This is a genomic window from Streptomyces sp. NPDC086787 (assembly GCF_044745865.1).
In the GTDB taxonomy this organism is placed as follows: Bacteria; Actinomycetota; Actinomycetes; order Streptomycetales; family Streptomycetaceae; genus Streptomyces.
This window is the reverse complement of record NZ_JBIVBC010000010.1, coordinates 115,344-171,569: the sequence shown is the minus strand read 5'-3', so window position 1 is coordinate 171,569 and position 56,226 is coordinate 115,344. Positions and strand designations below refer to the sequence as shown.

The 56,226-nt window shown below is 71.7% G+C and carries 49 protein-coding genes (2 of these 49 running past the window's edge); 20 read left to right on the top strand and 29 right to left on the bottom strand.

Annotated features, from left to right (window positions below; all coding sequences use genetic code 11):
- The 3 genes from ACIPK3_RS23530 to ACIPK3_RS23520 form a co-directional block, all read right to left on the bottom strand.
- Positions 1 to 1,586, bottom strand: the 5' portion of a protein-coding gene (locus ACIPK3_RS23530; RefSeq protein WP_402572547.1) for a glycoside hydrolase family 65 protein. 811 nt of this gene lie to the left of the window's left edge; 1,586 of the gene's 2,397 nt are visible here — the first part of the coding sequence; the start codon lies at positions 1,584 to 1,586; its stop codon lies beyond the left edge, outside the window.
- Entirely contained in the window at positions 1,583 to 2,326 is a 744-nt protein-coding gene (locus tag ACIPK3_RS23525) for an HAD family hydrolase (RefSeq protein ID WP_402572546.1), read from the bottom strand. Before ACIPK3_RS23525 ends, ACIPK3_RS23530 begins: the two co-directional genes overlap by 4 nt.
- 188 nt (positions 2,327 to 2,514) lie before the next feature.
- Positions 2,515 to 3,099, bottom strand: coding sequence for a hypothetical protein (locus tag ACIPK3_RS23520; protein WP_402572544.1), 585 nt, complete (start codon positions 3,097 to 3,099; stop codon positions 2,515 to 2,517).
- Positions 3,100 to 3,334: 235 nt separating this feature from the next.
- Here ACIPK3_RS23520 and ACIPK3_RS23515 point away from each other — a divergent pair, with 235 nt between their 5' ends.
- Positions 3,335 to 3,793, top strand: coding sequence for an SRPBCC family protein (locus tag ACIPK3_RS23515; protein WP_402572542.1), 459 nt, complete (start codon positions 3,335 to 3,337; stop codon positions 3,791 to 3,793).
- A gap of 58 nt (positions 3,794 to 3,851) precedes the next feature.
- Positions 3,852 to 4,640, top strand: coding sequence for a hypothetical protein (locus ACIPK3_RS23510; RefSeq protein ID WP_402572541.1), 789 nt, complete (start codon positions 3,852 to 3,854; stop codon positions 4,638 to 4,640).
- 16 nt (positions 4,641 to 4,656) lie between these two features.
- Here the strand turns inward: ACIPK3_RS23510 and ACIPK3_RS23505 are convergent, their stop codons facing one another.
- The 5 genes from ACIPK3_RS23505 to ACIPK3_RS23485 all read right to left on the bottom strand — a co-directional run bounded on the left by ACIPK3_RS23505 (position 4,657) and on the right by ACIPK3_RS23485 (position 10,523).
- Positions 4,657 to 4,851: a hypothetical protein gene (locus ACIPK3_RS23505; protein WP_402572540.1), complete on the bottom strand. Its 195-nt coding sequence runs from the start codon at positions 4,849 to 4,851 to the stop codon at positions 4,657 to 4,659.
- Positions 4,852 to 4,932: 81 nt separating this feature from the next.
- Positions 4,933 to 6,741, bottom strand: a complete 1,809-nt coding sequence (locus tag ACIPK3_RS23500) for a serine/threonine-protein kinase (protein ID WP_402572538.1) — start codon at positions 6,739 to 6,741, stop codon at positions 4,933 to 4,935.
- Positions 6,742 to 6,903: 162 nt separating this feature from the next.
- A complete protein-coding gene (locus ACIPK3_RS23495) occupies positions 6,904 to 7,536 on the bottom strand; it encodes a histidine phosphatase family protein (protein ID WP_402572536.1) in 633 nt (210 codons plus the stop codon).
- Positions 7,537 to 7,746: 210 nt separating this feature from the next.
- Positions 7,747 to 8,940 carry a PP2C family protein-serine/threonine phosphatase gene (locus tag ACIPK3_RS23490; RefSeq protein WP_402572535.1) on the bottom strand — a complete coding sequence of 398 codons (1,194 nt, stop codon included), beginning with the start codon at positions 8,938 to 8,940 and terminating at the stop codon, positions 7,747 to 7,749.
- On the bottom strand, positions 8,937 to 10,523 hold the full coding sequence (locus ACIPK3_RS23485; protein ID WP_402572534.1) for an ATP-binding protein: 1,587 nt from the start codon (positions 10,521 to 10,523) through the stop codon (positions 8,937 to 8,939). The genes ACIPK3_RS23490 and ACIPK3_RS23485 overlap by 4 nt, the downstream gene beginning before the upstream one ends.
- Positions 10,524 to 10,699: 176 nt before the next feature.
- On the opposite strand from ACIPK3_RS23485, the gene ACIPK3_RS23480 reads away from it, so the two are divergent.
- The 4 genes from ACIPK3_RS23480 to ACIPK3_RS23465 all read left to right on the top strand — a co-directional run bounded on the left by ACIPK3_RS23480 (position 10,700) and on the right by ACIPK3_RS23465 (position 12,571).
- Complete coding sequence (locus ACIPK3_RS23480) at positions 10,700 to 11,128, top strand: response regulator (protein WP_402572533.1); 429 nt, start codon at positions 10,700 to 10,702, stop codon at positions 11,126 to 11,128.
- A gap of 55 nt (positions 11,129 to 11,183) precedes the next feature.
- Positions 11,184 to 11,540 (top strand): PRC-barrel domain-containing protein, encoded by a 357-nt coding sequence (locus ACIPK3_RS23475; RefSeq protein WP_402572531.1) that lies wholly within the window; start codon positions 11,184 to 11,186, stop codon positions 11,538 to 11,540.
- 25 nt (positions 11,541 to 11,565) lie between these two features.
- Positions 11,566 to 11,739 carry a hypothetical protein gene (locus ACIPK3_RS23470; RefSeq protein WP_402572529.1) on the top strand — a complete coding sequence of 58 codons (174 nt, stop codon included), beginning with the start codon at positions 11,566 to 11,568 and terminating at the stop codon, positions 11,737 to 11,739.
- Between the two features lie 103 nt (positions 11,740 to 11,842).
- The gene (locus ACIPK3_RS23465) at positions 11,843 to 12,571 is read left to right on the top strand and encodes an SDR family oxidoreductase (RefSeq protein ID WP_402572527.1); all 729 of its coding nucleotides are present in this window, start codon (positions 11,843 to 11,845) and stop codon (positions 12,569 to 12,571) included.
- Positions 12,572 to 12,598: 27 nt separating this feature from the next.
- Here ACIPK3_RS23465 and ACIPK3_RS23460 read toward each other — a convergent pair whose 3' ends face one another.
- Positions 12,599 to 14,023 (bottom strand): alkaline phosphatase family protein, encoded by a 1,425-nt coding sequence (locus tag ACIPK3_RS23460; RefSeq protein WP_402572526.1) that lies wholly within the window; start codon positions 14,021 to 14,023, stop codon positions 12,599 to 12,601.
- Positions 14,024 to 14,345: 322 nt separating this feature from the next.
- On the opposite strand from ACIPK3_RS23460, the gene sbnB reads away from it, so the two are divergent.
- A complete protein-coding gene (gene sbnB, locus ACIPK3_RS23455) occupies positions 14,346 to 15,380 on the top strand; it encodes a 2,3-diaminopropionate biosynthesis protein SbnB (protein WP_402572524.1) in 1,035 nt (344 codons plus the stop codon).
- 50 nt (positions 15,381 to 15,430) lie between these two features.
- Here the strand turns inward: sbnB and ACIPK3_RS23450 are convergent, their stop codons facing one another.
- Genes ACIPK3_RS23450 through ACIPK3_RS23435 form a run of 4 tightly spaced genes read right to left on the bottom strand, consistent with a single transcriptional unit; the run spans position 15,431 to position 18,868 of the window.
- Positions 15,431 to 16,672 carry a cytochrome P450 gene (locus ACIPK3_RS23450; RefSeq protein WP_402572522.1) on the bottom strand — a complete coding sequence of 414 codons (1,242 nt, stop codon included), beginning with the start codon at positions 16,670 to 16,672 and terminating at the stop codon, positions 15,431 to 15,433.
- On the bottom strand, positions 16,669 to 17,637 hold the full coding sequence (locus tag ACIPK3_RS23445) for an amidohydrolase family protein (protein WP_402572521.1): 969 nt from the start codon (positions 17,635 to 17,637) through the stop codon (positions 16,669 to 16,671). Before ACIPK3_RS23445 ends, ACIPK3_RS23450 begins: the two co-directional genes overlap by 4 nt.
- The gene (locus tag ACIPK3_RS23440; RefSeq protein ID WP_402572519.1) at positions 17,634 to 18,521 is read right to left on the bottom strand and encodes an NAD(P)-dependent oxidoreductase; all 888 of its coding nucleotides are present in this window, start codon (positions 18,519 to 18,521) and stop codon (positions 17,634 to 17,636) included. The genes ACIPK3_RS23445 and ACIPK3_RS23440 overlap by 4 nt, the downstream gene beginning before the upstream one ends.
- Positions 18,518 to 18,868, bottom strand: coding sequence for an antibiotic biosynthesis monooxygenase family protein (locus tag ACIPK3_RS23435; protein WP_402572517.1), 351 nt, complete (start codon positions 18,866 to 18,868; stop codon positions 18,518 to 18,520). The genes ACIPK3_RS23440 and ACIPK3_RS23435 overlap by 4 nt, the downstream gene beginning before the upstream one ends.
- 519 nt (positions 18,869 to 19,387) lie before the next feature.
- Between ACIPK3_RS23435 and ACIPK3_RS23430 the strand changes: the two genes are divergently transcribed.
- Positions 19,388 to 21,022, top strand: coding sequence for a protein kinase (locus ACIPK3_RS23430; RefSeq protein WP_402572515.1), 1,635 nt, complete (start codon positions 19,388 to 19,390; stop codon positions 21,020 to 21,022).
- The gene (locus tag ACIPK3_RS23425) at positions 21,019 to 21,675 is read left to right on the top strand and encodes a hypothetical protein (RefSeq protein ID WP_402572513.1); all 657 of its coding nucleotides are present in this window, start codon (positions 21,019 to 21,021) and stop codon (positions 21,673 to 21,675) included. The genes ACIPK3_RS23430 and ACIPK3_RS23425 overlap by 4 nt, the downstream gene beginning before the upstream one ends.
- Positions 21,676 to 21,830: 155 nt before the next feature.
- Here ACIPK3_RS23425 and ACIPK3_RS23420 read toward each other — a convergent pair whose 3' ends face one another.
- Positions 21,831 to 21,986, bottom strand: coding sequence for a DUF6131 family protein (locus tag ACIPK3_RS23420; protein ID WP_402572511.1), 156 nt, complete (start codon positions 21,984 to 21,986; stop codon positions 21,831 to 21,833).
- Positions 21,987 to 22,076: 90 nt separating this feature from the next.
- Positions 22,077 to 24,707, bottom strand: coding sequence for a lectin (locus tag ACIPK3_RS23415; RefSeq protein WP_402572509.1), 2,631 nt, complete (start codon positions 24,705 to 24,707; stop codon positions 22,077 to 22,079).
- A gap of 183 nt (positions 24,708 to 24,890) precedes the next feature.
- Here ACIPK3_RS23415 and ACIPK3_RS23410 point away from each other — a divergent pair, with 183 nt between their 5' ends.
- The gene (locus tag ACIPK3_RS23410; RefSeq protein WP_402572507.1) at positions 24,891 to 25,973 is read left to right on the top strand and encodes a trypsin-like serine peptidase; all 1,083 of its coding nucleotides are present in this window, start codon (positions 24,891 to 24,893) and stop codon (positions 25,971 to 25,973) included.
- A 146-nt stretch (positions 25,974 to 26,119) separates the two neighbouring features.
- Here the strand turns inward: ACIPK3_RS23410 and ACIPK3_RS23405 are convergent, their stop codons facing one another.
- The 4 genes from ACIPK3_RS23405 to ACIPK3_RS23390 all read right to left on the bottom strand — a co-directional run bounded on the left by ACIPK3_RS23405 (position 26,120) and on the right by ACIPK3_RS23390 (position 28,288).
- Positions 26,120 to 26,839 (bottom strand): hypothetical protein, encoded by a 720-nt coding sequence (locus ACIPK3_RS23405; protein WP_402572505.1) that lies wholly within the window; start codon positions 26,837 to 26,839, stop codon positions 26,120 to 26,122.
- Positions 26,840 to 26,911: 72 nt separating this feature from the next.
- Entirely contained in the window at positions 26,912 to 27,133 is a 222-nt protein-coding gene (locus ACIPK3_RS23400; protein ID WP_402572503.1) for a helix-turn-helix domain-containing protein, read from the bottom strand.
- A complete protein-coding gene (locus tag ACIPK3_RS23395) occupies positions 27,133 to 27,630 on the bottom strand; it encodes a DUF2975 domain-containing protein (protein ID WP_402572502.1) in 498 nt (165 codons plus the stop codon). The genes ACIPK3_RS23400 and ACIPK3_RS23395 overlap by 1 nt, the downstream gene beginning before the upstream one ends.
- A gap of 31 nt (positions 27,631 to 27,661) precedes the next feature.
- A complete protein-coding gene (locus tag ACIPK3_RS23390) occupies positions 27,662 to 28,288 on the bottom strand; it encodes a TetR/AcrR family transcriptional regulator (RefSeq protein ID WP_402572500.1) in 627 nt (208 codons plus the stop codon).
- A gap of 59 nt (positions 28,289 to 28,347) precedes the next feature.
- On the opposite strand from ACIPK3_RS23390, the gene ACIPK3_RS23385 reads away from it, so the two are divergent.
- Both ACIPK3_RS23385 and ACIPK3_RS23380 read left to right on the top strand, forming a co-directional pair.
- Positions 28,348 to 29,970: an FAD-binding oxidoreductase gene (locus ACIPK3_RS23385; protein WP_402572499.1), complete on the top strand. Its 1,623-nt coding sequence runs from the start codon at positions 28,348 to 28,350 to the stop codon at positions 29,968 to 29,970.
- 55 nt (positions 29,971 to 30,025) lie between these two features.
- The gene (locus ACIPK3_RS23380) at positions 30,026 to 31,033 is read left to right on the top strand and encodes an epimerase (protein ID WP_402572497.1); all 1,008 of its coding nucleotides are present in this window, start codon (positions 30,026 to 30,028) and stop codon (positions 31,031 to 31,033) included.
- On the opposite strand, the gene ACIPK3_RS23375 is transcribed toward ACIPK3_RS23380, so the two are convergent.
- The 3 genes from ACIPK3_RS23375 to ACIPK3_RS23365 form a co-directional block, all read right to left on the bottom strand.
- Complete coding sequence (locus ACIPK3_RS23375) at positions 30,996 to 33,362, bottom strand: ATP-binding cassette domain-containing protein (RefSeq protein ID WP_402572495.1); 2,367 nt, start codon at positions 33,360 to 33,362, stop codon at positions 30,996 to 30,998. The two genes, ACIPK3_RS23380 and ACIPK3_RS23375, sit on opposite strands and share 38 nt — an antisense overlap.
- 219 nt (positions 33,363 to 33,581) lie before the next feature.
- Positions 33,582 to 33,773, bottom strand: a complete 192-nt coding sequence (locus ACIPK3_RS23370) for a hypothetical protein (protein ID WP_402572494.1) — start codon at positions 33,771 to 33,773, stop codon at positions 33,582 to 33,584.
- A 162-nt stretch (positions 33,774 to 33,935) separates the two neighbouring features.
- Complete coding sequence (locus ACIPK3_RS23365) at positions 33,936 to 34,274, bottom strand: hypothetical protein (protein WP_402572492.1); 339 nt, start codon at positions 34,272 to 34,274, stop codon at positions 33,936 to 33,938.
- A 261-nt stretch (positions 34,275 to 34,535) separates the two neighbouring features.
- On the opposite strand from ACIPK3_RS23365, the gene ACIPK3_RS23360 reads away from it, so the two are divergent.
- Both ACIPK3_RS23360 and ACIPK3_RS23355 read left to right on the top strand, forming a co-directional pair.
- Positions 34,536 to 35,315 carry an SDR family NAD(P)-dependent oxidoreductase gene (locus tag ACIPK3_RS23360; protein WP_402572491.1) on the top strand — a complete coding sequence of 260 codons (780 nt, stop codon included), beginning with the start codon at positions 34,536 to 34,538 and terminating at the stop codon, positions 35,313 to 35,315.
- 191 nt (positions 35,316 to 35,506) lie between these two features.
- Complete coding sequence (locus ACIPK3_RS23355; RefSeq protein WP_402572489.1) at positions 35,507 to 36,727, top strand: ricin-type beta-trefoil lectin domain protein; 1,221 nt, start codon at positions 35,507 to 35,509, stop codon at positions 36,725 to 36,727.
- 34 nt (positions 36,728 to 36,761) lie between these two features.
- Here ACIPK3_RS23355 and ACIPK3_RS23350 read toward each other — a convergent pair whose 3' ends face one another.
- The 6 genes from ACIPK3_RS23350 to ACIPK3_RS23325 form a co-directional block, all read right to left on the bottom strand.
- Positions 36,762 to 39,212, bottom strand: a complete 2,451-nt coding sequence (locus tag ACIPK3_RS23350; protein ID WP_402572488.1) for a SpoIIE family protein phosphatase — start codon at positions 39,210 to 39,212, stop codon at positions 36,762 to 36,764.
- Between the two features lie 173 nt (positions 39,213 to 39,385).
- Positions 39,386 to 40,276, bottom strand: a complete 891-nt coding sequence (locus ACIPK3_RS23345; protein ID WP_402572486.1) for an STM4011 family radical SAM protein — start codon at positions 40,274 to 40,276, stop codon at positions 39,386 to 39,388.
- A gap of 10 nt (positions 40,277 to 40,286) precedes the next feature.
- A complete protein-coding gene (locus ACIPK3_RS23340) occupies positions 40,287 to 41,621 on the bottom strand; it encodes an STM4012 family radical SAM protein (RefSeq protein WP_402572484.1) in 1,335 nt (444 codons plus the stop codon).
- Entirely contained in the window at positions 41,618 to 42,433 is an 816-nt protein-coding gene (locus ACIPK3_RS23335) for an STM4013/SEN3800 family hydrolase (RefSeq protein WP_402572704.1), read from the bottom strand. Before ACIPK3_RS23335 ends, ACIPK3_RS23340 begins: the two co-directional genes overlap by 4 nt.
- A 7-nt stretch (positions 42,434 to 42,440) precedes the next feature.
- Positions 42,441 to 43,556, bottom strand: a complete 1,116-nt coding sequence (locus ACIPK3_RS23330) for an STM4014 family protein (protein ID WP_402572482.1) — start codon at positions 43,554 to 43,556, stop codon at positions 42,441 to 42,443.
- A 4-nt stretch (positions 43,557 to 43,560) separates the two neighbouring features.
- Complete coding sequence (locus tag ACIPK3_RS23325) at positions 43,561 to 44,520, bottom strand: STM4015 family protein (protein WP_402572480.1); 960 nt, start codon at positions 44,518 to 44,520, stop codon at positions 43,561 to 43,563.
- Positions 44,521 to 44,693: 173 nt separating this feature from the next.
- Here ACIPK3_RS23325 and ACIPK3_RS23320 point away from each other — a divergent pair, with 173 nt between their 5' ends.
- From ACIPK3_RS23320 to ACIPK3_RS23310, 3 genes are all read left to right on the top strand, one after another.
- A complete protein-coding gene (locus ACIPK3_RS23320) occupies positions 44,694 to 45,020 on the top strand; it encodes a hypothetical protein (protein ID WP_402572478.1) in 327 nt (108 codons plus the stop codon).
- Positions 45,021 to 45,052: 32 nt separating this feature from the next.
- Complete coding sequence (locus tag ACIPK3_RS23315; protein ID WP_402572477.1) at positions 45,053 to 46,078, top strand: DUF6745 domain-containing protein; 1,026 nt, start codon at positions 45,053 to 45,055, stop codon at positions 46,076 to 46,078.
- Positions 46,079 to 47,052: 974 nt separating this feature from the next.
- Positions 47,053 to 48,459, top strand: a complete 1,407-nt coding sequence (locus ACIPK3_RS23310) for a hypothetical protein (RefSeq protein WP_402572475.1) — start codon at positions 47,053 to 47,055, stop codon at positions 48,457 to 48,459.
- Between the two features lie 71 nt (positions 48,460 to 48,530).
- Here the strand turns inward: ACIPK3_RS23310 and ACIPK3_RS23305 are convergent, their stop codons facing one another.
- Positions 48,531 to 49,682, bottom strand: coding sequence for a glutathione-independent formaldehyde dehydrogenase (locus tag ACIPK3_RS23305; RefSeq protein ID WP_402572473.1), 1,152 nt, complete (start codon positions 49,680 to 49,682; stop codon positions 48,531 to 48,533).
- Between the two features lie 119 nt (positions 49,683 to 49,801).
- Here ACIPK3_RS23305 and ACIPK3_RS23300 point away from each other — a divergent pair, with 119 nt between their 5' ends.
- From ACIPK3_RS23300 to ACIPK3_RS23290, 3 genes are all read left to right on the top strand, one after another.
- Entirely contained in the window at positions 49,802 to 51,544 is a 1,743-nt protein-coding gene (locus tag ACIPK3_RS23300) for an RNA ligase family protein (RefSeq protein WP_402572471.1), read from the top strand.
- On the top strand, positions 51,544 to 54,393 hold the full coding sequence (locus ACIPK3_RS23295; protein WP_402572469.1) for a poly(A) polymerase: 2,850 nt from the start codon (positions 51,544 to 51,546) through the stop codon (positions 54,391 to 54,393). The genes ACIPK3_RS23300 and ACIPK3_RS23295 overlap by 1 nt, the downstream gene beginning before the upstream one ends.
- Before the next feature lie 105 nt (positions 54,394 to 54,498).
- Positions 54,499 to 56,226, top strand: the 5' portion of a protein-coding gene (locus ACIPK3_RS23290; protein WP_402572467.1) for a SpoIIE family protein phosphatase. Its footprint extends 675 nt past the window's final position; the window shows 1,728 of its 2,403 coding nt (coding positions 1-1,728); its start codon is at positions 54,499 to 54,501; its stop codon lies off the right edge, out of view.

The following is a 56,226-nucleotide window of genomic DNA, read 5'->3' as shown; positions in this document are numbered from 1 at the left end:
TCGTCGTCGACACCGAGTTCCTCGGCCCGGTCGGGATGGCGGGTGGCCACGTCGGCGGCGGCCAGCAGGTTCTGCCGGGCCATCAGGTTGGTGTACAGGTTGTCCCGGGCGATGGCGCTGTACTCGTCGGGTCCGGTCACTCCGTCGATGTGGAAGACGCCCTCCGCGTCGTGGTGACCGAGAGACCGCCACAACCGGGCGGTGTCCACGAGGAGTTCCAGCCCCTCGCCGCGCTCGAAGTCCCCGTCCGCGGTGACCATGACGTAGCGGACCGCGGCCATGGCGATGTCCGAGTTCACATGGAAGGCCGCGGTCCCGGCCGGCCAGTAGGCGGAGCACTCGGCGCCGGTGATGGTCCGCCAGGGGAACGTCGCCCCCTCCAGGCCCAGTTGGCAGGCGCGCTCCCGGGCGGCCGGCAGGGTGTGGTGCCGCCACTTGAGTACGGGAGCGACGGTCCCCGGAGCGGTGAAGCTGAGGACCGGCAGGACGTAGGACTCCGTGTCCCAGAAGCAGTGGCCGTCGTAGCCGGTGCCGGTCAGTCCCTTCGCGGGGATCGCCCGCCCCTCCCCCCGGGCCGCCGCCTGGAGCACATGGAACAGGGCGAAGCGCACCCCCTGCTGGATCTGTGCGTCGCCCTCCACCTCGACGTCCGCACCGGCCCAGAAGTCGTCCAGATAGGCCCGCTGTTCGGCGGCCAGTCCGTCCCAGCCGGTGCTGACCGCGGCCGCCACGGCCGCGTCGACCTGATCGTGGACCGCTGGCAGCGACCGCTCACCGGACCAGCCGTAGGCGACGAACTTGACCAGGCGCAGCCGCTGTCCGGGCGCCAGGTCCGCGGTCACGGTCAGCCGGCTGACGTCCGGTTCACTCTGTGCCGTCCACCGCGTCCCCTCCGGCCCCTCGATGAGGTGGTCGGCCGCCGCTCCCACGCGCAGCGCGCTGTGGTCGGTGCGGTGCACGAGCCGCAGCCGGGTCTCCTGCGCGAAGTCCTCCTCATGCGTCAGCGGAGACTCGATGGCCGCGGCCACCCGCGGGTCGCCCTGGGTACGCGGCATCTGCTGGTTGGCGACGAGTTCGGACTGCACGGCCACCGTGGCGGGCCCGTCCTCCGGCTCCACCTCATAGACCACCGCGGCCACCGCCCGCTGGGTGAAGGACACCAGCCGCCGCGAGGTGATGCGAACCGTCCGGCCGCCGGGAGTGGTCCAGCGGGCGGTGCGACTGAGCACACCGGAGCGGAAGTCCAGGACGCGCTCGTGCGACAGCAGCCGACCGTAGCGCAGGTCGCACGGGTGGTCGTCGACCAGCAGGCGCACGATCTTGCCGTCGGTGACGTTGATCATCGTCTCGCCGGACTCGGGATAGCCGTAGCCCGCTTCCGCGTACGGCAGGGGATGCCGCTCGTAGACGCCGTTGAGGTAGGAGCCGGGCAGTTCGTGGGGCTCGCCCTCGTCGAGGTTGCCGCGCCATCCGATGTGGCCGTTGGACAGGGCGAAGACGGACTCGCTCTGGGCGAGGACGTCGAGGTTCAGCTCGGTCTCGCGCAGGCACCACGGTTCGACCGTGAAACTCGGGTGAGTGATCACCGCGACTCCAGAAGTTCGGCGAGGTCGCGGACCACCACGTCGGCCCCGTGCGCCCGCAGCTGCTCGGCCTGGCCCACCCGGTCGACGCCCACGACCAGGCCGAACGCTCCGGCGCGCCCGGCCTCCACACCGGCCAGGGCGTCCTCGAACACGGCGGCCTCGCCGGGCGCCACATCCAGGGCCCGGGCCCCCTCCAAGTAGGTGTCCGGTGCGGGTTTTCCACGCAGGTGCCGCTCGTGCGCCACGACTCCGTCGATCCGCTCGTCGAACAGGTCCTCGATCCCGGCCGCGACGAGGACGTCCCGGCAGTTGGCGCTGGACGACACGACCGCGCACCGCAGCCCGGCCTCCCGTACGGCGTGGACGAACGTGACCGAACCCTCGTAGGGCTGCACGCCCTGCTCGCGGATGCGGCTCAGCACCAGGTTGTTCTTGCGATTGCCCAGCCCGTTCACGGTCTCGGCCTCCGGCGGGTCGTCCGTGGTGCCCTCGGGCAACTCGATCCCGCGCGCGCCGAGGAAGGTCCGCACCCCGTCCTCACGGGGGCGGCCGTCCACGTATTCGTCGTAGTCCTCGACCGCGTCGAAGGGCACGAACTCGGTTCCCTCGCGTGCCGCGCGCTCGCGGAGGTAACCGTCGAACATCTCCTTCCAGGCGGCCGCATGCACCTTCGCGGTCCGGGTGAGCACCCCGTCGAGGTCGAACAGGCAGACGCGTACGTGATCAGGAAGCCCCAGCATGCCGTCGAGGCTAGGAGCGTCCGGCGGGCGGCGGCGGCGGGACACCGTCCGGCGCGCCGCAAGGAACCCGCACGGCCGAGAGGCCCGGGCTCCATCCGGAGCAACTCGGGGCCGTGCGGGTTCACCGGAGGCGCCACGCGGCCCCCGAAGCCGGGTGACGGGGCTTCGGGGGCCGGTGGTGCGGAGCGTCAGCCGCGCAGGCGGTAGCTGTACGCGAAGCCGGACGGGTTGCACACGTTCAGCTGGTTGGAGGCCTGGTCGTAGGTCCAGCCGGAGGGAATGGCGCACGCCCACAGGCCGTTCACGGGGGTGCGCAGGTGGTAGCTGTACCCGAAGCCGGACGGGTTGCACACGTTCAGCTGGTTGGAGACGCGGTCATACGTGAGGTTGCCATTGGGAACGTAGCAGGCCCAGATATTGTCCTGGCCGGCACGCATCCGATAGCTGTTCGCGAATCCCGACGAGTTGCAGACATTGAGCTGATTGCTCGCCTGGTCGTAGGTGTAACCGGGCGTGACATAGCACACCCAAATATTGTCCTGGGGCAACCGTAAATGATAGTAGGAGCGGAATCCCGAGCCACACGTATTCAGCTGGCTCGCCACCCTGTCATAGGTGTATCCAGAAGGAATCGAGCAGGCCCACGTGTTGTCCAGGCTGGTCTGACCGGTCTCCGCGGCGGTGGCCGTGAAGCCTCCGGACAATCCAAGGAGCAGTGCGACGACGGCTGACGCGCGTATTCCCGCGCGCGCCAGAGAGCGGAGCAATCCCATGTGAACGAGTCTCCTTTTCGGATGGCGGCGCGAACCACTCGCGCCACTGTCGCCGCCGGGGACACTACTCGAATTGCTTCGGAGCAACAGAGACGTATTTCGGCCTTGGAATTGTGTGTCGGCGGCGCCGCCGGGGATGTGGCGCGATTCGCCTCGCGGGCTGTCCGCCGGTCCCCTAGAGTCGCGGTGCCGCTACAGCGCGGCGGGTTGCGGGTTCGACCGGTCGGGAGTGCTCATGTCAGGACAGTTCGAGGCGACGGCCGAGATCGACCGGCCCATGGACGAGGTGTTCGCCTTCCTCGCCGACGGGCGCAACGACCCCGAGTTCAGCCCCCGGGTGCTCAGGATCGAGCGGGTCCCCGACGCTCCGACCGCCGTTGGGACGGTCTTCCGGAGCACGGTCAAGGACGCCGGGATGAAGACCGCCAGGGAGTTCCGCATCACCGAGTTCCAGGCGCCGACGCGGATCCGCTGGACCGAGGTGTCCAAGAACAGCGTGACGGTCCGCGAGGGCGGCTACGACCTGGAGCCGACGGGCGACGGCCGGACGTTGGTCCGTATCTTCAACGTCCTGGACGGCCACGGGCTCGGCAGACTCCTCGTCGGTCTGGCGCTCGCCGCGGCCCGCAAGGACTCGGACGCGTTCGGCGCCCGGATCAAGCGGGCGGCCGAGGTGGCGATCCCGCCACGCTGACACCGCCCCGGGGGGCCCACGAGTGGCCACGGGCGCGCCGCGTGCCCACGCTGGACGAGTGAGCGGTACGGCATCCGCGCCGACGGTCTCCGGCCTGAACCGGCTCCTGGGGAGTCCGGTCGCCGGGATGGCTCCGTGGATCGTCTTCTCCCTGCTGGCCGGCCCGGGCCGGTTCGAGATCGCGGTCGCGTTGGCCCTGGCCTGCTCCCTCGCCCTGGTCCTCGGCGGCCGGCTCGTCGGCCGGGGCGGCTCGTGGAAGCTTCTCGAACTGTCCGACCTGGCGTTCTTCTCCGGGATGGCGGTACTGGGCGCGCTGGCCGACGACAGCACGCTGCGCTGGCTGGAGACCTACGCCGGGGAGGTGTCCAACATCGCCCTCGTCCTGATCGCCTTCGGCTCCATGGCGGCCGGGGCTCCGTTCACTCTTCCCTACGCCCGCGAACGGGTCGATCCGGCCCACTGGGGCACGCCCGCGTTCCTGCGCGCCAACCAGGTCGTCACCGGGGTGTGGGGAGCCGCGTTCCTGGTGGCGGCGATCTCGGGGGGCTACGGCATCCTCGTCCTGCACAACCCCAACAACCTCTGGACCGGCTGGATCATCCAGGCCCTGGCCATCGTCGCGGCCGCCCGCTTCACCGAGTGGTATCCCGAGGCCGTCCGGGCCCGCGCCCGGCGCGACAGCGGCCGGCCCGGAGCCGGGCCGCCCCCGCTGTCCGCCCTGTTGCTGCCGCTCGCCGGGCTGCTCATCCCGGCGGGAATCGCGGTCCTCGTCCTCGACAGCGTGTGGTGGCTGGGTGTGCTCCTGATCATGGCCGGCACGCTCCTGACCACCGCGCTGCGCACCTGACATACGGCCCGTACGGCTACAGGTCCGGTGACGGGAGCCGGACGACCAGCTCCGCCGCGAAGTGCCGGGCCTGGGCGCCCCAGTCGTGATCGGTCGTCCCGAAGTGCTGGAGCACCTCGAGCAGCTCATGCGCCTCGGACAGGGTCAGCAACGGCAGCCGCAGCTCCGTCGCCTCCGGCAGGTCGTACTCACCGACCACAACGTCATCCATACTCCAGGAAACCGCCGCCCCGGCACGGGGTTACGGGTGGCCTCGCCAACTCCGGGCAATGACCGGGCCAAGACATGGCATTCATGAACGGTCCGCGGAGAACGTCGTGCAGTTGGGGCCGTAGATCCGCCCGTCCAGATGGCCGGGCGTGGCCGTGTCGTAGGAGCCCTGGAGGTCGACGGTCAGCCAGCCGGACGGCTGGTTGATCCACTGTGTGGCACGCAGGGTCAGCACGCCGCCCTCGACCGTGCCGCTCATCGCGAACGAGCCGCGCGGCACCTGCGGGTTGGAGGGCGCCGGATAGAACGCGAACACGGCGTCGGCGCTGCCGTCGTAGTGCTGCTCGATGGTCAGGACCAGACCTGTGATGCCCTGGTTGCACACATAGCTGCCGTTCCACTGGCCCGACAGGTCGGTCACGTCCGCGGGGGGCGAGGACGGTGTCTCCTCGGGGCTCGGGCTGTCCTCGGGCGTGGGGCTGTACTCCGGGGTCGGGCTGTCCTCCGGCGCCGGGGAGTCGGCGGGCGAGGACGGACTGCTGAGCGGTGTCGGGGTGCCGTCGTACGACGACGAGCCCGACGACGAGTCCCTGGAGTCCGGGCCGCCCAGTCGCGCCTGCGCCTGCCACGCCACCAGCCCGATGGCCAGCACCGCGGCGAGCGCGGACCCGATCACGACCGCGCGCCGTCTGCCGGGGCGGTGACGGGGTGCTCCGGTGCTGGGCCATCCCGGCACCGGAGTGGGCAGTGAACCGTGGTGGAAGGTCCCGGCCACCGGGGTGGCGGCCCCGCCTGCACCGCCGCCGAGCGTCCCCGGCGCCATCGCGGTCGGTGTGTAGGCGGGCGGCGGGGTCGCCGGGACGGGTGGCCCGGTCATGGTGGGAGCCCTGTGGGGCGGCACGGGGGGCACGGCGGGTCCCGGAGCCGGCGGCGCACCCTCGGGTGGACGTCCGCCCGGCGCAGGCGTCTCCGCCGTTCCGGCGCCGTCCCGGGCCTCGCGCACGGTGGAGGCGACCAGCGGGGGGAGCCAGGACGCGTTCGTGAACAGCAGCGCCGTACGCGCCGCACCCGCCGCCTCCATCAGCTCGGACAGGAGCACCTCGACGGTGGGCCGGTCCCCGGGCCGCTTGGCCAGGCAGCGGGCGACCAGGCCACGGACCGACGCGGGCACCGCGTCCAGGTCGGGCTCGCCGTGGACGATGCGGTACATCAGTCCCTGGGCGGAGCCGGTACCGAAGGGCCCGGAGCCCGACGCGGTGAACGCGAGGACCGCGCCGAGCGCGAACACGTCACTGGCCGGTCCGACCCGCTCACCGGTGAGCTGCTCCGGCGACATGAACCCGGGCGTTCCGATGACCACTCCGGTGCGGGTGATCGCGCTCGCCTCGGTCGCCGTCGAGATGCCGAAGTCGATGACGCGCGGGCCGTCGGCGGCCAGCAGCACGTTGGACGGCTTGAGGTCGCGGTGGACGAGTCCCGCGGCGTGGATCGCCTCCAGCGCCTCGGCGAGCCCCGCCGCCAGCGTCGTCACCGGCCCGGTGTCCCAGGCACCGTGCCGGGCGACGGCGGTGTCCAGCGAGATGCCCGGAACATACGCGGTGGCCAGCCACGGCGGGTCGGCCTGTGGGTCCGCGTCCACCACGCCCGCCGTGAACACGCCGTTCACCCGGCGGGCGGCGGCGACCTCCCGCGCGAACCGCTGCCGGAACTCCCGGTCCTCGGCGAGTTCGGGCCGTACCACCTTCACTGCGACCGCACGGCCGCCCTTGGACCGGGCCAGATAGACCCGCCCCATTCCGCCGGCCCCCAGCCGGGCCACGACCCGGTAGGGCCCGACCTGCTCGGGATCTCCCGCCCCCAACGCGCGCAACGCCTCCATGTGACCCCCCAAGGTCTGCCACGTCTCCCCACGCAACGGAAACATCATGACGCCAGCAAGCGCTTGTGATGTTTCCGTCCTCAACAGACCTTGGAGGAAATAGCACGATTCAGGGGGCAGTCGAACAGAGTCACGGAAGTGTTCGGAAGTCCGTCTCGCTTCGCGGCGCGGCGGTCAGCTGACGGGGAGCATCTCCTGCGGGGGGACGGTCGCCGCCCGGGGAAGGAGCCAGCGCGGGTCCCGCTGGGCGGTGACGTCCTCACGCCGCACGTCCCACCAGCCGTTTCGCCAGGAGAAGGAGACCGCGGACAGGGGCGGCACGGTGAGGTGCCAGAACGACCTCGCGGAGGTGGCCAGGGCATGCACGAGCGCCGCCCGGACCACGGCCGCCTCGGTGATGGCCACCACGTCACCGGTGCCGCCCGCCAGGCTGGTCAGCCAGTCCCCGGTACGGCGACACAGTCCGCGCACGGACTCTCCTTCGTGGGGGGTGGCGTCCGGGTCCGTGAGCCAGGCGCTGAGCCCGTGCGGGTCGGTCGCGGCGATCCGGCCGATGGTCCGGCCGGCCCATCCGCCGATGACGAGGTCGCACAGCGCCGGTTCGGGCACCGCGGTCAGGCCGAGGGCGTCGGCGGTCTGCGCGCAGCGGACCGAGGGCGCCCGGACCACCAGTCCGTGGGCGGGGAGCGGGATGGCCGTGGCGCGTGCCGCGCGCAGCCCCCGCTCGGTCAGGGGGGCGTCGCCGAGGAACGGATCCAGGGTGGCGTCTCCGCCGGGCGCACACACGAACGTCAGGTGGATCGTCATGAGACGGACCTCCTTATTGGCCTTGTGGCCCGGCGCCTGCGGCGGGGCTGTCTGCCCCGGCAGCGGGTGCACGGCCGACGCCATGTCGTGCCCCGCGCGTTCCAGAATCGGTGGAAGCCGCCCGCCGCGGCATCCGGCGGATGTCCGGAACCCACCCGCCAGGTGGCCGAACCGTCCCCGCCGCCTGGCCGGGGCCGGCCCGTGGATCTCCTACGACATCGTGTGACCGTGAGTGACCGTGTTCCAGTCCAGGCGCAGGACGGCGAGGTCGTCGGTGTGGCGGTCGGCGTTGAGGGTGCGGGTCTCGGCGATGAGCCGGTCCAGATGGGCACCGGGCTCCGGGGCCCCGACGGCGTCGATGATGCGCAGCAGGCCGTCCACTCCGAGACGGTCGCCCTTGCTGCCCACATAGCCCTCGACGAGTCCGTCGGTGTAGGCGATGAGGGCGCCGCGGGCGGGCAGGGCGAGGGTGGTCCGCGGCCAGTGGCCCAGCCCTGGAGCGATGCCGAGCGCCATTCCGTGGGACGCGGTGACCTCCCGGGTTCCGTCGGGTGTCAGGAGGACGGGCTCGTGGTGGCCTGCCAGGTGCAGGGACAGGGTTCGTCCGGCGGGGTCCAGCGTGATCAGGGTGCAGGTGGCGAACAGGTCGCTGCCCGTACGTTCGGCGATGTGTATCCGTTCCAGCAGGTGGAGGAGTTCCTCGTCGCGATGGCCGCCGAGGGTCAGGGAACGCCAGGCGATGCGCAGGCAGACGCCCAGGGCGGCGGCGTCGGGCCCGTGGCCGCTGACGTCCCCGATGATGGCGTGGACCTGCCCGTCGTCGGTCTGTACGACATCGAGGAAGTCGCCGCCCAGCAGGGCCTGCGAGCGGCCCGGGTAGTAGCGGCTGGACACGCCGACGGCGGCCGAGGACAGCAGGGGCTCGGGCAGGAGTCCGCGCTCCAGGCGGGCGTTCTCCTCGGCCCGGAGCCGGCCGATCTGAAGGGCGGCGCTCGCCCGCTCGGCCTGCTTTCGCTGTACGGCGTAGCGGACGGCGCGTTGCAGCAGGTCGGGTTCGACCTTGCCCTTGACAAGGTAGTCCTGCGCGCCGACCGCGAGGGCGTCGACGCCCGCGCGGGGTTCGTCGAGGCCGGTCAGGACGATTATCGCGGCCTCGGTGCCCGTCTGGACGGCCCGCACCGTGTCCACTCCGGACGCGTCGGGCAGGTGCAGGTCGAGCAGGACGCAGTCGACGGCCTCCGCCTCGAGCGCCTTGCGGGCCTCGGCGGCCGTGCGGCAGCGGTCGAGGGTGTACGACAGGTCGGTGTCGTGGAGGAGTTCCTCGACCAGGAGTGCGTCTCCGTCGTCGTCCTCCACCAGCAAGACGTGGTACTGCTCTGCGCGCCCTGCGGTCTGGTCGATCACGGCTGTGTCTTTCTCTCCGGGGCCTCGGGGGCGGCCGCGGTGGCGGGAAGGGTGAACATGATGCGGGTGCCGAGCGTGTATTCCGGGTCGATCCTGATCGTGCCGTTGTGGAATTCCACCACTTTCTTGCACATCGCGAGGCCGATACCGGTTCCCGGGTAGGCGTCCTTGGTGTGCAACCGCTGGAAGAGGCTGAAGACCTTCTCCTGGAACTCCGGGGCGATGCCGATGCCGTTGTCGGTGACGGCGAACTCCCACGTGTCGCTGTCGGCGTCGCGTGCGACACCGATGTGGATGTGCGGCGACCGGTCGGGGCTGCGGAACTTGATGGAGTTCGACAGGAGGTTCTGCCAGAGCATGCTCAGCTGGGTGTTGTCCCCGACGATGGTGGGCAGCGGATCGTGGGTGATGTCGGCACCGCTCTCCTCGATGGCCACGCTCAGGGTGTCCAGGGTCCGCTCCACCACTCCTTCGAGGTCCACCGTCTGATGGTCGTTGTGGACGCGGCCGACCCGGGAGAAGGCCAGAAGGTCGTTGATGAGCGCCTGCATGCGGTTGGCGCCGTCGACGGCGAAGGCGATGTACTGGTCGGCCCGCTCGTCCAGTTGGCTTCCGTAGCGCCGTTGCAGGAGCTGGGTGAAGCTGGAGACCTTGCGCAGCGGCTCCTGGAGGTCGTGCGAGGCGACGTAGGCGAACTGTTCCAGTTCCGAGTTGGACCGCTTCAGTTCCATCGCCTGCTCGTCGAGCAGGCTGCGGGACTCCTCGCTGAACTGGAGTTCCTCGACCAGGCGGCGGCGCATCGACTCCACGTCCGAGGCCAGCCTGCGCAGATCGGCGGGGCCGGTGCCGGTGATGGCGCGGTCGAAGTGGCCGTGCGCGACGTCGCGGGCGGCGGAGCCGAGCCGGCTGATCGGGCCGGTGATGCCGCGCCGCAGGCCTTCGAAGACGAGACCCGCCACCAGGAGGATGACTGCGGCGATGACGGCGAACATCCAGTTCCGCAGGGTCACGGCCTGGCTCAGTTCGTGACTGGCCGCGTTGCGCTCGCTGGTCAGATGGGTCTGCTGCCGGGCCATGGAGCGGCGCAGTGCGTCGAACGTGATCTTTCCCTCGTCGGCGCGTGCGCCGGCGAGGGCGACGGCGTTCTCGGAGGAGGACGCCGAGAGCGGACGGGCGAAGTGTTCCTGCCAGGTTCCGGCCAGCTTCTCCACGGCGGCCAGGTCGGCGACGGCGCTCGCGTCTTCCCGCAGGAGGGGGCGCAGACGCTGCAGGGCGGCCTTCTCGTCGGCGAGGCCCTTCTTGTACGGCTGGAGGAAGTCCGACTGGCCGGCGATCCCGTAGCCCCGGATTCCCGTCTCCTGGTTGACCAGGGCCGCTTCCAGCCGGATGGCCTGGATCAGGGCGGGCGAGCGGCGGTCCACGAGCTCGGTCGTGATCTGCGAGGTGCGCCACATGGCCCAGCCGCCGAGCGAGCCCAGCACCGCCAGTACGACCAGGGTGGTGGCGACTCCGACGCGCAGCCAGCGCCTTGTGGTCCACCGGGAGAACACACCGGCACTGTTGTCGGACGACTTGCTGTTCATCGCGGTCGCTGCTCCCCCTCTGCCACCTGGTCCGCGCCTCGGCGCACGGCATGCACACTGTACCCATGCTCTGACAACGCATGTTGTCCCTGCCGTGATCAACACCATAGGCTGGTGCCGACAGCGCACACCCACCGCCCGCTTTCCTCTCCACCGACCCCCGGAGCCCGTGACTCATGGCCGCCGCAACCCGCCCCCACGACGTGCTGCTGGTCGAGGACGACATCGCCGACGCGATGCTCATCCAGGACGCCCTGACCGGCCGCGGCACGCGCAACCTCACCCTGGTCTCCGACGGCATCGAGGCGCTGGACTACCTGCGCGATCCGGACAACGAGCGCCCCGACCTCATCGTGCTCGACCTGAACATGCCGCGCATGAACGGCCGTGAGTTCCTCGCCGTGGTGAAGGACGACGCCGACCTGCGCACGATTCCGGTCGTGGTGCTGACCACGTCCGCCGCCCCCGACGACGTCAGCGGCGCGTACCGTCACCACGCCAACGCGTATGTCACCAAGCCGGTGAACCTCGAGGAGTTCGAGGCCGCGGTGCGCAGCATCGACGCCTTCTACCTCGACGTCGCCGTCAAGCCTCCCAAGGAGTAGCCCGGCGGGGCTTCAGCCGGGCGGCGGGGGGTACCCGGTGCGGCGGAGGTGCCCGATGTTCGAGGCAGACGACATTCGCGAGTGGCGTGGCCACGGCGTGGTGGATCCCGGCGGACACAAGATCGGCGTTCTGGAGTCGGTCTACGTGGACACGGTGACCGATAAGCCGTTCTTCGCCACGGTGACCATGGGTCTGCCCACCCGCCGCCGCCTGGTGTTCGTACCGCTCACCGGCGCGACCGTCGGTCCGGACCGGCTGAAGGTCGCCTACGACAGGCACACGGTCAGGAAAGCCCCCGGGATCGCCACCGACGGCGAGCTTCCCGCGTCGGCGGAACCCGGGATCTTCGCCCACTACGAACTCGACTACGCGCAGGGAACCGGCGGCGAACGCCGCCTCGCCCGCCGCTGAGCCGCCGAAGCCACCGGGAGTGCTGATGAGTCTGTTTCTGTTCCTGGTCCTTGCGGCCGTCGTCCTGGGAATCATCGGCTTCGCCGCGCACGGACTGTTCTACCTGCTGATCATCGGCGCGGTGGTGCTGCTCGCCGACCTCGTCTACGCGGTGCTGCGCATACGGCACGGCCGCCGGTGGCACCGGGCCGCCCGCTGACCGCTGCGCGTACCCAGGGCATCCGAATTAGAGTGGTCTGCCGAGTGCCGTACGAGCGGCACCTCGGACGAAAGGCCCTGTCATTCGGACGAAAGGCCCTGTCATGAAGATCGCGGTCATGGGCGGCACGGGGTTGATCGGGTCACAGGTCGTCAAGGATCTGAACGCGGCCGGTCATGAGGCGGTACCCCACGGACAGTCCACCGGCATCGATGTGATCAGCGGCAAGGGGCTGGACGAGGCGGCGGCGGGGGTGGATGTCATCGTCAACCTGACGAACTCCCCGACCTTCGACGAAGCCTCCGCGGCCTTCTTCCAGACCTCCATGGACAATCTTCTGGCAGCCGGCCAGAAGGCAGGGGTCCGCCACTTCGTGATCCTCTCGATCGTCGGTGTGGACCAGGTGCCGGAGCTGGACTACTACCGGGCCAAGGCGCTCCAGGAGGACATTCTCAAGGCCGGGCCGATCCCCTACTCGATCGTCCGGGCCACCCAGTTCATGGAGTTCGTCGACGCGGTCATGTCCTGGACCACCGATGGCGACACCGTGCGGCTGCCCGCCACTCCGATCCAGCCGATCGCCGCCGCGGACGTGGCCGCCGCCGTCGCGGAGGTCGCCGCGGGCGCCCCGCTGGGAGGCGTCCGTGACATCGCGGGCCCCGACGTGTTCACCCTGGACGAGCTGGGCCGTTTCACCCTCTCCCGGCGCGCCGACGGACGCGGCGTCGTCACGGACCCCACCGCCGGGATGTTCGCCGCTGTGAAGGGCGATGTGCTCACGGACAGGAACGCCCGGCTGGCGCCGACCCACTACGCCGACTGGCTCTCCTGAGCGACCCCGCGTGGGCACGGGGCGGGCTCACACGTGCGGGCGGCTGCCCCGTTCCTGGCGCGGGAAGTGCTGGTCGGCGCCTGGGAGAGTGGGTTTCGGGAGTGTCGCCACCTCCTGCTTGGCCTTCTCCAGTTGCTCGGCGGTGTCGTTCGGCAGACCGGGCGGCCGGGGGTGGGAGTGGGTGAAACGGAAGGCGGAGGCGAAGTCTCCGAACGTGTTCCGGCGCCAGCCGCTGATGTTCGACTCGGCGACGCCGGTGAACTGTTCCAGGAACCGCAGTGCCGAGGTGTGGTCGAAGGGCTCCGAGGCGACCCAACCGCCCACGGTCCAGGGCGAGACGATGATGGCCGGGACCCGGAAGCCGCCCCCGACGGGCAGGCCCTGCACGAACTCGTCCGGGGTGCCGACGGGCGGGGTGGGCGGCGGCACGTGGTCGAACAGGCCGTCGTTCTCGTCGTAGTTGAGGATGAACGCGGTCTTGCGCCAGACCTTGGGATTGGCCGCGATCGCCTCGATCTTGGAGGCGACGAAGTCGGCTCCGGCGGCGGGCAGGTAGTCGGGGTGCTCGGACTGGTGGCTGGTCGGCATGATCCAGGACACCGCCGGGAGGCGGTCGGCCCGGGCGTCGTCCTCGAAGGTGCCCGCCGGCTGCGGGCGTACGCCCCGCTCGTACAAGTCGGATCCGGGCTTCGCGTTCCGGAAGGCGGCGAACTGCTCCAGCAGGTTGCAGCCGTAGTCGTCGTCCTGCTGGTAGACCTTCCAGCTGACGCCGGCGGCCTGGAGGCGCTCGGCGTACGTCGTCCAGCGGTACGGCGTGGGGGCCGCGTTGTGGATGACCGGGCCGCCCATGGTGCCCCCGGGGTCGATCGAACCGGTCATCCACATCAGCCGGTTCGGCCAGGTCGGGCCGAAGACCGAGCAGAAGTAGTGGTCGCAGATGGTGAACGTCTCGGCGAGGGCGAACTGGAACGGGATGTCCTCCCGCGTGTAATAGCCCATGACATACGGTCCGTTCACACCGTCGGCCTTGCGGTGGGCCGGGAGCCAGCGGTCCATCCGTCCGCCGTTCCAGGCCTCGTGCTGGACCGACCAGGCATGGCTGGTGGAGGGGATGGCCTGCGCGCTGGACCGGTGCGTGTCGAGGTGGAACGGAAGCAGATAACCCTTCGGGTTCACCTCGTCGGGCTGGTAGAACACCGAGCGTCCGGTGTCGAGCCTCAGGGCGTGCGGGTCGGCGAAGCCCCGCACGCCGGACAGCGTGCCGAAGTAGTGGTCGAACGACCGGTTCTCCTGCATCAGCAGGACGACGTGCTCGATGTCGCGCAGTGAGCTGTTTCTCGGCGGCTCGGCGGCGACGGCCTTCTGGACACTCGGCGGGAGCAGGGAGAGAGCTGCGGCGCCGCCCAGCGCGGTGGCGGATCCGAGCAGCCTACGGCGTGTCAACTCGGCCATGGTGGCTCCTTCTTGACGGGAGGAGGCATGCGGCAGTGGCACTCGTCGGACACTCTGTTCCGCGACCGGCTACGAGCGGCAGGGGTCCGCGGTGAACTTGAGGTCAACAGGTGGGAAGGCGGGAGCGAACCGGTACAGGAGAAAACGGCATGACAGAGGGTGCGGTCGCGGTGTGCCGCGCCCGCACCGGTGTTCGTGCCAGTTGGGTGATGTCTGCGGAGTCCAGGATCTTCCGGCGCTACGGGGCCGATGCCGCGCGGAACAATGGGTCCACCGCACGAGCGTCGCCATGATCGTCCGCCCCACCGCATTGGAGCCCGTCATGCCCCAGCCCCTTACCGTGCCCCCGTTCGCGGTGATCTCCGGCGCGCAGGTCGAGCGTGCGCTGCGGGGCCGCGAAGCTGAGATCGTGGACCTGGTCGAGGCCACCTACCGGCTGCACGCCGACGGGGACTCGGTGAATCCGCCGTCGTACTTCCTCCGGTTTCCCGACCGCCCCGCCTCGCGGATCATCGCGCTGCCCGCCTCGCTCGGCGGGCCGGAGCCGGTGGACGGCCTCAAGTGGATCTCGAGTTTCCCGGACAACGTCCGGTCCGGCCTCCCCCGGGCGTCCGCCGTCCTGATCCTCAACGATCACGACACGGGCTACCCCTTCGCCTGTCTGGAGAGCTCCATCATCAGCGCCACCAGGACCGCCGCCTCCGCGGCACTCGCCGCCGACCGGCTCTGTCTCGGCCGACGGCGTCCCACGCGTGTCGGGTTCTTCGGCACCGGCCTGATCGCCCGCTACATCCACACCTACCTGGCTGCCACGGGCTGGGTGTTCGACGAGATCGGCGTGCACGACCTGTCCGCCGACAGCGCCACGGGGTTCCGGGACCACCTCGAGCGCACCGGCACCGGGGCGCGGGTCACCGTCCACGGCGACGCCGAGGAGCTCGTCCGCTCCAGTGACCTGGTGGTGTTCGCCACCGTCGCGGGTGAGCCGCACGTCACCGACCCGGCCTGGTTCGGGCACGGGCCGCTGGTCCTGCACGTGTCCCTGCGCGACCTCGCGCCCGAGGTGATCCTCGCCTCGACCAACATCGTGGACGACGTCGACCACTGCCTGAAGGCCGAGACCTCACCGCACCTGGCCGAACGGCTCACCGGAAACCGCGACTTCCTGCACGGCACGCTCGCCGACGTCCTCGCTGGACGGGTGACGCCGGACCCCGACCGGACCGTGGTGTTCTCGCCCTTCGGCCTCGGGGTGCTCGACCTGGCGGTCGGCAGGTTCGTCCACGACGAGACCGTCCGCCGCGGCGAACTGCGCGTCGTGGAGGACTTCTTCCACGACCTGCGCCGGCACGGGTGACCGTCGGACGGCTCTCCGTCGGACGGTCCTGCGTGCCGGCGCGTCGGCCGTCAGGCGGCGGGATCGAGTACGACCCGGAGCTCCGCGAGGCCGCGGAAGGCCGGGAAGGGGACCTCCAGCCAGCGCGGTCCGCCGTGCGGGTCGGCCAGGGCAGCCCCCGGGAACCGGTCGAACAGGCCGGTGAGGGCCAGCTGGGTCTCCAGCCGGGCCAGCGGAGCGCCCAGGCAGTAGTGGCTGCCGTGCCCGAACCCCAGATGGGCGTCCTGCGCGTTGCCCGGACGCCGCACGTTCAGCTCGTCCGGGGCGTCGAACTTCCGCGGATCGCGGTTGGCCGCGCTGATCGCGATCTGGACCAGGGCGCCCTTCGGGATTCGCGTTCCGCCGTACTCCACGTCCTCGGTCGCGTAGCGGAAGGTGGCGCTCTCCACGGAGCCGTCGTAGCGCACCAGTTCCTCGACCGCGGGACGGAGCAGCCGCGGGTCCTCCCGTACGGCGCGGAGCTGCGCAGGGTGGGACAGCAGATGGTGGACGGCGTTGCCGATGAGGTAGGCGGTGGTCTTGTGGCCGGCGAACATCAGCAGGAACGCGGTGGAGACCAGCTCGTTCGCGGTCAGCCCGCCGTCGTCGTCCCGGACCGCGGTGAGCGCGCTCAGCAGATCGTCTCCCGGATCGCTCCGCTTGGCGGCGATGAGGTCCGTGAAGTAGGCGTGCAGGTCCTCCTCCGCCTTCTGCTGGGCCCGCTTGGCCTCCTCGTGGAAGCCGCTCTGCGCCACCGCGACGGACAGGTTCTGCATCAGTGACCGCTCCTCGGGCGGCACCCCGAGCAGGTCGCAGATCACGATGATGGGCAGCGGGAACGCGAGGGCCGGCAGCAGATCGAAGGGCTCCCGGGCCGGGCACGCGTCGAGCAGGCCCGCGACGATGTCCTGGATCCGCGGCCGCAGGGCCTCGACGCGCCGCGGGGTGAACGCGGAGTTGACGAGCCTGCGCAGCCGGGTGTGCTTGGGCGCGTCGGAGTTGAGCATGTTGTCGTCCAGCGCGACGGACGAGTCGCCGAAGATCCGCCGGTAGGCGTCCATGGCGCCGTACATGTCCTTGCTCAGCCTCGGGTCCGCGAGGGCGGCCCGCGCGTCCTCGTACCGGGTGATCAGATACGTCTCGTTGCCGTGCGGCGGGCGCATCGGGCAGACCGGCGCCGCGTCGCGCAGACGGGCGTAGACCGTGTGCGGGTCACGCCGGTATTCCGGGGTGCAGCGCTCGGCCGCCGCGACGGCTTCTCGCGTGGTGATCACGGACGGCTCCTGAGGTCGAAGAGGGTCTCGGCGTTGCCGCCGAGGACGAGTTGCCTGGACGCCTCGTCGACCGGGAGCTTCTCGACCATGCGGATGAGCTCCTCCAGCGGCACGGCCAGCGGGGGCGAGTCGGTGCCGAACAGCATCCGCTCGGGGCCCAGCACCTCGGCGTTCAGGCTCAGGTGCGCCGGGCTGAACGGGCTTGTGTCGACGTACATGCGGCGCAGCGCCGCGCCCGGGTCGGGGGTCTGCTCACGAACCTCGGGAACAGGCCCTCCGGGGGGCGGGGCGCCCCCGGCCCAGTGCCGGGGGCGTGCCGCCGTCCGCAGCCGCTCCGGCAGCAGCGCCATCGCGCCGCCGCCGGTGGCGCCGATCAGCCGCAGACTCGGGTACTTCTCCAGCCATCCCGCAAAGGCGATCATGGCCATGCCCATGGTGACGTCGCCGAACCGGCCGATCTGTTCGACGAAGCCGGTCTCGTCGACCCGTTCGGTGCCGACCGGCTCGGCCGGCGCGTGCACCAGGACCGGTACGTCCGCCTCCGCGGCCAGCGCGAAGAAGGAGTCGGCGCGTGGCGAGCCGAGCAGTTCTCCGTGGACGCTGGAGGTGGTGATCAGACCGACGAAGGCGGGGTCCTTCAGGGTCTCCCGCACTCCTTCGAGGTGATCGTCGTCGCCGAACGGGTTGGCGTAGACGTAGCCCCTCAGCTGGTCCGGGAACCTGCGGATCAGGCCCGACATCCAGTCGTGGAAGCCGCGCAGCCGGTCCCGTGGCTGCGCGTAGTTGTCGACGCCCGGTACCCGTGCCATCGCGCCGGCCCCGACGGGGCTGCCGATGATGGTGAGGTCGATCCCGGCCTCGGCGCGGGCGGCGAGCATGCCGTCGACGTCGGTGAGACTGGGGGGCATGGGGAAGCGTTTGGCCGCCTCCGGTGGGGAGATGTGCCCGTGGATGTCGATGATCACGTGTCGTTTTCCGGTTTCGGTGCGAGTGCTCGGGTGACCGCGACACAGTCCTGGTCGCCAAGCCCCTGCTCGGTGGCACGGACGTGGGTCTCTGCCGCCGTGGTCGCCAGCGGCAGGCTCAGGCCGACTGCCGCTGCCTGCTTGGAAGCGAGCATGAGGTCTTTCGCCATCAGCCGCAGCCGGAAGTCCGGCTCGTCGTAGCGGCCGGAGGCCAGGCGCCGTGACTTGAACGCCATGACCGGTGAGGCGAAGCCGCTGTTCGCGACCGTCTTGAGGACCAGCTGCCGGTCCAGGCCACAGGCGGTGGCCAGTTCGGTGGCCTCGGCCAGGGCCTGCACCTCTATGCCCATCAGCAGGTTGAGGCACAGCTTCATCCGCATGCCTGAGCCGAGTGCGCCCAGATGGGCGATCTCCTTGCCGAGCATGCGCAGGATCGGACGGGCCGCGTTGAAGGCCCGTTCGTCGCCACCGACGAACAGCCTCAGCTCGCCGTCGCGGGCGTGGTCGGCGTTGCCGAGCATGCCGACGTCCAGGACCGAGGAGACGTCCCCGGCGATCTGGATGACCTCGTCGGGGGCAACGGTGCCCACGCACATGACGACGCCGGGGTAGGGACCGGCGGCCAGCACACCGTCCGGTCCGCGCATCACGGCGCCGAGGGCCGCGCCGTCGGCGACGGCGCAGATGACGGCGCTCGTTCCCTCCACGGCCGCGGCGGGGTGCGGGGCAACGAACGCGCCCGCGCGGGCCAGCGGTTCGGCGCGCTCCGGGGTACGGTTCCAGACCCGGACCCGCACTCCCTGATCGAGGAGGCGGGCGGCCAGGCCGGAACCCATCGTGCCGAGGCCTATGACGGCGACGGGTCCGCTCGTGACGGGTGTCATGCCCTGTCTCCGGCGGTCTCCTTCGTGGTCTCCTGCACGACCCGGAACCGGAGGGACTGGGTCGAGTCGACCCACTCACGCAGCGGCGCCACGAGCTTCTGGTGCTCCTCGCTCTTCGCCCAGGCGAAGAAGGCCTCGGCCGTCTCCCACTCGCTGGTGATCACCCACTGGCGGGAGTCGTCGACCGGCGCGCCCAGCCGCTCGATCACGTGCCCGGGGGTGCGGGCGACGGACTTGCGGAGCTGCTCGTACACGCTGAGGAAGCCCTCTTCGCCGCCCTCGATCACCCGAACCGTGAAGACGACGTTCAGCTTGTCGCCCGACCTGTTCATCTGCTTGGTGCCCATGTCTCCTCCTGAAGGTGAGATCCGGCGGGACTCGACTCCAAGGACTCATGTCGCCCGTGCGGACGCAATTCCGAATGGGGCACGACCCAGTGGGGACAAGGGGTTCACGTTCCGTGTTTGGTCTGTACGGGTGATCCGGCGGGGTGATCTGTACGGGTGACTCATGAGTCGGCCCGTTTATCTGCGTCGCCGGACGCGGATGGCCGCACCCGAACGGGGCGCGATCCAGGGACGGTTCCGCAGTCTTCGGGGAGGTCGGAGCGGACCGGAGCCTCGCCGGGGAGCGGGACGGCGAGCCGGTGCGGGGTCCGCGGACCGCCGCGCCGGGTTCCGGTTGTCCACGGGCTGTCCCCCTCATCCGGCCCCGGGCGGACGGTTCGCCGCAGTTCCGTGCGAGCATGCCCCGAGCCCGTCGTACAGGCCGCCGGCGCCCGGCGCCCGGATCCGCAACCGCGGTGGCCGCAACGGTGTCTCTCACCGCGTGTCCGGAAAAGATGCGCGGCGGATCGGGGGGACGGAATGAACGCGTGGGCGGTGCCTGGGTACACCGAGTCGCTGGAGCTCGGCGCGGGGGCGAGCGGACGGGTCGTGCTCGCGGTGCATCACGAGACCGGCGTCCCGGTCGCCGTGAAGTACCTCAGCGAGTCACTGCGCACCCGGCCGGGTTTCGTGCACGGGTTCCGCGCCGAGGCACGCCTGCTCGGCGGACTGGAGAGCCCGCACGTCGCCGGGTTGTACGAGTACGTCGAGGGCCCGGACGGCGCCGCCATCGTGATGGAACTCGTGGACGGTGTTCCGTTGCGGGCCCTGCTGGCCAGGGAGGGCCCGCTGGGCCCCGAGGCCGCGCTCACCATCCTCAAGGGATCTCTGCTCGGCCTGGCCGACGCGCATCGCATCGGAGTCGTACACCGCGACTACAAGCCGGAGAACGTGCTGGTCACGCCCGACGGATCGTCAAAGCTGGTCGACTTCGGCATCGCCGCGGACAGCGGTGCCCGGGCCGGCGTAGCAGGCACCCCCGCCTACATGGCCCCGGAGCAGTGGACGGGCGCGCCCGCCTCGCCCAGCGCCGACGTGTACGCGGCCACGGCCACCTTCTTCGAGTGCCTGACGGGCCACAAGCCGTACTCGGGCGACAACCTCGCCGAACTCGCCCTGCAGCACGTGGACGCCCCCGTGCCCGCCGACGAGGTCCCCGAGACGGTGCGGGAGCTGGTGCTGCGCGGGCTGGCCAAGGACCCCGCGGGACGGCCCGTCCACGCCGAGGCGTTCGTGTCCGACCTGGAAGCCGCCGCCGGCGCCGCCTACGGGCCCGACTGGGAGGAACGCGGACGCGGCAGGCTCGCCGCGTTGGTGGCCCTGCTGCCACTGCTGCTGCCCTCGTCCCGCGGCACCCCCCGGTCCGTCACGGACACCGCCCGCACGGTCCTCGGCCGAGCCTCCGGACACGCTCCGGCGCGGGCATGGCTGCCCGGCCGGGCGGGGCTCCTGGTGGCCGCCGTGGCCGTGCTGCTCGGCATCCTCCTGGCCTACGGCGCCCGGCACGCCCCGGCGGCGGGCTCGCAACCGACGGCACAGTCACTGGCCACCACCAGCGCCCGGCCCGGTGTCACCCCTCGGGGCTCCACGGCACCGACCCCGTCGGCCCACCCGTCCCCGTCCTCGTCCTCGCCCACCGCGTCCCCGAGCCTCTCCCCCACCCCGTCGCCGACCCCTGAAGTCACGGACTCCGGCGTACCGTCGACACCGGTCACCACCGATCCGGCCGAGCCGCCGGCCTCCGGCGGAACGACACCGGGCAGCCCCTCCCCCAGCACTCCGGCCGCTCCCCCGGTGAAGAGCGTCACGGTGTCGGCACTCCGGCAGACGGGATCGGCCACGGCCACGGCGACCCTCGACATCACCACGGAGGGCACCGGTCCGGTCTCCGTCACCGTCACGTGGTCCACGAGCGACGCGGCGGGCACACCGGGCGCCTCCGACGGTGCGTCCCAGACGTTCGAGCGCGACGGCGCCACGCACTACACGATCACTGTCGACCACACCTTCGCGAACAGCGGCTGCTACTGGACGGTGCGGGCGACCACGACCCCGGCCGCCGCCGGCGGCCCCGCCTCGCAGCAGCTTCTGACCAGGCGGTGTGAGATCCGATGACCAACAGCGAGTCCGGCCCCGCCGCCGACCCCGAGTACAGCGCCACCGTGCTGGGCAGTCACTGGATCCAACGCCCGGAGCCCGATCACCCGACCGCCCCGACCGAACCGATCGCGCCTCCGCCGACCGCCCCGACACTGCCGGACCGGGTCGAGGGCACCCTGCTGCGGTTCGGTCCCGGGGTGACGGCCGGCGTCGCCCACCGCGCCCATCCGACGCCGCTCGCCGTACCGGTGTCCCCCGGGCCGCCGACGCGCCGCAACCCGCGCAGACATGTCCTGCCCGTGCTCGTGGTGCTGTGCGTCATCGCGTTCTTGGCCTGGCAGCGCCTCGGCCCCGCCCTCAAGGTCCGCACGGTGGCGGTCACGGCACGGCCCGCGTCGGTCGGCTGCGAGGGAACCTCGGACCTCGTCGCCGTCGTCACCACGAACGGGCGGCCCGGCACGCTCTCCTACCGCTGGAACCGCAGCGACGGCACCACCTCCGGCGTCCTGCGCGAGACCCTGGCCCGGGGTCAGAGGCAGGCGCGGCTCCACCTCCTGTGGACCTTCCAGGGCCAGGGCCGCTACGCCGCACACGCCGACCTGCGCATCCTCGCCCCGACGTCGCCCGTACGCACAGTCGTCACCCACCTGGGCTACGACTGCCGCTGATCCGGTGCGAGCGGCCGGATGTACGCGCAGGCCGTGCTCCGAACGGCACGGCGCTGCGACGCCGTACGCGTCCGGGCACGACCTGCCCCGGGAGCTGGACTGTGGACTGCCGCCGGACATGCTGATCGCGGCGGCCGCCTACCGTGACTTCGCGATCACCAGTAGTGGCGTCGACCCGCGACCGCGTGACCCATCGAGCCCATGATCCACAGGATCGCGCCTACCACGGCGAGGATGATGCCTATGGTCCACAGGATCGAGATGCCCGTGAGAAAACCGATGATGAGCAGAATGATGCCGATGGCGAGCATGCTGTGCCTCCCGCGGTAATGCCGTTGGTACGGCTCCTGTCCCCCGAGTCCCCCGATTCGGCGATGTCATCCCTGCTCGGAGGGCGGAAGTCAAGCCGGCGGCAGGGTCCACCTCTGGGCCGCGGTTCCGTTGCAGGTGTAGATCTGCAGGCGGGTGCCCTCGACGGTGGCTGAGTCGGGGTCGTCCAGGCAGCGTCCGGAGTTGGGGTTGGTGAGTGAGCCGTCGGCGCCGACCGTCCACTTCTGGGCGCCGGTGCCGTTGCAGGTGTACAGCTGGACGAGGGTGCCGTTCGCCGTCCCGCTGGACGAGACGTCCAGGCACTTGCCGAGCGTGCGCAGGGTGCCGTCGGCTGCGACTGTCCAGTCCTGGGCGTAGGTGCCGTTGCAGGTCCACAGGCGGATCGCGGTGTGGTCGGCGGTGCCGGAGTCCGCGTCGTCGACACACAGCGAGGAGCCGACCCCGGCCCTGACCGGACCCACGCGCGGCTTCTGCGGGGCTGCCGTGCCGCCCGCGTAGGAGGGCGGGGCGGCGGACGCGGCCGTGGCCCAGCCGGTGTTCGGGGTGGTGCCGAGCGTGAAGCCGAGCGTTCCCCCGGAGGTGATCGCGTTCGTCGGGGCGTAGGCGTTGTTCCACGCCGATCCGTTGAACGTCGCGGACTGCACATAGGGCGCGTTGTCCGCCGCGCCGTCGCCGTTGACCGTGAGAGTCCGGCCGGAGGGGAGGGTGATCACGGCCTGCGGGAACAGCGGCGAGCCGAGGGCGAGGTCCGAGGTGCCCGGTGTCATGGGGTACATGCCGAGCGCGGACCAGACGTACCAGGAACTCATCGCGCCGAGGTCGTCGTTGCCGTCGGCCAGACCGGCCGGGGTGTTCGACCAGATCTGGTCCTGGATCGCGCGTACGGTGCCCTGGGTCTTGTAGGGGCGGCCGATGTAGTCGTATTCCCAGGGCAGTTCGACGCTGGGCTCGTTGCCGACCCACGCGTAGCCGTTCGCTCCGGTGTAGCTGCGCAGCACCGTGTCGAGGTAGTGGGCCATCGCCGTGTTACCGCCCTTGGCGGTGGCGAGTCCGGCCACGTTGAACGGGACCATGCCGGTGTAGATCCACGAGTCGGCCTCGACCATGTCAGTGCCGCTGGTGGGGTCGAATCCGCCGGTCCAGTTTCCGTTGGCGTTGCGGGGCTGGACGAAGCCGGAGGCCGGGTTCAGCGTGTTCATCCAGTCCTGCGCGCGACGGGCGTACGTCTGCCGGCTCCCGGTGTCGCCGAGTGCGCCGGCGAAGGCGGAGAGGGCGAAGTCGGCGGTGTTGTACTCCAGGGTCGTGGCCACCGGGCCGTAGAAGTTGCAGCAGCCGTAACTGCCGTCGTGGGGCTCGTACCCGGGGCTGTTCAGGTAACCGAGGCCCGGGCGAACGTTGTTGGCGGTGCTCGCCTGCCTGAGCAGGCCGGCCAGTGCCTGCGTGGTGTCGAAGTCCCGTGCGCCGAACGCGTAGTAGTCGGCGATGATCGCCGCCGCCGGGTCGCCGACCATGACGTAGGACTCGCCGTTGTACTCCGACCACTTGGGGAAGATGCCGGTCTGGAGGTAGTCGTCGGTCATGGACTGCGCGGTGTCGGCGGCGGCCTTGGGGCTGACCAGGGCTTCGAGTTGGGCCTGGGAGCGGTAGATGTCCCAGCCGGAGTAGTTCGCGTAGGCGGCGGCGTGCCCGGGGTCCACCTGGTGCGTGCCGCCGTCGAAGCCGTGGTACTGGCCGTTGGCGTCGCTGATGATGTTCGGGTGCAGCAGTGAGTGGTAGAGCGCGGTGTAGAAGATCTTCTGCTGGTCCGTCGTTCCGCCCGCTATCCGTATCCTGCCCAGTGCCGTGTTCCAGGCGTCGTGGGCGGCGGTGCGGACACTGTCGAAGTTCCAGCCGGAGTTCTCGGTGCTGCGGTTTGCGGCCGCGTTCGCCACGGAGACGTAGGAGATGCCCACCTTCGCCTGTACCGCCTGGCTCGCGGTGGTGTTGAACGTCACGTGCGCGTTGGACACGGCGCCGCTCTGGGTCGCGGAGGCGAACGGCCGGTCGAAGAGCATGTCGAAGTAGACCGTGTACGAGTTGCCCGCACCGCAGAACTTCCCGCTGGTGACCCGGCCGCTGACCTCGGTGGCGGAGACGACGTCGAACCGCGTCGAGCTGCCGCCGTTCTGACTGCCGCTCAGCTTGAACAGCAGGTTGGCCTGGGAGGTCGCGGGGAAGGTGAAGCGCGCCATGCCGCTGCGCGGGGTGGCGGTGAGCTCGGTGGTCACCTTGTTGTCGAGGTCGACCTTGTAGGAGCCCGCCGTCGCGGACTCGTTCGCGTGCGAGAAGGAGTCCTTCGCCCCGTTGATCACAGCGCCCACGGTGGGCAGCACCGGTAGGTCACCCGCGGCTCCGCAGCCCGGTCCCGCGATGTGGGTGAGACTGAATCCGGTGATCGAGGAGTCCTTGTACTCGTAGCCGCCGCCGGGCGGCCGCGACGGGGTGTCCGGGCTCCACTGCACCATGCCGAAGGGAACGTCCGCGCCGGGGAAGTCGTTGGCGTCGTTGGACGTGCCGATGAAGGGGTTGACCAGGTCCGCCGGTGACGAGACGAGTTCCGGCGCCCTCGCGGGCCCCGCCCGGGCGACGGGGGCGGGCAGGGCGTAGGCGCCCAGGAGAACGGCGCCGGCGACGGCGCCCAGGGCTCTGCGGATCGATGGCATCGCGATCTGCCTCCCGAGTATGACAACGTTGTCTCTCCGAGACTTGACGTTGCCGCAACCTAGCCAGTCGCCATGCCCACGTCAACATACTCTCGAGCACCGACCCGGTATCGACAGGTCAAGTCCCTTGCGGGGGTAGGCTGTCAGCTTCCATATCGAATACGCGTACGGAAAGTTGACTCGTTGAGATCCAGTTCCAGACGGGTTCCGGCCCTCGCACTCGGTCTGTGCGCCGTCATACTCGGCAACGGGCAGGCGTTCGCCGCACAGCCCGACCGGCCGGCCGGCTCCCCCGCCTCCTCCGCTTCCGCCGCCTCTCCCGCCTCGCCCCCTTCCGCCCTCTCCGCCGGCGCTTCGCGTCTGAACGCGGAGGAGAAGTACTGGACCGCGGGCCGCATGGGTGCCGCGATACCGTTCGACGGTGCGGCACCGCGGCGCTCCTCCGTGGCCGGCCCCGGTGCCCGCAGCAGGCCGCCGGCCGGCACTCCGAAGCCCGAGTACTTCGGCGGCCACCCGATGGTGGGCACGTTCTTCTTCGACGGCAGGCCGCTCGGCGGCAAGAGCACCTACTGCACGGGCAGTGTGGTGCACACGGCCGCCCATGACATCGTCCTGACCGCCGGTCACTGCGCACTGGGCATGGCCACGGCCACGCACCGCGTCTTCGTGCCGCAGTACCGCGACGGCCTGCCCGCCGCCCGTCAGCCGCGTGGCGTCTTCCCCGTGACCCGGCTGTACATCGATCCGCGCTACCAGGCGAACACCAAGCAGCCCACCTCCAACCTGGATCTGGCCTTCGCACGGGTCAGCCCGAGCAGCCGGGGGATGGTGGAGACCGTCACGGGCGCCCTGACCTTCACGCCCAGCGCCTCCTACAACCACCGCGTCACGGTCATCGGCTATCCCGGCGCCGAGCGCGTCAACCCGAAGCACCAGGCGATCCGCTGCCCCGTCACCACCTCACGCCTGTCCGGCCTCCGCCAGCTGCGTATGACCTGCACCGGCTACTACGGCGGTGTCTCCGGCGGCCCGTGGATCGAGGACTACAACCGCACCACCGGCACCGGCAAGGTCGTCGGCAACACCGGTGGCTACAACGGCGGCGGCGATGACGCCGACGACGACTGGGTGACGTACGCGCCCGTCTACGGCAATGCGGCGCAGCTGCTGTTCCAGGACGCCTCGGCCCATCGCACGGTCGCCGCGAGGCCCGCCTACCAGCAAGGAGTGGACAGCCCCGTCGTGCCCGGTCCGGCGCTGCCGTAGCCCGGAGCGGCGAGCCGCTGGAGGGGGGTGGCCTCGGCACGGCCGAGCGGCGCGAGTCCTGGGGATCGTCGTCCAGCTGCGTCCGGTCGCGCCGGGGCACCACCGTGCGACCACGAGGCCGTTGCTGAAGCCGGGCCGCGGCCCCGTCAGCCGAAGTGCACGTCGCTGAGGTCGATGGAGACCATCGTCTGCCCGGGGACGGCCCGGCCGTCCGCGTCGCGCCGGTAGGCGCGGCGTCTGGTGGGCAGGCGGATACCGTCCACCTCCACGATGTCGTGGACGTACTGTGCCGCGGCGAATCCGCCCGCGATGTCGACGTGGTAATCGTGCCGGCGCAGCAGCCGGTCGGGGCCGAAGTAGAAGTCCTGTTCCGTGCTGTGGCCGGCGAAGCCGGGCGGGAAGGTGGCACGCAGGCCGGGCCAGAGTTCGCCCCCCTCCCGCCACGGTTGGATCCCGGTGACCGCCACGCCGGGCATCACCAGCAGGAACGGCGTGGTGAGGTACGTCCAGAGCGCGTACCCGTTGAAGTAGGCGCGGTCCAGGGGATCCCAGGGGGTGTTGAGGTCGTGGCCCGCGAACGAGGCCCGTGGTGCGGCGCGTTCCGCCACGACGCGTCCGTCGAGCTTCTCGATGCTGATCCGGTCGGGCGTGAAGTCGGTCTTCTGGTCGGGTGCGCCGAAGGGCCGTACCGAAGCGTGCTGTTCGTGCGGCCAGACCGTCATCTCTCGGGGTGTGCCGTCCTGGGGCATGCCCTTGAGGGCGAAGAGGCCGCCATCGCTGACGACGGTGGCCCGGACGACGGTCAGTTCGTTCCAGCGGTGGGTTCCGCCGTGTGCTTCCAGGACCTCGGCGAGCATGGTGTTCATCTCGGCCTCCTGCGGGTCGGTCTCCTGCGGGTGATGTCGTCGGGCGTCGGCGTCCTGGGCCTCCTACGCGGGTCACATGGGCGGTGGCTCGTCGGGGACCCAGCGCAGCACGTCGCCCGGCTGGCAGTCGAGGGTGCGGCAGATCGCGTCGAGGGTGGCGAACCGCACCGCCTTGGCGCGGCCGTTCTTCAGCACGGCGACGTTGGCGGGCGTGATGCCGACGGCAGCGGCGAACTCACCCACCGACATGCCGCGTTGGGCGAGCAGTACATCGATGTCGACGACGATCGCCATCAGACGACCCCGGCCATCTCCGTCTGGAGGCCGGTGGCCTTGCGCAACAGGCCGCGCATGACGACGACGAGCATCGCGAAGGCGGCCCCGGCCCCGGCGCACGCCGCGGCGGCCGCGAGGGCGCCGATGAGCTCCATCCCGTCGTCGGGGCTGGGGATGTGGGCGAGGGCGAGGTGGCCGGTGACCCCGACCGACAGCAGCGTGCCCACGACCGCGGACCCTATGATGACGTCGACCCACCGGAACGCCAGCGGAGTGAAGATCGCGTCACGCCGGACCATGGCCAGCAGCATCCATGTGGCCGCGAGGGCGACCTGTACGCAGGCGACTCCGACGATCGCGACGATCACATAGGGCGTGGCGAACGGGGCGTACGGCGGGAAGCGGTCCACCTCGTCGGCGGCAGTCGTCGGTATGACCACGGCCTGGGCGAAGAGGCCGGCGAGGACGGCGGTGACGATGCCGACTCGGAGCGCGGTGATGAAAACGCGATTCATATATCGATTCTCGATAGATATCGATCGATAGTCAATCGGTTCGGCCCGACGGCGCGCCCTGGATCGCGACGAGGAGCCGGGCACAGCGGGCGCTCATCTCGTGTGCGGGCATCTCCGGATGGGAGATCCACCAGCCGAGCAGCGCACCGACGGCGCCTGTCCACACCTGCTTGAGCGCGTCGGCGTCGAGGGTGTCGCCGTTGCCCCGGTCGCGCAGCAGGGCGGCGGTGCCGTGGGTCGCCAGGGCGTCGATGGCCTCGCGGTGGCGGCGGGCGGCGTGCCAGGGGTCGGAGTCGGGTGTCAGGCTCCGGTCGTAGAGCACGAACCAGGAGTGCCGCTGGTTCTCCAGGACGTCGAAGAGGGCGGCGAGCACCGCGTGCGGCAACCGGTCGCCGGGCGGGCCGGACGCCATGGCCCGCTCGATCGCCCCGAGCAGGCGGGGTCCGACGTGGTCGACGCAGGCGGCGTAAAGGCCGTCCTTGGAGCCGAAGTAGGTGTAGAGCATGGGCTTGGTGACCCCCACGCTCCGGGCGATCTCGGCCATCGAGGCCGCCGAGTAGCCGCGCCTGCCGAACTCCTCCAGCGCGGCGGCGAGGATCTGCTGCTCCCGGCGGGCCCGCGGGACACCCTTCGTGCCGGCGGCTCTTGCGGTTGTCATGGTGAGACTATACGTTGCGGTAACTTACCACTGGGTAAATTACTGGAAGGTCGAATACCGTGACCGACAGCAGCACGCCGCATCCGGCACCGTCCGGTTCGCCCGCGGACCGCTCCTGGTGGGGCTGGGGCACCCTGGACAAGGCACTGTCCGACGCCGAGTGCACCGCCCTCGGGCAGCTGGTGCCCGGGGCCGCCGACACCCCGCTGCCCGTGCCGGACGTCTCCGCGCTCACCCTGCCGAAGGTGCGGGTCGAACCGCCCGCCGCACTCGCGCCGGTGATGTCTTCGGCGCCGCGGGACCGGGCCTCGCACACCTACGGCAAGGCGTACCGGGACGTGGTCCGGGCACTGCGGGGAGATTTCGCCGCCGCGCCCGACCAGGTCGCCCGCCCCCGCACCGAGCAGCAGGTGACCGAGGTTCTCGACTGGGCGGCGGAGGCCGGGGTGGCCGTCGTGCCGTACGGCGCGGGCAGTTCGGTGGTCGGCGGCGTGGAGTACCGGGGGCGGGAGCACCGGGGCGTGGTGTCGCTGGACCTGTCCGCCCTGGACCGGGTGCTGGAGATCGACCGGGTCAGCCGGGCGGCGCGCGTCCAGGCCGGCGCCCTCGGGCCCGGCCTGGAGGCGCAACTGCGGCCGCACGGACTGACGCTGCGTCACTTTCCGCAGAGCTTCGAGTTCTCCACGCTGGGCGGCTGGCTCGCCACCCGGGCGGGAGGCCATTACGCCACGCTGTACACGCACATCGACGACCTCGTGGAGTCGATGCGCGTGGTGACGCCCGTCGGTGTCAACGAGTCGATGCGGCTGCCCGGTTCGGGCGCGGGACCCTCGCCCGACCGGCTGTTCCTCGGCTCGGAGGGGACGCTGGGCGTGATCACCGAAGCCTGGATGCGGCTGCAGGAGCGGCCGCGCCACAAGGCTTCCGCGACAGTACTGTTCGACGACGTCCACACCGCCATGGGCGCCGTGCGCGCCATCGCCCAGTCGGGACTGCACCCGGCCAACTGCCGCCTCCTGGACTCGGGGGAGGCGGGTCTGGCGGGTGTCGCGCGGGGAGGTGAGAGCGTTCTCGTGCTCGGCGTGGAGTCCGCGCACTTCCCGGTGGACGGACGGCTGAGTGAACTCCTCACGCTGGCCCGCGACCACGGCGGCGCACCCGCCCCCGTGGAGAGCGGCGGTGCGGACAGCGCGGCGGACACCTGGCGTTCGGCGTTCCTGAGCATGCCGTACCTGCGTGACGCGCTCACCCGGATGAGCGTGGTCAGCGAGACCTTCGAGACCGCGTGCACCTGGGACCGCGCGTCCGAGCTGTACGAGGCCGTACGCGGACGGCTGGCCGAGGTCGTGAAGGACGTGACGGGTGCTTCCGGCACCGTCAACTGCCGCTTCACCCACATCTATCCGGACGGCCCCGCGCCGTACTTCACCGTCATCGCACCCGGCAGGCGCGGGTCGGAGGTGGCGATGTGGGACGAGATCAAGTCCGCGGCCATGGACGTCCTCCACGACCACCGCGCGACCGTCACCCATCATCACGCGGTCGGCCGCGACCACCGGCCGGGCTACGACCGCCAGCGCCCGGAACCCTTCGCCCTCGCTCTCCGCGCCGCCAAGCGGGCCCTCGACCCGGCCGGAATCCTGAACCCGGGCGTCCTCGTCGACCCCGCCGCCGCAATTTGAACATGTTCAAATACGCGGGCTAGGCTGGCGCCCTCAACCGAGCCGAGGGGGCCCGATGAAGGTAGTGCTGCCCGGGGGAACCGGACAGGTGGGCACGGTCCTGAACCGTGCCCTGACGGCGGCCGGTCACGACGTCTTGGTGCTGACCAGGCGCCCGGCACGGGACCGGGAGATCGGCTGGGACGGGGCCACGCTCGGCCCCTGGGCCGAGGCCGTCGACGGCTGCGACGTCGTGATCAACCTGGCGGGGCGCAGCGTCTCCTGCCGCTACACGCACGAGAACCTGCGCGCCATGATGGACTCCCGGGTGGACTCGGCTCGCGTGGTCGGCGAGGCGATCGCCGCCGCGGCGCGACCGCCGCGCCTCTGGCTCCAGATGAGTACGGCGACGATCTACGCCCACCGCCACGACGCGCCGAACGACGAGACGACCGGCGTGATCGGCGGCTCGGAGCCGGGAGTGCCGGACTACTGGGCGTACAGCGTCGAGATCGCGCGGAACTGGGAGCGGGCGCAGACCGAGGCGAGCACCCCGGCGACACGCAAGGTGGCGCTGCGCTCGGCGATGGTGATGAGCCCGGACCGGGGCGGGGTCTTCGACGTCCTGCTGCGGCTCGCCCGGCTGGGGCTGGGCGGGCCGGTGGCCGGCGGTGCGCAGTACGTCTCCTGGATCCACGACGACGACTTCGTGCGCGCGGTGGAGTTCCTGATCGCGCGGGACGACATCGAGGGCCCGGTGAACCTCGCGTCACCCGGCCCCCTTCCGCAGCGCGACCTCATGCGGGTCCTGCGCGCGGCCTGGGGTGTCCCGGTGGGTCTGCCGGCCACGCGCTGGATGGCGGAGCTGGGCGCGTTCGCGCTCCGCTCCGACACCGAACTGCTGCTCAAGAGCCGCCGGGTGGTCCCCGGGCGGCTGCCCGCGGCCGGGTTCGGCTTCGTTCGTCCCGGGTGGGAGGACGCCGCCGCCGACCTCGTCCGCCGGGTCCGGCATGCGCGCGGCCGTCGGCCCCTCTCCCCCGCGCGGGTCAGCGGCCGACGTACGTCGCCAGGTGCTCGCCGGTGAGGGTGGAGCGGGCGGTGACCAGGTCGGCGGGGGTGCCCTCGAAGACGATCCGGCCACCGTCGTGGCCCGCGCCCGGGCCGAGGTCGATGATCCAGTCGGCGTGGGCCATGACCGCCTGGTGGTGCTCGACGACGATGACCGACTTGCCGGAGTCGACGAGCCGGTCCAGCAGGCCGAGCAGTTGCTCGACGTCGGCGAGGTGGAGCCCGGTGGTGGGCTCGTCGAGGACGTAGACGCCGCCCTTGTCGTTCATGTGGGTGGCCAGCTTGAGCCGCTGCCGCTCGCCGCCGGACAGTGTGGTGAGCGGCTGGCCGAGGGTGAGGTAGCCGAGCCCGACGTCGGCGAGCCGGCCGAGGATCCGGTGCGCGGCGGGGGTGTGGGCCTCGCCGCTCCCGAAGAACTCCTCGGCCTCGGACACCGGCATGGCGAGCACCTCGCTGATGTCGCGGCCACCGAGGTGGTACTCCAGTACCGGCGCCTGGAACCGCTTGCCCTCGCAGTCCTCACAGGTGGTGGCCATGCCTGCCATCATCGCGAGGTCGGTGTAGACGACCCCGGCGCCGTTGCAGGTGGGGCAGGCGCCCTCGGAGTTGGCGCTGAACAGCGCGGGTTTGACACCGTTGGCCGTGGCGAACGCCTTGCGGATCGGGTCGAGCAGACCGGTGTACGTCGCGGGGTTGCTGCGCCGGGAGCCCCGGATCGGGGCCTGGTCGACCGACACCACGCCCTCGGAGGCGGGGACGGAGCCGTGGATCAGCGAGCTCTTGCCGGAGCCGGCGACGCCGGTGACCGCGCACAACACGCCGAGGGGGACGTCGACGTCGACGTTCTGGAGGTTGTTCACGCGGGCGCCACGGATGGCGAGCCGGCCGGAGGGCTCGCGTACCGTCTTCTTGAGGGCTGCCCGGTCGTCGAAGTGGCGGCCGGTGACGGTGCCGCTGGTGCGCAGTCCCTCGACGGTGCCCTCGAAGCACACGGTGCCGCCCGCCGTACCGGCGCCGGGGCCGAGGTCGACGATGTGGTCGGCGATCGCGATCGTCTCCGGTTTGTGCTCCACGACCAGCACCGTGTTGCCCTTGTCGCGCAGCCGCAGCAGCAGGTCGTTCATCCGCTGGATGTCATGGGGGTGCAGCCCGGCGGTGGGCTCGTCGAAGACGTACGTCGTGTCGGTGAGCGAGGAGCCGAGATGGCGGATCATCTTGACGCGCTGTGCCTCGCCGCCGGACAGGGTGCCGGCCGGCCGCTCCAGCGACAGATAGCCGAGGCCGATCTCCACGAACGAGTCCAGGGTCTGCCCCAGTGTCGTGAGCAGCGGTGCGACCGACGGTTCGGCCAGGTCACGGACCCAGTCGGCCAAGTCGCTGATCTGCATGGCGCAGGCGTCGGCGATGCTGATGCCCTTGATCTTCGATGAGCGGGCCGCCTCGGTGAGCCGAGTGCCCTCGCAGTCCGGGCAGAGGGTGAAGGTGACCGCCCGTTCCACGAAGGCCAGGATGTGCGGCTGCATCGACGCCTTGTCCTTGGCGAGCATCGACTTCTGGACCCGGGGGATCAGCCCCTCGTAGGTCATGTTGATGCCCGCGATCTTCATCCGGGTCGGTTCGTGGTGGAGGAAGGAGTGCAGCTCCTTCTTGGTGTACCTGCTGATCGGCTTGTCCGGGTCGACCAGGCCGGACTCGGTGTAGAGCCGGTAGTTCCAGCCGCCCGCCTTGTAGCCGGGAATGGTCAGCGCGCCCTCGTTCAGCGACTTGGAGTCGTCGTAGAGCTGGGTGAGGTCGATGTCGGTGACCGAGCCGCGGCCCTCGCAGCGCGGGCACATACCGCCGGTGACGCTGAAGGAACGGCGCTCCTTCACCTTCTGCCCACCGCGCTCCACGGTGACCGCGCCCGCCCCGCTGATGGAGGCGACGTTGAAGGAGAACGCCTTGGGTGAGCCGATGTGCGGCTTGCCGAGCCTGCTGAAGAGGATGCGCAGCATCGCGTTGGCGTCGGTGGCGGTGCCGACCGTGGAACGGGGGTCGCCACCCATCCGCTGCTGGTCGACGATGATCGCCGTGGTGAGGCCGTCCAGGACGTCGACCTCGGGCCGTGCCAGGGTGGGCATGAAGCCCTGTACGAAGGCGCTGTACGTCTCGTTGATCAGGCGCTGGGACTCGGCGGCGATCGTGTCGAACACCAGCGAGCTCTTGCCCGAGCCGGACACCCCGGTGAACACGGTCAGCCGGCGCTTGGGGATCGCGATGTCGACGTCCTTGAGATTGTTCTCGCGCGCCCCGTGCACACGGATCAGGTCGTGACTGTCGGCGATGTGCGGCTCGGCCTTGCTCATCCTGTCTCCCTGGCTCGGGCAGGGGCCCACGGTCGCCGGCCACCTGATCGGCAGCCACGCTACGTGCTCCGCGGGAGCGGCGCTTCTCCGTTCCTGACCGCGTTCCGGAGCTGTGCTCCGGAACCGCCCGAACCACCCGCACGACCGGCGCCGGCGCCCGAGCGCCTGACGTCCCCGGCGTCCGCGGATTGTCTCGCGCGGCCGCCGGGTGACGGCCGGTCAGCGGGCGTCGGGCGAGATCCGTGGCCCCGGCAGGCTCGGTTGCGGCAACAGGGCCACGGGGCTGCCGGGCCCGGCGCGCAGAACCTGCGCGAGGTCGCGCCGTATACGGTCCGCCTCGCCGCGCACACGGGCGGGAATGTCACCGCGCTCGGCGATGAGGCGGTTGTAGATCGGGGTCTCCTGGAACAAGTGGTGTCTGCCTTCCTACGAGCGGCTACGAGTACGGGTGCGGGGCACACATGTCCGGCACTCTAGGGTGCGGCACCGACTACGTGGGGGGCGCACGGGGGTGCGAGGGGGCGCTCGGCCGCGCCTCGGGAGACCGGTCCGTCGCGCGCCCCCGCAGGTGGTTCAGCGGTGATGCGCCATGACGCAGGTGAGCTTCTTCCCGTTGCCCGACTTGACGACCCACTTGTGGCCGCTGAGGCCGCCGAGGTCGAACCTGCCGGACTTGCTCGCGTGGACGGTGCCGTGACTGGATCCCGAGTAGGTCACTTTCGCGCCGCCGGGGAATCCCTCGCCCCAGAGGTGGAACCTGCCGTTCGACTCCGTTTCGACGTGGCATGCCGCCACGGACGGAGCGTCGGGGGCGGCAGGTGCGGCGGGTGCGGCGCCTGCCGCCGCCGAGGGGCCCAGCGCGAGCGCGGGGGCGACGAGGAACGAGAGTGCTGCCAGGCGAGTGCGGTTCATGGTTCAACCTGCTTCGGGTGCTGTCCTTGCGGCCTTGAGGGGACGCGACGGCTCCATCACCCACGGGCGGCGGTCGCGTGGAAACACCAGGGGCGGAAAAGCCTCACTCCGTCACGCCGTGCACACATCAACCACGTGGACCAGGCGTCCCAGGTCAACAGCCGGGACACTCCACGCGGTTGGATCTTCTGCCATCGTATCGTCCGGGCCGCCACCGGGCATCTCGTCACCGGAAGCCGTCGGCGATCTAGGGTGCGGGGCATGACCTCGCACAACTATCTCTCCGAACTCTTCTCGCTGGACGGCCGGGTCGCCCTGGTGACGGGCGGCAGTTCCGGTATCGGCCGGGCCGTCGCGGGAGCCCTCGCGCGGGCCGGGGCGCGGGTGGTCGTCGTGGCCCGCAGGGAGCGGGAACTGGCCGAGACCGTGGACGAGTTGACGGCGGACGGTGCCCGGGCAGGCTGGGTGAGCGCCGATCTGGGCACCCGCGAGGGGGTGCGCACGGCGGCGGAGAAGGCCGTCGGGGTGTTCGGCGAGCCCGACATCCTGGTCAGCAGCGCCGGGATCAATCTGCGGCCGCCACTGGGGGAACTCGGCGAGGACGTGTGGGACGCGACGATGGCGGTGAACCTGGAGGCTCCCTACCTGCTGGGCCAGCGCTTCGGGCCGCGAATGGCCGAGCGTGGCTTCGGACGGATCATCCACGTCAGTTCGCAGCAGGCGCACCGGGCCTTCGTGCAGAGCGGCGCCTACGGTGTCTCCAAGGGGGCGCTGGAGTCCCTCGCCCGCTCACAGGCCGAGGCGTGGTCGCCGTACGGGGTCACCTGCAACACACTGGTGCCGGGCTTTGTCATGACGCCGCTCAACTCACGGCTGTCCGCCGACCCGAAGCGGGTTGCGGCTCTCGCCGCACGCACACTGGTCGGGCGCAACGGCCTCGCCGAGGACTTCGCCGGGGCCGCCGTGTTCCTGGCGAGCCGCGCTTCCGGCTATGTCACCGGACAGTCGGTCTTCGTCGACGGAGGGTTCTCGGTGCACTGAAGCGGGGCGGGCTGTGCGCGGGTCTGCCGACCTGGTGAGCGATAGGGAACACCTTTTGTGCGATTATCATTCGCGCACGCCACCGGTGTCGTGCCGCGAGCCCCAACGACGGTGAACCCGAGCGGGGTTCTCGTCGTCTGAGCCGCTGAGCACGATGCACGCATCCCCAACAGGCCAACGACGGAGTACGGATGCCACCTGAGAACAAGGGAGCCCGCTCGGCTGCCGCCCCGTCCACCGCGACCGGTGCCGGCGCACCCGAGGTGCCCGAGGAGACCACGCCGCCCGAGAGCGGCGGCAGTCCGGAACGCCCCGCCGGTGGGCGTGCCGGCGCCTCCGCGGCCGACACCGGTCCCGCCACCAGTGCGGCACGTGAGGGTTCGTCACCGGAGACCGAACCGGACACCGGCACCGGAGCGGACGAAGCCACCGAGGCGACGGTGGAGGCCAACGCGGAACCAACCGCACCGGAGCCCGCCGCCGGTGCGGCCACCGCGTCCGGAGGCGGTCGCGCTCTCGGAGCCGGCGCCATTGCCAAGGGCGCCGTCGCGCATGCTCTCGCCAAGACGTCGGGAGGACCGCCCTCCACCGCCACGGCGACCGCACCCGGGCCCGGACAGCTCAAGAAGCCGGTGCTCGCGGCCGCAGTCGTGGTCGGCGCCCTGCTGACCGCTGTCCCGTTGGCGTTCCTGGCCCGCGACCGCGACTCACCACGGGCGCAGACCACGGCCTCGGATTCCCTCGACGGCACGGTACTCGGGGCCGGAGCGCCTTCCTCCCCGGGTACCTATGCCACCAAGGTCCCCCCGGCGAAGGGCAGTCCGTCCGGGGCCGCCTCCGGGCCGGGAACGAAGGGCGCCCCGAGCAAGGCCGGTGTTCCCGCCGTCGGCGCGGCGGGCGCCGCAGGCGCATCGGGCGTCACCCCGGCTGCCCCCGCGGCCAAGCCGAAGACCGCGCCCAAGAAGTCCTCGCCGGCCAAGACCGCGCCCAGGAGCGGCGGTTCCGCCGCCAAGAAGCCGGTGAAGGCCTACTTCCTCATCGATCCGCAGGCCGGTCTGTGCCTGACCGGAGGCAGCCCGGCCGCCGACGGCAAGCAGCTCCGGCTGGCGCACTGCAACGGCCTGGACGAGCAGCGCTGGGAGTTCCGGTCGGACGGCACCGTCCGGTCGCAGGGACTGTGCATGGACGTGGCATGGGCCGCCACGGAGAACGGGACCAGGATCCAGTCGGCCCGATGCAGCGGCAACTACGCGCAGCAGTTCTATCTGAGCTCGAACAAGGAAGTGGTGTCGAGGCTCGCCTCCAAGTGCGTGGACGCCCAGTGGTCGGGCACCACGGAGGGCACGCCGGCCATTCTGTGGACGTGCCACGGCTCCGACAACCAGAAGTGGGTCCAGTGGATCGACAGGTGAGCACGCGTCGGCCCTGAGAACGGCCGAGCGGGTGTCAGCCGCCCTCCCCGCCTCCCCAGTCGTCGGCGGGGAGCGGCTGCTCGGCCCAGATGGTCTTGCCCCGTGAGTGGTAGCGGGTCCCCCAGAGTCTGGCGAGGGTCGCGACCATGAACAGGCCTCGTCCGCCCTCGTCGGTGGCGAGGGCGCGCCGTACGTGCGGGGATGTGCTGCTGCCGTCGGTGACCTCGCAGATCAGGTTGCGGTCGCGGATGAGCCGCAGCGTCACGGGGGGTGTGCCGTACCGGAGCGCGTTGGTGACCAGTTCACTGACCAGGAGCTCGGTGGTGAAGGCCAGGTCGTGCAGTCCCCACTCCTCCAGCTGCCCGGCGGTCCAGGCACGGGCCTCGCCGACGGACTCGGCGACCGGTGTCACCTCGAAGGTGGCGTGGCACTCGCACGCCAGGGCTCGCACGCGCGCGAGCAGCAGCGCCACGTCGTCCGGAAGGTGATTGGGCAACAGCCTGCGCAGGATGTCGTCGCAGAGCCCGTCGAGGCTCCGGAAGGGGCCGTACGCCCATGGATCGGGGCCGTCGGCGCCCTCGGGCACCCACACCGAGCGCAGCAGTGCGGCGACATCGCTGTTGTTGCTCCACCATCTGGTCAGGCCCGCGGTGTGGAGGACGAGGGTGTCGCCCTCGGTGAGGGACACCCGGCCCGACTCGAAGGGAATCCCGCCGGTGCCCAGGGGCGCGCCCACGGGCATGTCCACCGCCTCGACGCCTCCGGCCGCGGCCATCCGCACCGGCGGGGGGTGCCCCGCACTCGCCAGCACACAGGTCCTGGAGATCGGGTCGAACACCGTGTACAGACACGTCGGTGGCGGAGTCGCGTCATCGCGTTGGCCGGGCTCTTCGTCCCTGGACCGGGTGACCTGGTCGTCGAGATGCGCGAGCAACTCCTCGGGCGCGAAGTCCAGGTCCGCCAGGGTGCGTACGGCGGTGCGCAGCCGGACCATGGTCACCGCGGAGCGCAGTCCGCGTCCCCCGGCGTCCCCGACGACCAGCGCGACCCGTGCGCCGGAGAGCGGGATGACGTCGAACCAGGCGCCGCCCAGCGCCACTTGCCCGGTCGCCGGAAGGTAGCGCGAGGCGGTCTCGGCGCTGCCGAGGTCGGGCAGGTTCTGCGGCAACAGGTTGCGCTGGAGCGTTATGGTCGTGGTGCGTTCGCGGGTGTAGCGGCTCGCGTTGTCGATGCAGACCCCGGCGCGGGTCACGAACTCCTCGGCCAGCAGGATGTCATCGGTCTCGAAGGGGTGGGCCCGGGCGAAGCGCGCGAAGGTCACCACGCCGAGCAGGGTGCCGCGGGCTCGCATCGGAACCACCAGACAGGAGTGGACGCCGCGTTTGCGCAGTTCCGCGGCCCGCCTCGAATTCCACCGGGTGACCGCGGCGTTGAACTCCTGACCGGTCAGCAGCAGCGAGCGGCCGAGCTCCAGCGCGCGGGCGACGGGCGAGCCGGGCTCCGCGGCGGCCGTGTCGATGGCGCCCGTGCCCACGAGCCGGGTGGGCCGGCCTCCGGGCAGTACCGTCTGCGCGGCCCGGCGCAGCGGCTCGGCCTCCGTCACCAGACCGCTCACCGGTGTGTTCACCGGTCCGTCGGCGCCGAAGACGGAGTCGAGCAGATCGACGTAGGCGAAGTCGGCGAACATCGGCACCGACACGTCGGTCAGTTCCTTCGCCGTGCGCAGGACGTCGAGGGTGCTGCCGATGCGGGCGCTGGCCGCGTTGACCAGGTCGAGCCGCTCTCGGGCGCGTGCCTCCTCGGTCACGTCGAAGACCATGTGCGCCAGGGCGATCACCGCGCCGCCGGTGTCGCGCAGCGGCAGGATGCTCTCCGACCACACCCGGTCCCGGTCAGGTTCCCGGGGATCGCGCCCGCGCACCTCGGTGCCGATCAGGGCCTCGCCGCCGGTCAGGACGTGCCGCTGCCGCTCCTCCAGCGCCGCCATGTCCAACAGCCCGTCGGGGGCCACCTCCCGCATGGTGCGGCCGACGACCTTCTCGGCGAATCCGGGAGCCCGGGTGCGGGAGTGGTTCTGGGCCAGGAAGCGCATGTCCGAGTCGAAGATGTCGATGATGAACGGCGACTCGGTGAACAGGCCGCGCAGCAGTGCCTGCCGCAGCTCGCCCCGCTCGACCGCCTCCGCGCTCGCGGCCTCCAGCAGCCACTGCTCCCCGCCGTCGTCACCCAGGGGATGGGCCCACATCGCCACCCCCACCGGCTGTCCGTCCCGGTGACGCAGTGCGACGCGGGCAGACCGGTCGGTGCGGCGCAGCGCCGAGATCCGGGCCAGGTCCTGCCGCGAGGACACGAGCCGTCCCCAGGACATGCCCCGGGCCTGTGCCGGGGTGTAGCCGAGCAACCGCGTGGCTCCGGGGCTCCAGCCCGCCACCGTGCCGCGCCCGTCCAGGACGGCGAACGCGTCCCCGCGGGGCTCGACCGGCATGTCTGGCAGCATGCTCTCGCACCGTTCCGTTCGGCATCGTCGGGCGGCGTCGCGCTCGGTACACCCACAGGACCATGGTGCCTCCGTCCCCCACCCGGGGCACGCGGGCGCCGTCGCCGCTCCGACGCGCCCAAGGGGCCCGGCTGCTCATTCCGGCCTGGTGGGCGCGCATGTCAGGTACCCGTGGGGGTGGCGGCCTCCTCCCGGGGCGGCTGAGGGCCGGCGGCGGCCGGGACGCGCTCCAGGACGCCGCCCGCGAAGACGTCGTACAGCGGCAGCGTCTCCAGGTGCACATAACCGATGTGGCAGTCGCAGGTGGCCAGGGGGCAGGGGCGGGGGCTCAGGGCGGCGCGGTAGGAGCCGTCGTAGAGGTTGCCGAGCGGGGTGCGGACGAAGTGGCAGCGGCGCACGGTCCCCTCGCCGTCCACGGAGATCACGGAGTCGCCGGTGCGGCAGGGCAGACCCGCGCTCGTGTGCGGGTGGCGGCTGAACGGGAAGAGCGGGTCCAGGGCCGTCCACCGGTCGGCCTCCGCGTCGGTGTAGGTGTGCCCCTCGGCGGCGTTGACCCAGAGGTAGACGTGCTCGGGCAGGTCGGCCCGGAGCCGGTGGGCCGTGTCGTGGTGTTCGGGAAGGCCGACGATGCCGACGCTGAACCGGACGCCCTGCCAGGTCAGGTCGCGGCACTTGGTGAGGAAGCGGTCGTAGGGCGTCTGTCCGGGGTGGTACGTGCACCACAGGGCCAGAGTGTCGGGGTCGGCCTCGGCCAGCCAGTCCGTGCGGCAGCTGAGGTTGGTCTGGATCGCGACCCGCCGGACGTGCGGCAGATGGGACAGTTCGGCGAGGGCGCGCCGGTACCAGGAGCGGACCAGTCCCTCGCCCCACGGGGTGAACAGGATCGACAGGCGGTCGCCGCTCTGCTGCGCGGCCCAGGTGGCGAAGCGCTCCAGGGCGGCGCGGTCGGCGCGCAGTTGGGCGCCGGTGTCGCGGCGCTTGGCGAACGGGCAGTAGGGACAGTCGTAGTCGCAGGAGGCGAGGGGACCCCGGTAGAGGAGTGTCAGGTCCATGAGCTGTCCGTCACTTCCTCTCGTAGGCGGCCATGGCGGCGCGGACCGCCGGGGAGAACAGCTCGGGTCCGATCGCGTCGGAGTGGGCGAGTCCCTCGGGGGTCAGTCTCAGCACGGCCCGGTCGTCGGCCAGCCAGCCGCGGTCGGCGAAGCGGGCGAGTTCGGGGCCGAAGTGGTCGGCGGGGGCGGCGCCGAAGCGTGCCCGGTAGTCGTCCAGGGGCAGGCCCTCGGCCTGGAGCAGGGACTGGAGGAGGTGGCGGCGCCTCGCCTCGCCGGGGTCGATGGGGCGGCCGTACTCGGCGTGGGCGAAGTCGGCGGCGGGGCGTGAGACGTAGTCGTCGATGATCCCGCGGATCTCGTGCATGTCGACGGCGTAGTCGAAGGAGTAGTGCAGGCCGGCTGTGTAGGAGCGGGCTCCGCAGCCGAGGCCGATCATGCCGTCGGTCTGGCAGGCGTAGTCGTCGGCCCCTTGGGGCGGGGCGTCGGCGCGGCGGAACATGCGCATGGACTGCTGGGCGTATCCGTGCGCGAGGAGGTGGTCGCGGCCGGCCCGGTAGAGCCGCAGCCGCTGTTCGTCCCAGGCCGGGTCGGGGCCGGTGGAGCGGCGGCCGAGGCCGGTGAGGGGCCGCACGTACAGCGGATAGAGATACAACTCCTCCGGGCGCCAGGCGAGGGCCGCGTCCAGGGAGTGGAGCCAGGTGTGTTCGGTCTGGCCGTCTATGCCGTAGATGAGGTCGATGTTGAGCACGGGGAGACCGGCCGCACGGACTCGGGCGAGGGCCGCCTCCACGTCCGCGCGGCGCTGCGGGCGTACGGCCGCACGGGCCTCGGAGTCCACGAAGCTCTGCACCCCCAGGCTGAGCCGGGTGGTGCCGCGTTCGGCGAGGACCGCGAGCCGGTCGGCGGTGGCGGTGGCCGGGGACGCCTCGACCGACAGCGGTACGGCGCGCAGGTCAGCGCCCATGCGCCGCTCGGCGATGTCGCAGAGCCGGTCGAGTTCGGCGGCGGTGAGGTAGGTCGGGGTGCCGCCGCCGAAGGCGGCCGTGGCGAACCGGACCTCGTCGGTGTCCCCGAGCGCCTCCCGCACGGCCCCCGCCTGACGCTCCAGGGCGTCCAGATAGGCGGCGGTCAGGCCTTCGGGGGCGCCGATACGGGTGAACAGGTTGCAGAAGCCGCAGCGGACCTCGCAGAACGGTATGTGCAGGTAGAGGGAGAGGGTGTGCTTGGGTTCGGCCGCCCACAGCCCGGCGAGCGCGGGCCGGCCTTCGAGGCGGCGGTAGGCGGTCTTGTGCGGGTAGGCGTACACGTAGTGCTGGTAGGGACTGGTGAGTTGGGCGGTGGTCATACGGCGGCCTCGTCGGTCTCCAGGAAGAAGTGGGCGTACGGCACGGTCCACACGGACTCGTGGCCGAGGCGGTGGCCGGTGTAGCCGTCGTCGCCGTAGGCGGTGCCGTGGTCGGAGCAGACGATCGCGAAGCAGCGGCGTCTGCTGCTCGCGGCGGCGAAGAGCCGTCCGATGTGCCGGTCGACGTACTCCAGGGCGGCGGCGTGTGTGGCCCGGTTGTCACCGGCCTCCCGGGTCGCGCCGGGCAGGTGGAACCAGTTCGGCTGGTGCAGCGCGGAGACGTTGACGAACAGGAACAGCTTCTGGTTGGCGGGCAGTTCGCGTACGACGCGTTCGGCGTGAGCCACCTGGTTCTCGAACGAGGCGGGTGAGGTGACACCGAACTCCGGTGCCCAGTGGGACTCTTGGAAGAGGCCGGGCAGCACCGAGCCCAGCGGTCCCTGTTTGTTGAAGAAGCCCACTCCCCCGACGCACACGGTGTGATAGCCCTCCTTGGCGAGGCCGGAGACCAGGTCGGGGGTGTCGTAGACAAAGGTGCCGTCGGCGGTTGTCTCACTGCCCGCGAAGCTCGCGGCGAACAGCCGCGGATGCGGCCCGGGAGCGGCCGGGGTCGGCAGAAAGCCCGCGAAGATCGCCTGGTGGGAGGCGTAGGTGAAGTTGCCCGGGGCGTGCCGCTCCTCCCAGCGTCCGTCCGGGAGATGGCGGGCGAGGTGGGGAATGCGGCCCGCCTCGGCCAGTTCCACGGCGACGTCGTGGCGCAGGGTGTCGAGGGTGACGAGGAGGATGTCGTGGCTGCCGACGATGTGCTTCATGTCGAGCTCAGGCATGGGGAGTTCCTGTTCTGTGCCGGTCTTGCAGTACGGCGGCCACCTGGGCGCCGTAGGTGTCCAGGTGCTCGGCGCCGCTGCCGGGCAGGCCGGTGAGCCGGGGCAGCAGGTCGCCGAAGGCGTTGACCTCGCCGACGGCGGCCCTGCGCCAGCCGACGGCCGGGAGCAGGTCGACGCCGACGCAGAGGGTGCGGGGGAAGCAGGCCGCGGCCCGTTCGCACACGCCCAGTACGTCGGCCCAGCGGGTGCCCGCGGCCTCGAAGGACCGGCGGGCGGCGTCGAGGTCGCCTCGGCGGCCGCCGAGGTGGAGGTTGGTCATGGGCCGGCGGCTGGTCCGCACGACGGCGTGGGTGGCCCGGCCGGCCACGACGACGACCCGGAGGTCGGCGGCGCGGCCGTCCTGGGACGCCTTCGGCAGCCAGCGTTCGAGGTGCAGCCCGTCCGGGGCGAGCGCGTCGACGATCGCCGCGACGACGTGCTCGCTCTCGTAGCGGCGCACCCTCAGCGAGTTGTACAGGCTGCCGTCCGGGGCGAGTTCCACCGAAGTGGTGGCCCTGAACCGACCGCCGCCGCCCGTCTCGACGGCGAGGACACCGGACGCGGACGAGCCGTGCGCCGGTTTGACGAACAGCCGGTGCATCCGGTGCTCGCGCATCAGCGCCCTCACGTCGTCCCAGCCCCGCACCCGGGCGCCCCGCTCGCCCGAGGTGGGCGAGGCGGGGACGGGTACCCCGGCGGCGTCGAGTACGGCGTGGCACCGCCGCTTGTCGAACAGCACCGCGAGGTCGCCCGGGTCGTCCAGGCGCACGCCGCCGCGCAGCCCGGACAGCGCGGCGGTGAACCGCGTGTACCAGCGGGCCGAGCCCTCCACCCGGGTCGGGTCGCCGACTCCGCGCAGCAGCCGGTCCACGTCGGTGTTCTCACCGGGTGACTCGATCCGGACGACGTCGCCGGGGTGGAACTCGGCGCCGCCGCCGCGCAGTACGTCCGTCCAGGCGACGATGCGCGGGGCGGGGAGCCCGGCCGCGCGCACCGCGTCCGCGAAGAGGGTGACGCGGCGGTTCTCGGGGTTGCCGACCACCGCGAAGCGCGGTCCCGGACGGGTCATGTGCCTACTCCCCGACTGCGACGTACCGCCACACCGTGCCGTCGCTCTCGACGTCCTCCGCGGCGCAGTCGCGGTCGAGGTCGACCTCGACGCCGGCCGGTTCCAGGGTCTGCCGGATCCGGTCCATCAGGGGCTCGGTGAGGTAGTGGTGGTGGAGGTCGAGCCGCTTGAGGTGGGTGAGCGGCTGGCCGGCGAGCAGGGCGGCCGCGCCGTCGTCGGTGAGGACGCCCATGGACAGGTCCAGCACCTCCAGGCGGGCGACGACCGGCGCGGCGGCCACCGCGGCGGCGACGGCGTCCTGCATCTCGCTGTTGCGCAGGGACAGATGCCGCAGGCTCGGCAGCCGGGCGCCGAACAGGATCGGCTCCAGGTCGGCTGCCTCGCTGTCACCGCCGTAGTCGGGGGTGCCCAGGCACAGGTCCAGGTGCTCCAGCGCGGGCAGGTCGCTCGCGCCGACCCCGCGCACGACCGCGGCGGGCAGTCCGCCGGTCTCCATGCTGAGCCGGCGCAGCGAGGTGTGGGTGAGCGCGGTGAAGCCGAGGTCGGTTCCACCTCGGACGCCGAACTCCTCCAGGGCGGGGAATCCGGTGAGCAGCGGGGCGACGTCGGTCTGGTTGATCCAGGAGATCTCGCACTCCTCCGACTCCATGTCGCCGAGGAACAGCGCGCGCAGTGCCGGGAAGCGGTCGCGCGCGGCGAGCAGCGCCTCGATCACGTCGCTCGGGTCGGTTTCGTACGCGTCCAGCCAGGCTCCGACTATCAGGGCTCGCACCCGGGTGCTGTCGACGGCCGCCTGGAAGCGGGCGAAGGCGTCCGTCCAGCTCTCTTCCTCGCCGTACATGTCACTGCTGACACGCCAGGCGACGGCCTCCGCCTCGGGCAGGCCGTCCGTCGACTCGCCGGAGTCGGGGAAGGTGTGGGCGGGCAGCCCGTACAGCTCGTGCAGGTGGTCACCGATGGTCATGCGGACTGCTCCTGTGGTGAAAAGGGGGCCGTTCCAAGGTGATCGCAGTTGTACCAAGGGGGTCTGACAACGGCGTGCGGCGGGGTGCGGGTGCGGGCCCGTTGTCAGTGGCGGCCCATACGGTCTGTGGCGGATGGCCGGTGCGTGGTGTGCCGGCCGGAGGGAGGCATGCCGTGTACCGGCAGGGAGACGTGTTGATCGTGCCCGTCGCGCGAGAGGCGGTGCCCGCACACGTGGCGACGGCGCCGAGGGAGCCGCGTGACGGCCGGGGCCGGCTGGTGCTGGCGCTGGGCGAGGTCACCGGGCACGCGCACGCGGTCGTCGGGCCCGGTGAACTGGTGTGGGAGTCGGGGCCGTTCGGGCCGATGCTGCTGCATCTGCCCCAGGGCGGACGGGTGGTGCACGAGGAGCACGCGGTGATCGCTCTGCCCAGGGGCTGGTACCGGGTGATCCGGCAGCGGGAGTACGTGCCGGGGTCCGTGCGGATCGTGGCGGACTGAGCGGGGTGCGGCGGAAGGTGACGGAGGATTCGATGAGTGTCGTGGACGTCGAGGACGAGTTGGCCCTGGGCGGGACGGGGCTGTGGCGTGCGTGCGCCGCGGAGACGGCCCCCGCCGACCGGGCGCGCGCCGAACAGGGGGTTCGGCTGGCCTACCGGCGGGCCGGGCTCGCGGAGCCGCGGCGCATCCTGTGGGCGCGCTCGCCGCGGGAGGCGGTCGCCCTGATACGGACCCTGGAGGACACCGGCCCCAGCGTCCGGGAGGCGGTGCGCAGCGCCCCTTGGGCGGCCGAACGGCTGCGACTGCACGCGGAGTTGGGTGCGGCGGGCTGGTCGGCGCACTGGGCGGCCACCGGCGGCCGGCTCTGGGACGGCACACAGGCGCTGGTGGAGCGCGTCCGCCAAGGTGTGCTGGAGGAGTTCACCGATGCCGGGGCGGAGGTCCGGCTGCTCCTGCTGGACGCCGTGCTGGGGCAGCACGACGCGCCGTGGCTCGCCGCCTTTCCCACGGACCGGGCTCCGCTGGACGGGCTGGGCGAGGTGTGCCGCAGCGCCGGCTGGTGGTGGCCGTTCGCCGAGGTCGCCGTGGTGTGCGAACGTCCGGTCGCGCTGCACCGCGACGAGGCGGGCCGGCTCGACCACGGGGACGGCCCGGCCCTCGCCTATCCCGACGGATTCGCCCTGCACGCCTGGCGGGGCATGCCGGTGTCGGCGGCGTTCGTGGCGGAGCTCCGCACCCTCACCCCGCAGCGGATCCGGGACGAGGAGAACGCCGAACTGCGCCGGGTGATGCTGGAGTACTACGGCTACGATCGATACCTCGCGGACTCCGGGGCACGCCCGGTGCACCGGGACGCGACCGGAACGCTGTGGCGCGTCGAGCTGGCGGGTGACGAGCCGGTGGTGATGGTGGAGGTTCTCAACTCCACGCCGGAGCCGGATGGTTCACGGCGTACGTACTGGCTCCGGGTGCCACCGGCCACCCGTACGGCCCGCGAGGGGGTCGCGTGGACGTTCGGGGTGCCGGCGGACACGTACGAGCCGCTGCGGGAGACGTGAGATCCGCCGCGCCGGGGAACGCGTCGCCTGTCGGGCACTGGCCCCGCGGGGCCTTGTCGCCATCTCCGGTTCTGAGCCGCCTTGGCGCCTGGGCCGGCGGTGTGTCCGAGGACGCCGGGCGGACCGGGGAGCGGGTGTGTGAGGGCTGTGGTGAACGGCTGAGGCCGGGATCCCGGCCCGACGCGGTGTTCTGCTCTGCGGTGTGTCGTGCCAGGTAATGGCGTCGGGTCCGCCGGCTCGAGTCCCTGACGCACCCGGAACGGTTCAGCTGTCGTGCGGTGCGGATGGTCGCCGAGGTGCGGCCGGAGTACGCACCGAGTGGGCCGCAGCGCCCAGAAGCTGGGCATCGTCACGACCGGGACGCTGCGCAAGTGGGTGCGGCAGGACCAGATCGACGCCGGGAACGGTCCGGGCACAACGCGAGGAGTCGGCCGAGCTGAAGCCGGCCAACGTCATCCTCAGAGGTCGCGGCGTCTTTCGTTGCCGCCGGGCGCATACGAGGCCAACTACCTTGGCTACGGGGCCCTGAAGGTCTGGCGGCACCCGAACCGCCAGGATGCCGCGGGGCCTGCCGCACCGTCGAGCGCCTCGTGCGTGAACCCGGCATCACCGGAGCGGTCCGCGGCGTAGGAGGCGACCACCACCATCCCCGACGCCGGCGCGGAACGGGCCCCGGACCTCGTGGACCGCGATTTCGCCGATCCTCACGCCCTGTCACCTGCCTGGAGCACCCGGCGGCGCGGCAACAGCCGAATCCGCACCGCAGGGCTTGAGATTTGCGTGGGACACCCGGTGAAGCCCATCTTCCGGCGCCACACCGCCCAAGGAAGTGCATGGACGGCTCCGTGCGCCGGCCCCCGCGAGGGGAACCGGATCCGGCAGCCGGGCACCACACCGACTACCGGCTACCGGACGGCTCCCGGTCAGCGAATTCAAGGAGCCCGGTGAAAAGAACGACTCGGGAGGCTCGACCAATGGCGCGACGCAGCAGCGCAGCCCACCACACCCGCCAGGAGACCCGCAGCACCGGTGCGCCCCGCGCCGTGCGGCAGCGGGCCGCCGCACTCACCCTCACTCTGGCCGTCAGCGGCCTGGCGGGAACCATGCCCGCCCACGCCGCCGCCCCCACCCCCGTCGGCTGCAACGCGGACCCGATCGCAGCCGGCACCCTCCTGAAAACCGCCATCTCGACCGCCTCCCCCGGTGACACCCTCTCCCTGGCCAGCTACTGCGTCTACGGCTACGACGACTCCAACAAAACTGACGCCACCAACGCCCTCGTCATCGACAAGAACCTCACCATCACCGGCAACCACGCCACCCTCAAACGCACAGCCGGCACACTGCGCCTCATCCACCTCACCAACACCTCCACCCTCACCCTCGACACGCTCGCCGTCATCAACGGCAACCCCGGCAACGACAACGGAGGCGGCATCTCCACCGATGCCGGCACCACCCTCACCGCCACCAACCTCATCCTCCAGGGCAACGCCGTCGGTTCCGCGGCAGGCGGCGGGCTCTACTCAGTGGACAGCACCATCACCCTCACCGGCGGCACCATCAAGGACAACCGCACCGGCCCGGCCACCTTCGCAGGCGGCGCCTACCTGAGCGGAACCGTCTTCTTCCACGGCGTCACCGTCACCGGCAACCGGGCCGGCGCGTCGGGCGACGGCGGGATCTACCAGTCGGACGGTGACCTCACGATCGACCAGAACTCGGTCATCAGCAACAACACCGCCGCCTACGCCGCCGGAATCGAAACAGCAGGCGACTCGGTGACCATCATCAACAGCCGCATCACCAACAACACCGCCACCGAAAACGGCGGCGGCATCTACGCCGGAGCCAACACCACGATCCTGATCGACTCACTGGTCTCCGGAAACACCGTAACCAAGTCGGATACCCCGCAGGGCGCGGGCATCTTCGTCGGTGATCCGACGACGTTGTCCGGCACCACCGTCTCGAACAACAAGCTCATCGGCCAGAACGGACAGGGCGCCGGCATCTACATCTCCGGTTCGCCCCTGACCGCTGTCAGCAGTTCGGTGATCAGCGGGAACCTTGCCTCCGGCCAGTACTCCACCGGCGGCGGCATCCACGCCGACTCCGGCTCCGCGTTCCTCCAGAACACATCCGTCAACGCAAACAAAGTCTCCGGCACCGGCTCCTTCGCCGCCGGCATCTACAGCACGAACTCCTCCTTCTCCCTCCTCAACAGCACCGTCAACAACAACACCGCACCCAGCACACCCGCACCCGGCGGGATCTGGACCGACAGCCAATTCGGCACCACCGCCGGCTCCACCATCACCGGCAACACCCCCACCAACTGTCTCCTCAGCCCCGTCATCCCCACCGGCTGCATCGGCTGACAGCACAGACCCCGCGTCCCCGCACCACCCCGGTCCGGTGTGGGGACGCGGAACACCCACGATCTGATGGCTCATGCTGCCAGCGCGTGCCCCGGATGCAGTACGACCTTGGTGTAGCCCTCGATCCGCTGATCGAACTTCTGGTAGGCGCCCGGGGCGTCCTCCAGCGGCAGTTCGTGGGAGACCACGAAGCTCGGCTTGGCGCGGCCCGCGATGATGAGGTCGCGGAGCTGCCGGTTGTAGCGCTTGACGTTGCACTGGCCAGTGCCCATCTGCTGCCCCTTCTCGAACATCTTGCCGATGGAGACCAGCAGTTGGCCGTGCTTGGCGTGCTCGTCGGGGCCGCCCGGGTCGGACGGCACGTACAGGCCGGGTATGCCCAGCATGCCGGTGGGACGTACCGTCTCGACGAGCGCGTTGAGGACGACGGCGGGTTCCTCGTGGCTGGCGTCGTGCGCCTGGGCCTGGTAGCCGACGGCGTCCACGCCCTTGTCGGTGCCCTCGCCGCGAGTCTGTTCCCTGATCTGTTCGGCCGGGTCGCCCTGGGTGAAGTCGATCGGGATGGCTCCGATCTCCTCGGCCTTGGCGAGCCGTTCCGGCACGCGGTCCACCGAGAACACCATCGACGCCCCGCGCAGGAGTGCGGAGTAGGCCGCCATCAGCCCCACGGGACCGGCGCCGAAGACGGCCACGCTCTCGCCCGGGGTCAACTGCGCCAGTTCGCATCCGTGGTAGCCGGTGGGGAAGATGTCGGCGAGGAGGACGAAGTCGGTCTCGAACTCGGTGCCCGGCGGCAGCTTCAGACAGTTGAAGTCCGCGAACGGCACACGCAGCAGTTCCGCCTGGCCGCCCTTGTAGGGGCCCATCGCCACATAGCCGTACGCGCCGCCGGCGAATCCCGGGTTGACGGTCAGGCAGAATCCGGTCTTCCCGGCGAGACAGTTCTTACAGAAACCGCAGGCGACGTTGAACGGCATGACGACACGGTCCCCCTCCGACAGAGAGGTGACACCGTTGCCGACCGCCTCGACGATGCCGAGGTTCTCGTGTCCGAAGACGATGCCCGCCTCGGCGGCGGTACGGCCCTCGTACATGTGCAGGTCGGAGCCGCAGATCGCGCTCGACGTCACCCGTACCAGCACGTCGTTCGGGTGCTGGATCCCCGGATCGTCGACATCCCTCACGACCACGCTGAAGGGCTCTTCGTAGACGACGGCCTTCACCTGAATCACCTCCGCGTTCCGGGATACTTCCAGGGAACGTCCGCTCGATTTGTGGTGCAACCCGCGCCGCGATATTGAGGGGCGTTTCGGCGGTGCGGGCCACTAAAGTCGGCCTCCTGATGACCGAACGTGTGCACTATCCGCGTACCCCCCATCTGCCCTGGTCTCCCGGTGCGAGCCCGGACGACATCCGGGTGTCCGACCTGTCGGGACTGCGCGGTCGGGAGGTCGTCGTGACCGAGAAGCTGGACGGCGAGAACACCACGATCTACGCCGACGGGCTGCACGCGCGGTCGCTGGACTCCGGGCACCATCCTTCGCGGGCCTGGGTGAAGGGTCTGCAGGGGCGGATCGGGGCGGCCGTGCCGCCCGGGTGGCGGGTGTGCGGCGAGAACCTGTTCGCCCGGCACTCGATCGCGTACGAGGACCTGGAGAGCTGGTTCTACGGATTCTCGGTCTGGGACCGGGAACGCTGTCTGGACTGGGACGGCACGGTCCGCTTTATGCGGCGTCTCGGTGTGCCCGTGCCGCCGGTGCTGTGGCGGGGCGTCTTCGACGAGCGGGCCCTGCGGGCGCTGCGGCTGGACTCCGCACGGCAGGAGGGCTGTGTCGTGCGGACCGTCGAGGGGTTCGGCCGGGATGAGTTCGGGCTGCGCGTGGCGAAGTGGGTGCGTCCGGGGCATGTGCGGACCGGCACCCACTGGATGCACGCCGACGTCGTGGAGAACGGGCTGGGCCCGGCCGCCGCGCTGTGGGCCGTACGGTCCGGCGCGGCCCCCGACGCAGGGGCGCTGTGTACCGCGGTGGGGGCCCGGCCGGAGGATCTCGACCCGTCGTGCGAGCCGGTCGTCGCCGATGTGTCGGCCCGGCTCGACGTGCTCGGACGGACCGGCGACGCGCGTCTCGCGGGTGTACTGGCCGCCCTGCTCCACGGGCGGCGCAGGGCCTGGCTGGCACCCGGGCTGGCGGGGCCGCTCGGTATGCCGCTGGCCAGGCGGGTCGCGGATCTGGTCGGGCTGCACTCGCTGCTGTCCCGGCCCTACCCGGAGGACGAGCGGCGCACCGGTCTCGGGCACCTGGCCGTCGCGGCCGATCTGGGGGTGCTGCACGCGGTGGCCGGCGCGGTCGCGGCCGGACTGGGCACCGAGGAGCGCGAGCGGGTGGACTGGTCCGCCCTGTGCGCGGAGGAGGCGGGGCTGCTCGGCGAGGCACCCTTCGAACCGTTGCGCGCGGGACTGCGCGAGGCGCTGCGCGGGCTCGGCGACAGCGATGCCGCCGACCGGTGCTGGGCGCAGGCCCGGGAGGCGTACGCCACCGGACGGGTCGCCACCGCCGAGGAGGCCGTGGCGGCGACCTGGCGGTGGCGCGACGGGGACTTCCCGAGGCTCGTCCATCTCACCGGGCCGTCCGGCAGCGGGAAGAGCACGTTCGCCGCCGGACTCAAGGGAGTGGACTCCGTTGTCTCACTCGACGGCCTGCGGCAGGCCCGTGGCTCGCGTGCCGACCAGCGTGCCAACGACGAGGTGCTGCGCGAGGGGCTGCGACGGCTCGACGCGGCGCTGGCCGGGGGCGGGACGGTCGTGTGGGACGCGACGTCGCTGGTGCGTGGGCAGCGTTCCCTGGTGCGGTCGGTGGCCCGCCGCAGGGACGCGCTGATCACCCAGGTGGTCGTGTCGGCCGAGGAGGAGACCCTGACCCGGCGCAACGCCGGACGCGCCCACCCGGTGCCGCCGGAGGTGCTCTCCGGACAGCTGCGCCGGTTCGATCCGCCGTATCCCGGTCAGGCGCACCGCACCTGGTACGTCGGCGCGGGCGGGACCGTCGACGACACCGACGGGACACTCTCGGGAGGGGACCTCTGATGCGTACCAGCGACGAGATCTACCACCGGGTCCGCTGGGACCCGCGCTTCGACCCCGCTCGCTTCGTGCTCGGGATCGGCCAGCGCGGGGCCGCCCCCAAGCGCGTCCCGCTGCCGTCCTTCGTCCCCGGGGGAGACATCCCGTGGCACCGGGTGCTCTTCGTCGAGGCGGACGGCGAAGTGGTCTGGGACCGGGCCGACGGCGTGGACCGGATCGACGAGTCGACGGCGGGCCGGGTGCGCGACCCACGGGTCCTGCGGGCGCCGTTCTTCACCGCCGGGACGCCCCACCGGTGGGACCCGGCGGCCGGCGTCTGGCGCGAGGCCGACGGCACCGCCGCGCCGGCGGCCCCGGTGGAGGGGACGGTGCTGCGGGTGCTGACCTGGAACACGCTCTGGGACCGTTACGACAGCGACCGCGTCGACACCGCGCGGCGCAGACCGCTGCTGCTGGCGGCTCTTGCGGCGTCGGACGCGGACGTCATCGCGTTGCAGGAGGTCGAGCCGGAGCTGCTCGCCATGGTGCTGGCGGCCCCGTGGGTCCGGGCCGCCTACGCGGTGGACACCGGCCCGAAGGGCCGGCATGTCGAGGACTGCGGTCTGCTGCTGCTCAGCAGGCTGCCCGTGCGTGAGGCGGCCCGGCACGAACTCGGACCGCACAAGGCCGTCCATGCCGTCACCGTGATGACGGCCCACGGACCGGTCGTGATCGCCAACACCCATCTGAGCAGCGACCATTCCGACAACGGCCCCGCCCGGCGGAGGGCCGAACTGGCGCAGCTGACCGAGGGACTCACCGGTCTGGACTGCCCGCTGGTCCTGGTCGGCGACTTCAACGACGGCACCGACGGGCCGGACGGACCGGCCGCCGCCCTGGGACTGCGGGACGCGTGGACGCAGGTACATGGAACCGCCGACCGGACCCCCACCTTCGACCCGGGCGTCAACCCGCTGGCCGCGGTCTCCTCGCTGACCGGACGGGCCTCCCGCCTGGACCGGATCCTGCTCGGCGCGAACGGCCCGCACGCGGGGAGCGCGGCCCTGCTGGGCGACTCACCCACCGCGGACGGGCTGTACGTCTCCGACCACTTCGGGGTCACGGCGGACCTCGTCCTCGACGGGGCCGTGTCCGACGAGCCGGTGCTCGACCTCGCGCCGACCGCGCGTACGGCGGTGGCGTGGCTGCCGCCCGAGGAGCTGTGGGCCCCCCTCCAGGAACTCCGCGGCGAGCACGATCCGCAGATCCACCGCTGGCCGCCGCATGTCAATCTGCTCTTCGGCTTCGTCCCGGAGTCCGCCTTCGACCGGGCGCTGCCGCTGCTGGCCCGGGCGGTGGCGCGGACACCCGCGTTCACCGCCCGGCTCCAGGGCGTGCACACCTTCGGACACCGGGAGGACGCGACCGTCTGGCTCGACCCGGCCGCGGCCGACCCGGTTCCGTGGGCGGGGCTGCGAGCCGCGCTGGAGCGGCAGTTCCCACGCTGCCGGGGCCGCGCCGAGGGGTTCACGCCGCACCTGACGCTGGGCCGCTCCCCCGACCCGCAGCGGGTCGCCGCCGAGTGCGCCGCCCGGCTCGGCGGCGGTCTGTCGGCGCGGGTCGGGGAACTGGTCGTCCTCTCCCGCCGGGGCGGGGAACCGATGCGCCCGAGGGCCACGGTGGCACTGGGCTCCGGCGAGATACGGCTGCTGCCGGAACCGGGCGCGGCCCCGCCCGCGCCCGGGGACGACCCCACCGAGGCGACCGTCCGGCGGGTCCGCGAGGCACTGGGCGAGGGCACCGTGCACCTCGTCGGATCGCGGCGCATGGGCGGCGCGCTGCCCGCCGCCGACCTCGACCTGGTCGCGGCCCTGCCCGGCGGCATCGACATCGCCGACGTCGAGGCACGGCTGGCCGCCGCGCTGCCGGATGCCACCCGGGTGCGGCGGGTGACCGGGGCCAGGGTGCCGGGGCTGCGGCTGTACGTCGGCGGCCTGGACGTCGACCTGACCCTCGTCGGCACCGGAACGCTCGCACCGGCGACGGCGGTGGAACGCCGTGCCGAACTGGGCGAGGCGGCCGCGGTCGCGCTGAGCGCCGTCAGCGACGCGGACGCCGTACGCGCCTCGGTCGAAGGCCATGAGGGCGCGTTCGACGAGCTGGCCGCCCGGGTGAAGGAGTGGGCACGGGCGCGCGGGCTCGACTCCGCCCCGTTCGGCGGGCTGCCGGGCCTCGCCTGGTCCGTGCTGGCCGCCCGCACCATGCGGGAGGCGCCCGGCTTGTCGTCGCACGAGCTGCTCCGGCACTTCTTCGGGACCTGGGCCGCCTGGGACTGGCGGAACCCGGTCGCCCTCACGCCCGACGCCCCGTCCGCGGGATCGGCGGCGGCGCTGTCGATCCTGACGCCGACCGACCCGGTACGCCTGTGCACCGGGCAAGTGGCGCCCGGCTTCCGTGACCTGCTCTCCCAGGAGCTGTACCGGGCCTGGGACATCCTGGAGACGGCGGACCGGACGGGCCGCGACCCCGCACACGACCTGCCGGTCCCGCCGCCGCTGCACCGACGGCACGCCGCCTGGCTGGTCCTGACGGTGCGGTCGGCCGGGGCCGAGGAGTTCGAGGAGACCCGGGGGCGGCTGCGGGGCCGGATGCGCGCCCTGCTCACGGCGTTGGAAGAGGCCGGCACGGTGGACGCACACGCGTGGCCCCGCCCGGTCGCCACCGGCGCGGCCTCCGCGTCGTACGCCATCGGGCTCGGCCCGCACCCGCCCGGCCCCGACCTCCTCACCGACATCACCGCGCGGTGGAGCAGGGGGCTGCCAGGGGTCGGGGTCGAGCGGGTGGACGGCGGAGAGGTGCCTACGCTGCGCTGATTCGCGGCCGTCGCGCGTGGGCCGTCCCTGTGGTGCTCCGTCGCCGTCAGGATCATGCTGGGGGGAGAGCCTCGGCCGTGCAGGTTCGGCGAAGGATGAGCGGCGATGGAGCGACTTCCCACCCCTCCCAGCAGTCCGGAGGCCTACTCGGCGACGGCCACCGTCGACGAGCGGGGCCTGGTGACGGCGTGGAGCGAGGGCGCCGGGAGGCTGCTCGGCTACCGGCCGTCGGAGGTCGTGGGGCGGCGGGCGGCCCTGCTGCTCGCCGACGCGCACACCACCGACGACGGGCGGGCGTGGCGGGAGGCGGCCGGACGCCGGCGCTGGCACGGCACGGTGCCGCTGCGGCACCGGGACGGTCACCGGCTGGTGAGGGACGTGCTCGCCCACCGGCGGGACGCGGACGGCGCCGGCAGCACCGAGTGGCTGCTGGTGTCCGCGGTGGCGGCGCCCTCGCCCTCCGGCGGCGACAGGCCGCTTGGCGAATGGGCCTTCGCCCGCTCGCCGTGTGTCCTCGCGGTCTTCGACCAGGATCTGCGGCTGGCGCGGGCCAGCACCGGCATGGAGCGGGTGCTGGCCCTTCCCGAGGCGACGGTGCGCGGACTGCGCCTGTCCGACATCGTGCCGCTCCCCGACTGCCGCGAGGCCGAGGCGGCGATGCGGTCGGTGCTGGACGGCGGTCCGCCGCAGGAGGTGGAAGTCGGCCTGGACACCGTCCGCCCGCGGGACCTCTGGCGGGCCCGGCTGATCCCGCTGGACGACCCCGACGGCCAGGTTGGGGCCGTGTGCCTGGTGGCGCACGCGCGTCCACCCGAGGACCTGGTCCGCAGGCGGATGCGGTTGCTCAGCGACGCCGGACGGAACATCGGCACCTCCCTCGACACCGGCCGCACCGCACAGGAACTCGCCGACGTCGCCGTCCCCCGGCTCGCCGACACCTGCACCGTCGATCTGCTGGACCCGCCCCGGCACGGCAGGCCGCCCCCGTCCTGGTCGACAGTCGGCCTCACGCTCAGCCGGGCCGGCGCGCGGTCCGTCTCGGACCGGCACCGGCTTCACCAGTCACCCGAGCGGGCGCGGCGCTGCGCCGCCGCCTCGCCGTCGGCCCGCTGTCTGACCCTGGGCCAGGGCGCGGTCCACTCGGGTGACGAGGACACCGTCGCCCGCTGGGCACGGGAGGATCCGCAGGCCGCCTGGATCCGTGACAGCGGGACACACTCGTTGATGGTGGTGCCGATCCGGGCGGACGGCACCTCGTACGGTGTGGCCGTCTTCGGGCGGCACCAGAGCCCCCGGCCGTTCGACGCGGACGATCTGTGGCTGGCCGAACAACTGACGGCGAAGGCGGCCACGAGCATCCACAGCACACGACGCCCCCAGCGGGACCACACCACCACCATGGCGCTGCAGCGGAGCCTGCTGCCGCAGACGCTCCCCGAACAGGGCGCCCTGGACATCGCCACGCGCTATCTGCCGTCCGTCAGCCAGGCCGGGGTGGGCGGTGACTGGTTCGACGTCGTCCCGCTGTCCGGCAGTCGGGTCGCGCTCGTCGTGGGGGACGTCGTCGGTCACGGCATCCGGGCCTCCGCGACGATGGGACGGGTGCGCACCGCGGTGCGGACGCTGGCCGACGTGGACCTGCCGCCCGACGAACTGCTGAGTCACCTGGACGACTTGGTGATCCACCTGTGCGCGGAGGAGACCGGGGGCGACGTCGCGGGCGAGAGCGCCGCGGGCGTCGGCACCACCTGTCTGTACGCCGTCTACGACCCGGTCTCCCGCCACTGCACCGTGGCGCGGGCCGGTCATCCGCCGCCCGCCGTGGTCACCCCC

Bases quoted from the DNA above. Each gene is read 5' to 3' on its own strand.
- ACIPK3_RS23525 (WP_402572546.1), bottom strand. From the start codon at position 2,326: ATGCTGGGGCTTCCTGATCACGTACGCGTCTGCCTGTTCGACCTCGAC.
- ACIPK3_RS23520 (WP_402572544.1), bottom strand. From the start codon at position 3,099: ATGGGATTGCTCCGCTCTCTGGCGCGCGCGGGAATACGCGCGTCAGCC.
- ACIPK3_RS23515 (WP_402572542.1), top strand. From the start codon at position 3,335: ATGTCAGGACAGTTCGAGGCGACGGCCGAGATCGACCGGCCCATGGAC.
- ACIPK3_RS23505 (WP_402572540.1), bottom strand. From the start codon at position 4,851: ATGGATGACGTTGTGGTCGGTGAGTACGACCTGCCGGAGGCGACGGAG.
- ACIPK3_RS23495 (WP_402572536.1), bottom strand. From the start codon at position 7,536: ATGACGATCCACCTGACGTTCGTGTGTGCGCCCGGCGGAGACGCCACC.
- ACIPK3_RS23485 (WP_402572534.1), bottom strand. From the start codon at position 10,523: ATGAACAGCAAGTCGTCCGACAACAGTGCCGGTGTGTTCTCCCGGTGG.
- ACIPK3_RS23480 (WP_402572533.1), top strand. From the start codon at position 10,700: ATGGCCGCCGCAACCCGCCCCCACGACGTGCTGCTGGTCGAGGACGAC.
- ACIPK3_RS23475 (WP_402572531.1), top strand. From the start codon at position 11,184: ATGTTCGAGGCAGACGACATTCGCGAGTGGCGTGGCCACGGCGTGGTG.
- ACIPK3_RS23470 (WP_402572529.1), top strand. From the start codon at position 11,566: ATGAGTCTGTTTCTGTTCCTGGTCCTTGCGGCCGTCGTCCTGGGAATC.
- ACIPK3_RS23465 (WP_402572527.1), top strand. From the start codon at position 11,843: ATGAAGATCGCGGTCATGGGCGGCACGGGGTTGATCGGGTCACAGGTC.
- ACIPK3_RS23460 (WP_402572526.1), bottom strand. From the start codon at position 14,023: ATGGCCGAGTTGACACGCCGTAGGCTGCTCGGATCCGCCACCGCGCTG.
- sbnB (WP_402572524.1), top strand. From the start codon at position 14,346: ATGCCCCAGCCCCTTACCGTGCCCCCGTTCGCGGTGATCTCCGGCGCG.
- ACIPK3_RS23440 (WP_402572519.1), bottom strand. From the start codon at position 18,521: ATGACACCCGTCACGAGCGGACCCGTCGCCGTCATAGGCCTCGGCACG.
- ACIPK3_RS23435 (WP_402572517.1), bottom strand. From the start codon at position 18,868: ATGGGCACCAAGCAGATGAACAGGTCGGGCGACAAGCTGAACGTCGTC.
- ACIPK3_RS23430 (WP_402572515.1), top strand. From the start codon at position 19,388: ATGAACGCGTGGGCGGTGCCTGGGTACACCGAGTCGCTGGAGCTCGGC.
- ACIPK3_RS23425 (WP_402572513.1), top strand. From the start codon at position 21,019: ATGACCAACAGCGAGTCCGGCCCCGCCGCCGACCCCGAGTACAGCGCC.
- ACIPK3_RS23420 (WP_402572511.1), bottom strand. From the start codon at position 21,986: ATGCTCGCCATCGGCATCATTCTGCTCATCATCGGTTTTCTCACGGGC.
- ACIPK3_RS23415 (WP_402572509.1), bottom strand. From the start codon at position 24,707: ATGCCATCGATCCGCAGAGCCCTGGGCGCCGTCGCCGGCGCCGTTCTC.
- ACIPK3_RS23405 (WP_402572505.1), bottom strand. From the start codon at position 26,839: ATGAACACCATGCTCGCCGAGGTCCTGGAAGCACACGGCGGAACCCAC.
- ACIPK3_RS23400 (WP_402572503.1), bottom strand. From the start codon at position 27,133: ATGGCGATCGTCGTCGACATCGATGTACTGCTCGCCCAACGCGGCATG.
- ACIPK3_RS23395 (WP_402572502.1), bottom strand. From the start codon at position 27,630: ATGAATCGCGTTTTCATCACCGCGCTCCGAGTCGGCATCGTCACCGCC.
- ACIPK3_RS23390 (WP_402572500.1), bottom strand. From the start codon at position 28,288: ATGACAACCGCAAGAGCCGCCGGCACGAAGGGTGTCCCGCGGGCCCGC.
- ACIPK3_RS23380 (WP_402572497.1), top strand. From the start codon at position 30,026: ATGAAGGTAGTGCTGCCCGGGGGAACCGGACAGGTGGGCACGGTCCTG.
- ACIPK3_RS23375 (WP_402572495.1), bottom strand. From the start codon at position 33,362: ATGAGCAAGGCCGAGCCGCACATCGCCGACAGTCACGACCTGATCCGT.
- ACIPK3_RS23365 (WP_402572492.1), bottom strand. From the start codon at position 34,274: ATGAACCGCACTCGCCTGGCAGCACTCTCGTTCCTCGTCGCCCCCGCG.
- ACIPK3_RS23360 (WP_402572491.1), top strand. From the start codon at position 34,536: ATGACCTCGCACAACTATCTCTCCGAACTCTTCTCGCTGGACGGCCGG.
- ACIPK3_RS23355 (WP_402572489.1), top strand. From the start codon at position 35,507: ATGCCACCTGAGAACAAGGGAGCCCGCTCGGCTGCCGCCCCGTCCACC.
- ACIPK3_RS23350 (WP_402572488.1), bottom strand. From the start codon at position 39,212: ATGCCGGTCGAGCCCCGCGGGGACGCGTTCGCCGTCCTGGACGGGCGC.
- ACIPK3_RS23345 (WP_402572486.1), bottom strand. From the start codon at position 40,276: ATGGACCTGACACTCCTCTACCGGGGTCCCCTCGCCTCCTGCGACTAC.
- ACIPK3_RS23340 (WP_402572484.1), bottom strand. From the start codon at position 41,621: ATGACCACCGCCCAACTCACCAGTCCCTACCAGCACTACGTGTACGCC.
- ACIPK3_RS23335 (WP_402572704.1), bottom strand. From the start codon at position 42,433: ATGAAGCACATCGTCGGCAGCCACGACATCCTCCTCGTCACCCTCGAC.
- ACIPK3_RS23330 (WP_402572482.1), bottom strand. From the start codon at position 43,556: ATGACCCGTCCGGGACCGCGCTTCGCGGTGGTCGGCAACCCCGAGAAC.
- ACIPK3_RS23325 (WP_402572480.1), bottom strand. From the start codon at position 44,520: ATGACCATCGGTGACCACCTGCACGAGCTGTACGGGCTGCCCGCCCAC.
- ACIPK3_RS23315 (WP_402572477.1), top strand. From the start codon at position 45,053: ATGAGTGTCGTGGACGTCGAGGACGAGTTGGCCCTGGGCGGGACGGGG.
- ACIPK3_RS23310 (WP_402572475.1), top strand. From the start codon at position 47,053: ATGGCGCGACGCAGCAGCGCAGCCCACCACACCCGCCAGGAGACCCGC.
- ACIPK3_RS23300 (WP_402572471.1), top strand. From the start codon at position 49,802: ATGACCGAACGTGTGCACTATCCGCGTACCCCCCATCTGCCCTGGTCT.
- ACIPK3_RS23295 (WP_402572469.1), top strand. From the start codon at position 51,544: ATGCGTACCAGCGACGAGATCTACCACCGGGTCCGCTGGGACCCGCGC.